59 protein-coding genes and 1 tRNA gene (2 of these 60 cut by a window edge) are annotated in these 57,671 nt (G+C 50.6%); 31 read left to right on the top strand and 29 right to left on the bottom strand.

The features are described 5' to 3' along the window. Together Mcas_RS05335 and Mcas_RS16320 are read left to right on the top strand one after the other, a co-directional pair. Positions 1-121, top strand: the 3' end of a protein-coding gene (locus Mcas_RS05335; RefSeq protein ID WP_040334475.1) for a sigma-54-dependent transcriptional regulator. 1,265 nt of this gene lie to the left of the window's left edge; 121 of the gene's 1,386 nt are visible here — the last part of the coding sequence; the start codon falls outside the window, past its left edge; the stop codon is at positions 119-121. Continuing rightward, a complete protein-coding gene (locus tag Mcas_RS16320) occupies positions 108-1,865 on the top strand; it encodes an ATP-binding protein (protein ID WP_052566886.1) in 1,758 nt (585 codons plus the stop codon). The genes Mcas_RS05335 and Mcas_RS16320 overlap by 14 nt, the downstream gene beginning before the upstream one ends. 38 nt (positions 1,866-1,903) lie before the next feature. Here the strand turns inward: Mcas_RS16320 and Mcas_RS05325 are convergent, their stop codons facing one another. The 20 genes from Mcas_RS05325 to lepA form a co-directional block, all read right to left on the bottom strand. Then, the gene (locus Mcas_RS05325; protein WP_040334474.1) at positions 1,904-2,656 is read right to left on the bottom strand and encodes a PmeII family type II restriction endonuclease; all 753 of its coding nucleotides are present in this window, start codon (positions 2,654-2,656) and stop codon (positions 1,904-1,906) included. Beyond that, positions 2,643-3,461 carry a DNA-methyltransferase gene (locus Mcas_RS05320; RefSeq protein WP_040334527.1) on the bottom strand — a complete coding sequence of 273 codons (819 nt, stop codon included), beginning with the start codon at positions 3,459-3,461 and terminating at the stop codon, positions 2,643-2,645. Before Mcas_RS05320 ends, Mcas_RS05325 begins: the two co-directional genes overlap by 14 nt. Before the next feature lie 474 nt (positions 3,462-3,935). After that, on the bottom strand, positions 3,936-4,196 hold the full coding sequence (locus Mcas_RS05315) for a putative toxin-antitoxin system toxin component, PIN family (RefSeq protein WP_040334473.1): 261 nt from the start codon (positions 4,194-4,196) through the stop codon (positions 3,936-3,938). Positions 4,197-4,204: 8 nt separating this feature from the next. Continuing rightward, complete coding sequence (locus Mcas_RS05310; protein ID WP_156033164.1) at positions 4,205-4,363, bottom strand: hypothetical protein; 159 nt, start codon at positions 4,361-4,363, stop codon at positions 4,205-4,207. Between the two features lie 39 nt (positions 4,364-4,402). Further along, a complete protein-coding gene (locus Mcas_RS17425) occupies positions 4,403-4,528 on the bottom strand; it encodes an AbrB/MazE/SpoVT family DNA-binding domain-containing protein (RefSeq protein ID WP_081853628.1) in 126 nt (41 codons plus the stop codon). 424 nt (positions 4,529-4,952) lie between these two features. Beyond that, on the bottom strand, positions 4,953-5,237 hold the full coding sequence (gene atpC, locus Mcas_RS05305) for an ATP synthase F1 subunit epsilon (protein WP_040334526.1): 285 nt from the start codon (positions 5,235-5,237) through the stop codon (positions 4,953-4,955). 6 nt (positions 5,238-5,243) lie between these two features. Further along, complete coding sequence (gene atpD / locus Mcas_RS05300; protein ID WP_040334471.1) at positions 5,244-6,665, bottom strand: F0F1 ATP synthase subunit beta; 1,422 nt, start codon at positions 6,663-6,665, stop codon at positions 5,244-5,246. 73 nt (positions 6,666-6,738) lie between these two features. Continuing rightward, positions 6,739-7,671, bottom strand: a complete 933-nt coding sequence (gene atpG, locus Mcas_RS05295; RefSeq protein WP_040334470.1) for an ATP synthase F1 subunit gamma — start codon at positions 7,669-7,671, stop codon at positions 6,739-6,741. Between the two features lie 7 nt (positions 7,672-7,678). Continuing rightward, complete coding sequence (atpA, locus tag Mcas_RS05290) at positions 7,679-9,193, bottom strand: F0F1 ATP synthase subunit alpha (protein WP_040334469.1); 1,515 nt, start codon at positions 9,191-9,193, stop codon at positions 7,679-7,681. 4 nt (positions 9,194-9,197) lie between these two features. Further along, a complete protein-coding gene (gene atpH, locus Mcas_RS05285) occupies positions 9,198-9,740 on the bottom strand; it encodes an ATP synthase F1 subunit delta (RefSeq protein WP_040334468.1) in 543 nt (180 codons plus the stop codon). After that, positions 9,737-10,342, bottom strand: coding sequence for a F0F1 ATP synthase subunit B (locus Mcas_RS05280; protein ID WP_040334467.1), 606 nt, complete (start codon positions 10,340-10,342; stop codon positions 9,737-9,739). Before Mcas_RS05280 ends, atpH begins: the two co-directional genes overlap by 4 nt. Further along, positions 10,326-10,754 (bottom strand): F0F1 ATP synthase subunit B, encoded by a 429-nt coding sequence (locus tag Mcas_RS05275; RefSeq protein ID WP_040334466.1) that lies wholly within the window; start codon positions 10,752-10,754, stop codon positions 10,326-10,328. The genes Mcas_RS05280 and Mcas_RS05275 overlap by 17 nt, the downstream gene beginning before the upstream one ends. Positions 10,755-11,135: 381 nt before the next feature. Then, positions 11,136-11,861, bottom strand: coding sequence for a metallophosphoesterase family protein (locus Mcas_RS05270; protein WP_040334465.1), 726 nt, complete (start codon positions 11,859-11,861; stop codon positions 11,136-11,138). A gap of 17 nt (positions 11,862-11,878) precedes the next feature. Further along, positions 11,879-12,310: a transcription antitermination factor NusB gene (gene nusB / locus Mcas_RS05265; RefSeq protein ID WP_040334464.1), complete on the bottom strand. Its 432-nt coding sequence runs from the start codon at positions 12,308-12,310 to the stop codon at positions 11,879-11,881. Between the two features lie 10 nt (positions 12,311-12,320). Continuing rightward, positions 12,321-12,782, bottom strand: a complete 462-nt coding sequence (gene ribH / locus Mcas_RS05260; protein WP_040334525.1) for a 6,7-dimethyl-8-ribityllumazine synthase — start codon at positions 12,780-12,782, stop codon at positions 12,321-12,323. A gap of 19 nt (positions 12,783-12,801) precedes the next feature. Further along, entirely contained in the window at positions 12,802-14,010 is a 1,209-nt protein-coding gene (locus Mcas_RS05255; RefSeq protein ID WP_040334463.1) for a bifunctional 3,4-dihydroxy-2-butanone-4-phosphate synthase/GTP cyclohydrolase II, read from the bottom strand. Positions 14,011-14,030: 20 nt separating this feature from the next. Continuing rightward, the gene (locus tag Mcas_RS05250; protein WP_040334462.1) at positions 14,031-14,729 is read right to left on the bottom strand and encodes a riboflavin synthase; all 699 of its coding nucleotides are present in this window, start codon (positions 14,727-14,729) and stop codon (positions 14,031-14,033) included. A 3-nt stretch (positions 14,730-14,732) separates the two neighbouring features. Further along, positions 14,733-15,089 carry a hypothetical protein gene (locus Mcas_RS05245; protein ID WP_040334461.1) on the bottom strand — a complete coding sequence of 119 codons (357 nt, stop codon included), beginning with the start codon at positions 15,087-15,089 and terminating at the stop codon, positions 14,733-14,735. Continuing rightward, positions 15,086-15,733: a signal peptidase I gene (gene lepB / locus Mcas_RS05240; protein ID WP_235203278.1), complete on the bottom strand. Its 648-nt coding sequence runs from the start codon at positions 15,731-15,733 to the stop codon at positions 15,086-15,088. Before lepB ends, Mcas_RS05245 begins: the two co-directional genes overlap by 4 nt. Next, positions 15,730-17,526 carry a translation elongation factor 4 gene (lepA, locus tag Mcas_RS05235; RefSeq protein WP_040334460.1) on the bottom strand — a complete coding sequence of 599 codons (1,797 nt, stop codon included), beginning with the start codon at positions 17,524-17,526 and terminating at the stop codon, positions 15,730-15,732. Before lepA ends, lepB begins: the two co-directional genes overlap by 4 nt. Positions 17,527-17,763: 237 nt before the next feature. Between lepA and Mcas_RS05230 the strand changes: the two genes are divergently transcribed. Together Mcas_RS05230 and Mcas_RS05225 are read left to right on the top strand one after the other, a co-directional pair. Further along, a complete protein-coding gene (locus Mcas_RS05230) occupies positions 17,764-18,036 on the top strand; it encodes a hypothetical protein (RefSeq protein ID WP_040334459.1) in 273 nt (90 codons plus the stop codon). Continuing rightward, positions 18,033-18,248: a DUF2283 domain-containing protein gene (locus Mcas_RS05225; RefSeq protein WP_040334458.1), complete on the top strand. Its 216-nt coding sequence runs from the start codon at positions 18,033-18,035 to the stop codon at positions 18,246-18,248. The genes Mcas_RS05230 and Mcas_RS05225 overlap by 4 nt, the downstream gene beginning before the upstream one ends. 80 nt (positions 18,249-18,328) lie before the next feature. Here Mcas_RS05225 and Mcas_RS19150 read toward each other — a convergent pair whose 3' ends face one another. The 4 genes from Mcas_RS19150 to Mcas_RS16315 all read right to left on the bottom strand — a co-directional run bounded on the left by Mcas_RS19150 (position 18,329) and on the right by Mcas_RS16315 (position 24,231). Next, positions 18,329-18,463 carry a hypothetical protein gene (locus Mcas_RS19150; protein ID WP_353740383.1) on the bottom strand — a complete coding sequence of 45 codons (135 nt, stop codon included), beginning with the start codon at positions 18,461-18,463 and terminating at the stop codon, positions 18,329-18,331. Between the two features lie 144 nt (positions 18,464-18,607). Continuing rightward, positions 18,608-20,590, bottom strand: a complete 1,983-nt coding sequence (locus Mcas_RS05220; protein WP_162176262.1) for a type II/IV secretion system protein — start codon at positions 20,588-20,590, stop codon at positions 18,608-18,610. A gap of 128 nt (positions 20,591-20,718) precedes the next feature. Beyond that, positions 20,719-21,666, bottom strand: a complete 948-nt coding sequence (locus tag Mcas_RS05215) for a cyclic di-GMP-binding domain-containing protein, MshE-related (RefSeq protein WP_040334457.1) — start codon at positions 21,664-21,666, stop codon at positions 20,719-20,721. 57 nt (positions 21,667-21,723) lie between these two features. Then, positions 21,724-24,231: a M6 family metalloprotease domain-containing protein gene (locus Mcas_RS16315; protein ID WP_052566884.1), complete on the bottom strand. Its 2,508-nt coding sequence runs from the start codon at positions 24,229-24,231 to the stop codon at positions 21,724-21,726. 362 nt (positions 24,232-24,593) lie between these two features. On the opposite strand from Mcas_RS16315, the gene greA reads away from it, so the two are divergent. From greA to Mcas_RS05150, 12 genes are all read left to right on the top strand, one after another. Continuing rightward, on the top strand, positions 24,594-25,067 hold the full coding sequence (gene greA, locus Mcas_RS05205; protein ID WP_040334456.1) for a transcription elongation factor GreA: 474 nt from the start codon (positions 24,594-24,596) through the stop codon (positions 25,065-25,067). After that, complete coding sequence (locus Mcas_RS05200) at positions 25,060-25,905, top strand: iron-sulfur cluster-binding protein (protein ID WP_156033162.1); 846 nt, start codon at positions 25,060-25,062, stop codon at positions 25,903-25,905. The genes greA and Mcas_RS05200 overlap by 8 nt, the downstream gene beginning before the upstream one ends. A 111-nt stretch (positions 25,906-26,016) precedes the next feature. Continuing rightward, complete coding sequence (locus tag Mcas_RS05195) at positions 26,017-26,928, top strand: dihydroorotate dehydrogenase (RefSeq protein ID WP_040334454.1); 912 nt, start codon at positions 26,017-26,019, stop codon at positions 26,926-26,928. Continuing rightward, a complete protein-coding gene (locus Mcas_RS05190) occupies positions 26,922-27,761 on the top strand; it encodes an SAM hydrolase/SAM-dependent halogenase family protein (protein WP_040334453.1) in 840 nt (279 codons plus the stop codon). The genes Mcas_RS05195 and Mcas_RS05190 overlap by 7 nt, the downstream gene beginning before the upstream one ends. A 65-nt stretch (positions 27,762-27,826) precedes the next feature. Beyond that, entirely contained in the window at positions 27,827-28,888 is a 1,062-nt protein-coding gene (locus Mcas_RS05185; protein WP_040334452.1) for an NAD-dependent epimerase/dehydratase family protein, read from the top strand. A 279-nt stretch (positions 28,889-29,167) separates the two neighbouring features. Continuing rightward, positions 29,168-29,240 (top strand) — tRNA-Phe (locus tag Mcas_RS05180). 78 nt (positions 29,241-29,318) lie between these two features. Then, positions 29,319-30,605 carry a histidinol dehydrogenase gene (hisD, locus tag Mcas_RS05175; protein WP_040334451.1) on the top strand — a complete coding sequence of 429 codons (1,287 nt, stop codon included), beginning with the start codon at positions 29,319-29,321 and terminating at the stop codon, positions 30,603-30,605. Positions 30,606-30,834: 229 nt separating this feature from the next. Then, on the top strand, positions 30,835-32,226 hold the full coding sequence (locus tag Mcas_RS05170; RefSeq protein ID WP_040334450.1) for a B12-binding domain-containing radical SAM protein: 1,392 nt from the start codon (positions 30,835-30,837) through the stop codon (positions 32,224-32,226). 74 nt (positions 32,227-32,300) lie between these two features. Continuing rightward, positions 32,301-32,828, top strand: coding sequence for a Uma2 family endonuclease (locus tag Mcas_RS05165; protein ID WP_052566882.1), 528 nt, complete (start codon positions 32,301-32,303; stop codon positions 32,826-32,828). 151 nt (positions 32,829-32,979) lie between these two features. Continuing rightward, positions 32,980-33,315 (top strand): hypothetical protein, encoded by a 336-nt coding sequence (locus Mcas_RS18040; RefSeq protein ID WP_156033160.1) that lies wholly within the window; start codon positions 32,980-32,982, stop codon positions 33,313-33,315. 127 nt (positions 33,316-33,442) lie between these two features. Beyond that, entirely contained in the window at positions 33,443-34,237 is a 795-nt protein-coding gene (trpC, locus tag Mcas_RS05155) for an indole-3-glycerol phosphate synthase TrpC (RefSeq protein WP_040334448.1), read from the top strand. An 84-nt stretch (positions 34,238-34,321) separates the two neighbouring features. Further along, positions 34,322-35,278, top strand: a complete 957-nt coding sequence (locus Mcas_RS05150; protein ID WP_040334447.1) for a chemotaxis protein CheV — start codon at positions 34,322-34,324, stop codon at positions 35,276-35,278. Here Mcas_RS05150 and Mcas_RS05145 read toward each other — a convergent pair. Together Mcas_RS05145 and mutS are read right to left on the bottom strand one after the other, a co-directional pair. Further along, the gene (locus tag Mcas_RS05145; RefSeq protein ID WP_040334446.1) at positions 35,264-35,920 is read right to left on the bottom strand and encodes a hypothetical protein; all 657 of its coding nucleotides are present in this window, start codon (positions 35,918-35,920) and stop codon (positions 35,264-35,266) included. The genes Mcas_RS05150 and Mcas_RS05145 overlap by 15 nt on opposite strands. Positions 35,921-36,125: 205 nt before the next feature. Continuing rightward, on the bottom strand, positions 36,126-38,756 hold the full coding sequence (mutS, locus tag Mcas_RS05140; RefSeq protein ID WP_040334445.1) for a DNA mismatch repair protein MutS: 2,631 nt from the start codon (positions 38,754-38,756) through the stop codon (positions 36,126-36,128). Between the two features lie 276 nt (positions 38,757-39,032). Between mutS and Mcas_RS05135 the strand changes: the two genes are divergently transcribed. Further along, entirely contained in the window at positions 39,033-39,314 is a 282-nt protein-coding gene (locus Mcas_RS05135; protein WP_040334444.1) for a nucleotidyltransferase family protein, read from the top strand. A 229-nt stretch (positions 39,315-39,543) separates the two neighbouring features. Beyond that, positions 39,544-40,674 carry a class I SAM-dependent methyltransferase gene (locus Mcas_RS05130; protein ID WP_040334443.1) on the top strand — a complete coding sequence of 377 codons (1,131 nt, stop codon included), beginning with the start codon at positions 39,544-39,546 and terminating at the stop codon, positions 40,672-40,674. A 253-nt stretch (positions 40,675-40,927) separates the two neighbouring features. Here the strand turns inward: Mcas_RS05130 and Mcas_RS05125 are convergent, their stop codons facing one another. Beyond that, the gene (locus Mcas_RS05125) at positions 40,928-41,698 is read right to left on the bottom strand and encodes a hypothetical protein (protein ID WP_040334442.1); all 771 of its coding nucleotides are present in this window, start codon (positions 41,696-41,698) and stop codon (positions 40,928-40,930) included. A 424-nt stretch (positions 41,699-42,122) separates the two neighbouring features. Between Mcas_RS05125 and mqnC the strand changes: the two genes are divergently transcribed. From mqnC to Mcas_RS18035, 12 genes are all read left to right on the top strand, one after another. Then, complete coding sequence (gene mqnC / locus Mcas_RS05120) at positions 42,123-43,184, top strand: cyclic dehypoxanthinyl futalosine synthase (RefSeq protein WP_040334441.1); 1,062 nt, start codon at positions 42,123-42,125, stop codon at positions 43,182-43,184. 129 nt (positions 43,185-43,313) lie between these two features. Further along, positions 43,314-43,736, top strand: a complete 423-nt coding sequence (locus Mcas_RS05115) for a coiled-coil domain-containing protein (protein WP_156033158.1) — start codon at positions 43,314-43,316, stop codon at positions 43,734-43,736. A 43-nt stretch (positions 43,737-43,779) separates the two neighbouring features. Continuing rightward, a complete protein-coding gene (locus Mcas_RS16310) occupies positions 43,780-44,430 on the top strand; it encodes a DVU0298 family protein (protein WP_052566879.1) in 651 nt (216 codons plus the stop codon). Next, positions 44,423-45,676, top strand: coding sequence for a UDP-N-acetylglucosamine 1-carboxyvinyltransferase (murA, locus tag Mcas_RS05105; protein WP_040334439.1), 1,254 nt, complete (start codon positions 44,423-44,425; stop codon positions 45,674-45,676). Before Mcas_RS16310 ends, murA begins: the two co-directional genes overlap by 8 nt. A 120-nt stretch (positions 45,677-45,796) precedes the next feature. Then, on the top strand, positions 45,797-47,311 hold the full coding sequence (lysS, locus tag Mcas_RS05100; RefSeq protein ID WP_081853627.1) for a lysine--tRNA ligase: 1,515 nt from the start codon (positions 45,797-45,799) through the stop codon (positions 47,309-47,311). After that, positions 47,308-48,531 (top strand): lipoprotein-releasing ABC transporter permease subunit, encoded by a 1,224-nt coding sequence (locus tag Mcas_RS05095; RefSeq protein ID WP_040334438.1) that lies wholly within the window; start codon positions 47,308-47,310, stop codon positions 48,529-48,531. The genes lysS and Mcas_RS05095 overlap by 4 nt, the downstream gene beginning before the upstream one ends. A gap of 406 nt (positions 48,532-48,937) precedes the next feature. Continuing rightward, the gene (locus Mcas_RS05090; protein ID WP_162176261.1) at positions 48,938-49,885 is read left to right on the top strand and encodes an N-acetylmuramoyl-L-alanine amidase family protein; all 948 of its coding nucleotides are present in this window, start codon (positions 48,938-48,940) and stop codon (positions 49,883-49,885) included. Beyond that, a complete protein-coding gene (locus Mcas_RS05085; protein ID WP_040334436.1) occupies positions 49,872-50,468 on the top strand; it encodes a GerMN domain-containing protein in 597 nt (198 codons plus the stop codon). Before Mcas_RS05090 ends, Mcas_RS05085 begins: the two co-directional genes overlap by 14 nt. After that, positions 50,446-51,279, top strand: a complete 834-nt coding sequence (murI, locus tag Mcas_RS05080; protein WP_040334435.1) for a glutamate racemase — start codon at positions 50,446-50,448, stop codon at positions 51,277-51,279. The genes Mcas_RS05085 and murI overlap by 23 nt, the downstream gene beginning before the upstream one ends. A gap of 51 nt (positions 51,280-51,330) precedes the next feature. Next, positions 51,331-52,065, top strand: coding sequence for a ribonuclease PH (gene rph / locus Mcas_RS05075; RefSeq protein ID WP_040334434.1), 735 nt, complete (start codon positions 51,331-51,333; stop codon positions 52,063-52,065). Then, on the top strand, positions 52,043-52,654 hold the full coding sequence (gene rdgB, locus Mcas_RS05070; RefSeq protein ID WP_040334433.1) for an RdgB/HAM1 family non-canonical purine NTP pyrophosphatase: 612 nt from the start codon (positions 52,043-52,045) through the stop codon (positions 52,652-52,654). Before rph ends, rdgB begins: the two co-directional genes overlap by 23 nt. 84 nt (positions 52,655-52,738) lie before the next feature. Further along, positions 52,739-52,909: a hypothetical protein gene (locus tag Mcas_RS18035; RefSeq protein ID WP_156033156.1), complete on the top strand. Its 171-nt coding sequence runs from the start codon at positions 52,739-52,741 to the stop codon at positions 52,907-52,909. A 100-nt stretch (positions 52,910-53,009) separates the two neighbouring features. Here Mcas_RS18035 and Mcas_RS17415 read toward each other — a convergent pair whose 3' ends face one another. After that, complete coding sequence (locus Mcas_RS17415; protein ID WP_081853625.1) at positions 53,010-53,105, bottom strand: AURKAIP1/COX24 domain-containing protein; 96 nt, start codon at positions 53,103-53,105, stop codon at positions 53,010-53,012. A 33-nt stretch (positions 53,106-53,138) separates the two neighbouring features. Further along, entirely contained in the window at positions 53,139-57,326 is a 4,188-nt protein-coding gene (locus tag Mcas_RS05065) for an acyl-CoA dehydratase activase (RefSeq protein ID WP_040334432.1), read from the bottom strand. Between the two features lie 110 nt (positions 57,327-57,436). Here Mcas_RS05065 and Mcas_RS16305 point away from each other — a divergent pair, with 110 nt between their 5' ends. Then, positions 57,437-57,671, top strand: the 5' portion of a protein-coding gene (locus Mcas_RS16305; RefSeq protein ID WP_052566877.1) for a serine/threonine-protein kinase. It continues 1,103 nt past the right edge of the window; the window shows 235 of its 1,338 coding nt (coding positions 1-235); it begins with the start codon at positions 57,437-57,439; the stop codon falls past the right edge of the window.

Genomic DNA, 57,671 nt, shown 5'->3' with positions numbered 1-57,671 from the left:
GATGGCGTATCTCAAGAAATCTCTTGAGATCACGGGGGGCATTAAAACGGATGCCGCCAGACTGCTTAACATCTCCTTCAGACAGTTCAGACACAGGTTAAAAAAGTATGGAATCGATTAAACAGACAAACGAACATCTTGAGTTGCTTATGACGCTGATGGACACAATCCCTGATTCAATCTACTTCAAGGATATCGCCGGCAGGTTTGTGATGGTCAACAGGGCAAAGGCCAAACACTCCAACACCGTCCCGCAACAGATGACGGGAAAGACCGATCATGACTATCTCCCAAGTGAGCAGGCCGCTATCAGCATGGAAATGGAGCAGGAGGTAATACGCACCGGCAAGGCACTGATAGGCATAGTTGAGAAGTTTGTCCGCAAAGACGGCAGACGGGTATGTATCTCTGCCACAAAAATACCGTGGTACGATAAGCACGGTAACATTGTTGGCATCATAGGCATATCGCGTGATATCACAGAGCTTGAACAGACCAGGGAGGAGATGACGGTTGTCAATCAGGAGCTTGAAGGCAGGGTTGCCAGGCGTACCGCGGCACTCACAGAGGCCAATGAGAGGTTGAAGACAGAGATAACCGAAAGGAGTCAGGCAGAGGAAAAAGTACGGGAAAACTATCATATTCAGAAGGTGATAAACTCAATACTCATGGTCTCTCTGAGTAAACTGTCTTTTGAAGCGCAACTGCAACGTGTCCTTGACCTCATACTATCTATACCGTGGCTGAGGATTCAGTCAAAGGGGTGTATATTTCTCGCAGACAATGCCCATGCCTCTCTGAGGATGGCGGTGAGCTATGGGTTGGACTCCAGGCTCCTTCATCTGTGTAACAGCATCCCATATGGTAAGTGTCTGTGTGGTCGTGCTGCCCTGAGCGGACAGATTGTCTTTATCGATCACATTGACTGTATGCACGACATTCACTATGAGGGGATGCATGAGCACGGTCATTACTGTGTACCTGTGTTTTCGGGGCAGCAACTCCTGGGGGTTGTCAATCTGTACGTGGATAAAGGACACAAGCGGGATGACACCGAGGAGGCCTTTCTCTCTGCCGTGGCCAGCGCCACTGCAAGTATCATCGAAAAACACAAAAACGAACAGGAAAAACAACGCCTCAATGACCGTCTCACACAGGCCGAGAAGCTATCGGCCCTGGGCAGACTATCCGCCAACGTTGCCCACGAAATACGAAACCCGTTGATGGTCATTGGGGGGTATGCCAGACGCTTGAACAAGCTGATGCCACAGAGCAGTTGGGAAAAACAGTGTGCCGAGGTGATATACTCCGAGGTGACAAGGCTGGAGATGATACTGAAAAACGCCCTGTCATACGCAAAAAACACACAGTTGAACCTACAGTACTACAACGTAAACCACGTTGTAGAGGAATCCATAAATAACTACGCAGATATATGCAGTGAGAAAAACATTCGCATCAAAAAAACAATCACCGCAGTGCCCGACGTGCCCATCGATAAGAGTCAGATACGCCAGGTCATGGATAATCTCATCTCAAACGCAATAGACGCCATGCCCACCGGTGGGGTGCTGGGAGTTTCCACGGAGACTACGCTGACAGACCAGAGGCAGTATGTAATTATCAAGGTAACAGATACGGGGACAGGGGTGGCGCCGGACAAGCTCAACCATATCTTTGAGCCATTCTTTTCAACCAAGGAAATCGGTACGGGTACCGGACTTGGTTTACCTCTGAGCAAGAAGATCGTCCAGGACCACGGGGGCGATATCACCGTCGAGAGCCGGCCCGGACAACAGGGGTGCATCTTCCGTGTGAATCTGCCAACTGAGCAGGAGATGCAGTACTGCCCTGTCAGCCCTTAGGCAAGAACACTGCTGCCTAAGGAGTTCAGGTCTTTTCATCACCTCTCTTGTTTTTTACCTGAGTTGAATAGAATCAACCGATCCCAGTTGATTATTCCTTCATCGCAGAACCGATCAACAAAAGCCGCAGTGAACAGATTAAGTTTCTCGCTGCAAAGTAATCCTATTTCGTCATTGCGTTGCTTGGCTTGGTACCCCAACGGTTCGATGATGTCTCGATAAAGCGTCTCATTTCCTCCGGAGATTAATTCCCAGAATCGTTGCCCGCACAACTTGAGATGAGTTCCTTTGTTTGGCAGATTATCTATCCCGTAACAGCAGGCTTCAACAAATATTATATTCATATCAACAACGCCACCGGAAGTTGCCAACGTCCTTTTTGCTGCATTAAAATTGTTGACTAAGTTTTTGATCTGACCTGAGTTTCCCCAATTGGGACCGCTTTTGATGCTGACAAGATATTTCTTGCCGTCGTCTTCAAATTCGAGGTCAAGGCCGACAATGCCCGACTTTCTGCCACCATAGACCTTTTCACAAACAAAGATTGCTATATTCTCAAGAAAATTCCCAAATGTAGTTTCTTCTCCGCTGGAGACGGTAGCGTCAAGGACTGACTTAATGAAATCGTGTGCACTGTTACTGCCTTTTGCTCTGAACAGGTATGGGTTCTTACGTTTGATGACATCATCTAAAGTCAATTCTTTAATTTTTGAGATTTTCTTTGCGTGGAATTGAGGGCCAATGTTTGTATTTATATATTCAATAACGTCTGATAGGTTAAGCGGCATCATAAATATCGTTGTCAAGTTTCTTAAGTCCCAATTCCGCTGCCGTCAATTCGCAATATTCATCCGATATTTCAACGCCAATAGAGTTGCGTTTAAGATTGCGGGCAACACGCATTGTTGTGCCGGAACCGGAGAACGGATCAAGTACCATGTCACCAGGTTTAGTGAATAACCTTATAAACCATTCCGGCAGTCCCTCAGGAAAAGCGGCACTATGGTTCTTATTTCCGCACTCCGTAGCCAAGTGTAATACGTTAGTTGGATAAGCCATATCACGGCCAACCCAGTTTTCAATCTTCTTTCCAAAACCGCTCCCAACTTTTGACTTATCGCGTATACGGTCGGTTTCGCTTAGAGTCTTAAGGCGTGAATTTTTCCAGTCCCCCATTGGAACCATTACCGATTCTTGATACATGGAGAATCTCTTTTGCTTCGTAAAGTGCAGACAACGTTCCCAGGCATCCCTAAAGCGGTTAGGCCATTTACCCGGATAACAATTACGCTTGTGCCAGATGTATTCCTCCGTCCAAAGCCAACCGCGCTTACGCATTTCAATTATTAATTCCATTACATAGGTGTGACGTTCCCCATCGACTACACATTCCTTAATATTCAAGATGAATGAACCTGTAGGTTTCAAAACGCCCTGTAATCCGTCGGCTATTGGCATAAACCATTCCACATAGCGGTCTGCATCAATCCCCCCATAGGTGCTTTTACGCTGATTCGCATACGGTGGAGAAGTCACGATCAAGTCTGCGCTGTCAGCGGGAAGCGTTCGCAATACCTTTGCACTATCGCCTTTGATAAGTCGTAGTGTAGTTTGTTGAGCTTCTACTACGGCATACTTCTGCGCTGCTTCTTCGTCGGGAAACAGTTCCAATAACTGGAAACTACTGATGGTGGACTTGCTTATATCCGCCTCCCTTGCTTCACCATGCCGTATTCAAGACAATGATAACCCCTGTTGTAAAGGCTCTCAGGTCTTTTCAAGGGTAGTCTGTGGCACAAAGCAACCCCCTTGCTCAATCCTAAATTATTTATAAACATTTATGCCCATGTACTTATACTAATAGATTGTACTATTATTGTCAAGGGTAGCACCAATATTAACCGTGAGTGCTTAAATTAAGGCATTTTTTACACATTCATATTAAGACGACTTCAAAAACTCAACCGGGCTTAATATAAAAATACCTTCATACTGAGAGAAAGGGAAATGTTTTCTGCTACCGGTAAGCAACACATCAGCTTTAGCTGCTAGCGCCGTGGCAAGGTAAACTTAATCGTCTAAATCTATCAGATTAAAGGATTGTTGTACTGGTTCTATTAGTATGGCAGCTTGTTTTAGGTACTGCCAAATTACATCAAATGTCTTAACTTTTTGGAATTGCGGCCTATATGCTACTTCCAGATATTCCTCAATGATTTTTTGAAAAAAATAAATAGTATGTCTTTCAATTACTTTCTCTATTACATCTCGGCAAGTTCCTCTATTTAACGCTGCGGATATAAAAACATTACAATCAATTACAACTTTCATAGATTGATTTATGATGTTTCTTCTGTTTTAGTAGCTTGTTTCCTTCTTCGCTCCTCTCTGGTCTTTCTAATCTCCTTATTGGCAATTGCCATGACTTCTTCCTCTGAAAGACTGCTAAACTCATTCTCCGGTTGGTTATCCAACATCTGTCTTAATTGTTCTACCAATGCCTTCCGCTTGACTTCAACATGCCGGATTATCACGCATCACTCTTTCCGTTCAAACTCAACCAAGTCTCCAATCTTAAGACCAAACAACTCCCGGAGTTCCCTGGGGATAGTAACTTGGAAACCCCTGTTGATTTTCCCAACGGTGGTTTTAGGCTCGTTCATAGGTCTATTCCTGCAACATAGTAAAATACGTTTTTAGTATAAAACATATGAATAGAGCAAAGCAAATGTAAAATTCTATATCAGAATCCTTTTTCTTTTTTTGCCAATTACTTGAGTTTCATTTCTAAGGTGTTCTACCAATATTTTTTTTCACCAGTTCTTAAATCCAAATAGACATCTAAACCATCCTCGTGATGAAGAAATTTCATTCTTTCCTTCATATTTTCATGTAAAACGGCCATTATAAACTCCTATCGTAATTTTTCATGTACACAATAGAAATCCTGGGTATATAAGCATGCATTGTGAAACAGAGATAATGGGGTCAAGGGGGCTGGCCCCCTTGCAGGGGGTTCTGAAGGGGGGCGGAGGGGGTGAGGCACCCTGGCCACAAATCGCCCCTTTCTTGTTGTTTTGAAGGTGCTCAGTGTTTTTCATCCACGGTGCTGTTTTCCAGCTCTGCGCTATCTGCCAAGACCAGCACGTGGTTAGAGACGACCTGGACGTAGGCACTCTTGACGCTTACCCGCCCCAAGGTTGCCCCTTTTTTGTACACGAGCGTGCCTGGCTCCAAGGTGGTCAAAAAGCTCGTATGTCCCGGCAACACTCCAAACTGCCCTTCCGTGCCGGGGGCTACAACCTCGTCCACCTCCTCCGTGAAGGCAAATCCAACGGGTGTTACGATCTCTAAGGTCAGGGACTCTTTCATATCGGATTATACCTGCCTGGACCAGCCGTACTTTTTGGCCCTTTCCTCGACTTCTTCTATGGGGCCTACCATGTAAAATGCCTGTTCCGGGACGTCGTCATACTGTCCGTTGACTATGGCATCAAAGCCCTTTATGGTGTCAGCGAGTTTGACGTACTTTCCGGGGGTGCCGGTAAAGGTTTCGGCAACGTGGAAGGGCTGACTCAAAAACCTCTGTAGCCTCCTTGCCCGTGCCACGACGATCTTGTCGTTTTCCGAGAGTTCCTCCATTCCGAGGATGGCGATGATGTCCTGTAGCTCCTTGTACCTCTGGAGGGTCATCTGCACCTGTCTGGCGACCCTGTAGTGCTCATCACCGAGGACGAGGGGGTCGAGGATTCTCGACGTTGAATCCAGGGCATCCACGGCCGGGTATATGCCAAGCTCCGATATCTTTCTCGATAGCACGACCGTGGCATCGAGGTGCGTAAAGGCCGTTGCAACAGCAGGGTCGGTGAGGTCGTCAGCAGGGACGTAGATGGCCTGCATCGAGGTGATGGAGCCTTTCTTGGTCGTTGTGATTCTCTCCTGGAGTTCACCCATATCGGTGGCCAGGTTGGGCTGATATCCCACGGCTGATGGCATTCTGCCCAACAGAGCGGAGACCTCCGCCCCTGCCAGGGTAAACCGGAATATGTTATCTATAAAGAGCAGAACGTCCTGCCCCTGTTCTCTGAAGTATTCGGCTGCGGTAAGTGCCGTCAGAACAACCCTGAGTCTTGCACCCGGGGGTTCGTTCATCTGACCGTAGATCAGTGCGGCCTTGTTTATAACGCCGGAGTCCATCATTTCGTGATAGAGGTCGTTACCCTCTCTGGTTCTCTCACCCACGCCCGCAAAGACCGACACACCACCATGCACCATTGCTATGTTGTGGATCATCTCCATGATGACGACGGTCTTTCCAACGCCGGCGCCTCCGAACATACCGATCTTTCCGCCCTTGACAAACGGTATCATGAGATCAAAGACCTTAACACCAGTTTCAAAGACCTGCGTGGTTGGCTCCTGTTCGACAAACGATGGCGCCTGTCTGTGTATCGACCAATGGTCCTCGGCCTTTATGGGGCCTTTTTTGTCGTATGCTTCCCCGATAACGTTAAGGATTCTGCCCAGGATTTGATTACCAACCGGCACCGTAATCGGCTGCCCGGTGTCCGTGACCTTCATCCCTCTGACCAAGCCGTCGGTGGAGGACATCGCTATTGTGCGTACCGTATTGTCACCGAGGTGCGAGGCAACCTCAAGGGTCAGGTTTATGGCTGGGAGCTTCTTGTCGGGCACGGCGGGATACTCGACCTTGAGGGCATTTAATATCTCAGGAAGTTGCCCTTCAAACTCCACGTCAACGACTGCCCCGATAACCTGTGCAACACTTCCTATTCTCATTATATCAACCTCCTGATTTACTCTGTTTATATCTCTTTTATTATGGTATTTTCAAAATAATACAGGCCACTTGTCAACTGCTTGTAATAGCAGAGGCTCCGCCTACAATGTCGAGGAGTTCGTTGGTAATGGATGCCTGTCTGGCCTTGTTGTACTGTAGCGTGAGTTGTTCCAGCATCTCTTTGACGTTTTGTGTGGCATTTTCCATTGCTACCATCCGGGCGGCCTCTTCCGATACCTGTGATTCAAGGATTGCCAGATAGATTCGGTTTTCTACGTACTTGGGCAGCAGGCCGTTTATGATCTCCAACTCCGAGGGTTCAAACAGAAACTTGATCTGATCTGTGGGGATATCCGTATGACCATGGGCCTCCGACTTCTTTGTCTGTTCACCCGGTAATTGCTCGATGGGCAACAGTCGCATACGCTTGACCGTCTGCACGAGCGTGGACTTGAACTCATTGTAGACGATGATAAACTCGTCTATCCTGTCTTCCGGTTTGTCTTCGGGGCGTTCTCCCGTGTAGGAGATAATTATTTCGTTGGCTATGCCTTGAACTTGCTCATACGTAAAGGTTTTATAGAAATCGACGACCGACTTTCTCACTGGCACTCCCATGCGATGAAAGAATTCCTTTGCCTTCTTTCCGATTGTGGTGAGGTTGACCTCCACTCCCTGTCGTTTGAGGTCGGCCAGTAGTCGCTGTGTATCCTTGAGGATGTTGGTGTTAAACGCTCCACACAACCCCTTGTCGCTGGTCAGTACCAGGACCTCTACCCGTTGGATTGGTCGTACCGACAACAGCGGATAGCTTTCCTTGTCGTCAACGCCGGCAGAGAGGCTCATAATCAGAGAATTCAGGCTGTTGGAATATGGTCTGGCCATCAGGACGTTGCTCTGTGCCCGCCTGAGTTTTGCGGCGGAGACCATTTGCATCGCCCGTGTGATCTTACCGGTGCTTTTTATTGATGTTATGCGTTTTCTTATGTCTCTGAGACTTGGCATTTATATACTACTCTACGCTTGTGAAGGTCTTCATAAACTCTTTGACGGCCTCCGAAAGAGCGGGTTTAAAGTCGTCGGTTATGGCCTTCTTTTCGACTATGAGTTTTAACAGGTCTGCCTTATTTTTCCTCATATGGTGTAAGAAGGCGGGTTCGAATTCCCTTATCTTTTCAACGGGCAACGCATCGAGGAATCCTTCGGTTGCCGCAAAGAGCACTGCCACCTGTTCCTCAAAGGGCATGGGCATGTACTGCAGTTGCTTGAGGAGTTCGACCATTCTCTTGCCACGTTCTATCTGCGCGAGGGTTGCCTTATCGAGGTCTGTGCCGAACTGTGCAAATGCGGCCAACTCTCTGTACTGTGCCAGGTCAAGCCTCAGGGTACCTGCTACCTGTTTCATGGCCTTTGTCTGGGCGGCGCTTCCAACACGACTGACCGACAGTCCGACGTTGATGGCCGGTCTGATGCCGGCATAGAACAGGTCCGGCTCAAGGTAAATCTGTCCGTCCGTTATGGATATAACGTTGGTTGGGATGTATGCCGAGACGTCTCCGGCCTGGGTTTCGATGATCGGCAGTGCGGTCAATGACCCCTTTCCCAGGGCATCGGAGAGCTTTGCCGCCCTCTCAAGCAGCCTTGAGTGCAGAAAGAACACGTCTCCGGGGTATGCCTCACGTCCGGGGGGGCGTCTCAGCAGCAGCGACAACTGTCTGTAGGCTGCGGCCTGTTTACTGAGGTCGTCATATATGATCAGGGCATGTCTGCCGGAGTCCCTGAAGTACTCACCCATTGCGCAACCGCTGTAGGGCGCTATGTATTGCAACGAGGCCGGTTCGCTGGCGCTTGCACACACGATGGTTGTGTGTTTGAGGGCGCCGTGCTCCTCGAGGGTCTTGGCCACGCGCACCACGTTAGACATCTTCTGTCCAATGGCCACGTATATGCAAAAGACATCGGTGTGTTTTTGATTTATGATAGCGTCAACGGCGATGGCCGTCTTACCGGTCTGACGGTCGCCAATTATCAACTCTCTCTGCCCCCTACCTATGGGGACCATAGCGTCAACGGCCTTGATCCCGGTCTGCATCGGTTCATGCACCGACTGCCTGTCAACTATACCGGGGGCTATGATATCCACCATTCTTCTTTCTTTGGTGTCGATGGGACCCTTGCCGTCTATCGGTTGCCCTATGGCATTGACGATTCTTCCCAACAATGCCTCTCCGACAGGGACGTCCATGATCCTGCCCGTGCGTTTTACTATATCTCCCTCGTGTACGAGCTGTGACTCTCCAAAGAGAACGGAGCCTATTGTCTCATCTTCAAGGTTTAACGCCATGCCATAGACGTCGTTAGGGAATTGGAGAAGCTCGCTTGACATAGCCTTATCAAGCCCATACACCCTGGCAATACCATCGCCAACACTCAGAACGGTGCCTATCTCACTTACGTCTATTTTCTCCTCAAATCCGTATATACTTTTCTTGATCTGTGCGCTTATCTCTGTCACTTTTATTTCCATATCATCACCCCTTTAATAGTGCTTCTCTTAATTTTGCCAGTTGACCCTTAAGACTCACGTCAAACACATAGCCTCCGGCCTTTACGACGATCCCGCCAATGATCGACGGGTCTATGACATACTCTATTTCAACTTCCTTGTTCAACCGGGTACGGAGTGAATCACGTAAACGCTTGTGTCTTTGCTCATCCAGCCTTGCCGACGCTATGACCACTGCCCGCACCATGTTCTTTGCGGAGAGATAGAACCGTGTCAACACGGCCAGTATATCGGATATCTTATCGATGTCCTTTTTCTTTATGACGTTAAGGACAAAGCCCTTGCACAGTTTTGTGAGTTTTAGTTCCCCTGCTATGAGGTCAATGGCATCGAGTTGGTCTTTTTCAAAGAACATCGGGCTACAGAAGACTGCCCGCAGGGACTTATCCTGTTCTATCAACTTATTAACGAGGGAAAGCTCCAGTATTAACTTTTCTATGTCGTCTATGCTTAGAGAGCTAAAGAGGGTTTGAGCGTATCTTTTGGCTACCTTACTGTGCTTTTTCAATTTTTTGCCCCAATCTTTTCTATTGCGCCATCAACCAAACCGGCCTGGATTGCTGCGTCGCTCATCTTTTCTCTCATCCGCCTCTCTGCCAGCTCAACGGCTTGTTCTACGGCCATCTCTCTGAGGTCTTCCCTGGCACGTTTGAGTTCGTCGGCTATGTTGTTTTCGGTCAGCTCGATGAGTTTTTCGGCGAACTCCTTGCCGCTACTGATCAAGCGATCCTTTTCGGCCTCACCCAGTTCCCGTGCCGACTTGATGATCCGTGCTATTTCGTCGTCCTTTAGGCGGAGGTTTTCGTCGATTTCCTTGAGGGCATTTTCTGCGATACTCCTGGCCTCTTTTGCCTCATTGAGACTTGCCTCGATCATTTCCGTCCGTTGCCGGAAAAAGACGGCTGCCGGTTTTCTGAGGAAGTAGAACAGCACCGAGGCAAAGATTGCAAAATTGACCACGAGCCAGAACCACTGCACCAGCGATGAGCCGTGCCCCTCCCCATGTCCTGCCGCCGGTGCATCACCTGCCAACTCTGACGCATAGGCAAGACCACACGTTGCCACGATTGTTACAACAAACAATAGAGCTATCTTAATTTTTGCGTTCATACACTAGCCTTTCGATGATAACATCGGCATAAGAAGCGATTTCTACCCTTAACGACGATTTGACCTTCTCAACTTCGGCGGCAATCTCCTTAACGGCCCCGGAGAACCTCTTGATGGACTCATCCTGTGCCTTGTCAACTATCTCCTTACGTATTGAGAGACCTTCTTCCTTGAGCTTATTGAACTCCTTTTTTGCCTGTTCGTGGGCGATGGCGAGGTCTTTCTTCAGAGATTCGACAGCGGCGTCCTTTTTTGCCAGCAGGGCCTTGGCCTCGGCCAGTGAATCGGACTTGACACGCTCCCTCTCCTGCAACATATTTATAACTGGCCTGTACAGCAAAACGTTTAGGACGTAGAGCAATACCAGGAAATTCGCCAGAAGCACAAAGAACCAACCCGTAAACTCAACCATTTAAGTCCTCACTTCATAGTATTAAAATCAAACAATAGATGAAATAGTACCACAATAAAATAATCTTGTCAAGAAAAAAAAGCGGTGGGTACATAAATTTTTGGTGGATAACAAGTGGTAATAAAAATGCGTATATAAGGGGTCAAGGGGTCAGCGCCCCCCGGCATAAAAGGCGGCTTGCCCCCTTTCAGGGGTAATGCTGTTGACTTAAGCATTAAAGATGTCTGAACCACGATTTAACGGCCTGGCGACTGTAAGGAGCGATTTGATTATCAGGGATTATCAGGATTATGTTAATAAGGCTTCGTGTCTTTTTTCCTGTAAATCTTTTAATCTGTGCAATCCTGGTTCAGACAGTTATTATGTTTCCTTTTTCTTTCCTCAATACCCGTAGGACAGTCTTTCTATTAACCTGAATGGTAACTTTGCTGCTTCCATTTCTTTTTGGGTCTTTGAGATATCGTACTGCACGCGGACGATCTCAATGGATGAGTCGTTTACGATTACGTATGAGGCACGCGGGTCGCTGTCTCTTGGTTGACCGACGCTGCCATCGTTTATGATATACCTGCTGGTGTCCTTTATCTCTGTGCTTGCCCTGTGAATGAGTATCTCACCTGTTTGGGACTGCTCTATGATAACGGGGGTATGGCTGTGTCCTATGAAGCAGAGCTTTTGTTCAAAGTGCTCAAAGTTGACCTCCGCATCCTTGACCGAAAACAGATAATCCCAGTTTTCCGGGTCCCGTGGTGTGGCGTGAACAAAGAGGGCGTTTCTTTTCTCTGAAGACTTCAACAGGTTAAAACTTTCAAGGTCACGCATATGCTCATCCGTCATCACTTCCCGGTTATACGTGACGGCGTCAGCCGCATGAACATTAAAGAACTCCGTACTGATATACTCCAGCACTGCCCAATCATGATTGCCGGCAATGAGTATCCCGCAATCTTTCTTCAGCAGGTCTATGCACAGGTTTGGCTGAGGACCATAGCCCACGGCATCTCCCACGAAATATATCTCATCTATGCGGCGATCACCTATATCCTTCAGCACCGCTTCCAGGGCATGAAGGTTGGAATGTACGTCAGAAATTACTGCATATGCCATTTGTAGTCCTCTTCTATTTAGTTTTTCTTATCTGCGCTTCTCTTATTTTGACGATCTCCGGAGATTTTGTCAAGTACGCCGTTGATAAAGGAATAGGAATCAACCGTGGAAAACTTCTTTGCGATATCCACGGCCTCATTAATCGTAACGGCCGCAGGGATGTCATCCCTGTACAAAAGCTCGTAGGTGGCAGCCCTGAGGATATTTCTGTCCACCGTGGCCAACCTCTGCAACTGCCAGTGTTGTGATGCCACTGCGATGATTTCGTCTATCTCCTTAATGTGTCGTATCGTACCTGTTACAAGATCATCTATAAAGACAATAATCTCTTTAGAGGGTACCCTGTCCTTGAGGGACTCTTCCAGCTCGCTTCTACCCGGTATTTTGCCTGTAAAGTCAAATTGAAACAACGTCTGCAATACAAGTTCTCTGGCCTGCCTTCTTGTCATCCGGTTTTACTTAAAAGTGTTTCATGAGATTGGCCATTTCAATGGCGGTTATAGCGGCATCCCAGCCCTTGTTTCCGCTCTTGGTGCCGGCTCTTTCGATGGCCTGCTCGATTGTGTCGGCGGTGATGACACCGTATGCCACCGGAACGCCCGTCTCCATGGATGCCTGTGCCAAGCCCTTTGTGCACTCTGCTGCAACGTACTCAAAGTGTGGCGTTGCACCACGGATAATCGCCCCCAACGCTATAACGGCATCGTAGGCATGGGTGGCGGCAACCTTTTTGGCCACAAGCGGCAGTTCAAATGCCCCGGGCGTCTTGGCTACCACTATCGTCTCCTTATCCACTCCATGACGCACAAGTGCATCAATACAGCCATCCAGCAGGCGCATCGTCATAAAGTCATTAAATCTGCTCACTATCACGCAAAACCTCAACCCCTGACCCTGCAGGTCTCCTTCCAGTACCTTCATGTTAAGCTCCTCTTTTTCGTTACACTTCATCCAGTATGTGTCCCATCTTCTGTTTTTTGGTTGTCAAGTAGACTATGTTTTTCTCCGAGGGGGTTATCTCAATGGGCACCCTCTCTACGACGCTTAACCCATAGCCTTCCAGGCCGACTATCTTGCGGGGATTGTTGGTCATCAGGCGGATGTTCTTGATCCCCAGGTCTACCAGTATCTGTGCCCCGATGCCGTAGTCTCTGAGGTCGGCCTCAAACCCCAGCTCTATGTTGGCCTCAACGGTATCCATGCCCTTGTCTTGCAGCTCATAGGCCTTGAGCTTGTTTGCCAGACCAATGCCTCTGCCCTCCTGTCTCATGTACAGGATGACCCCGCGACCATATTCATTGATGAGTTCCATTGCCCGTTTCAACTGTTCTCCGCAATCACACCGCCTGGAACCAAATACATCCCCTGTCAGGCACTCGGAGTGAACACGCACTGCTACCGGCTCATCCGTTGTAACGTTGCCCTTGACGAGGGCCATGTGGGTATTGGCATCCAGCTTGTTTTCGTAAGCTATGGCCGTGAAGTCGCCCCCGTGTTTCGTCGGAAAATAGACCTCCGCAACCTTGTGGATCAGTCGCTCGTTCTTTAGACGATACTTGATGAGTTCGGCAATTGTGATGATCTTAAGGCCATGCGTCCTGGCAACCTCCATCAACTGCGGCACGCGCGCCATAGTGCCATCGTCGTTCATGATTTCGCATATGACACCAGCCGGACACAGACCCGCCAGACGTGCCATGTCTACCGAACCCTCCGTTTGACCGGCGCGTTGCAGCACGCCACCGGGTTTGGCCCTCAGGGGGAAGATGTGTCCGGGTCTGGCAAGGTCCTCCGGGCGGGCCTTGGGCGATATGGCCGTCAGTATGGTCGTGGCCCTGTCCTTGGCGGAAATCCCTGTGGTCACTCCCCTGCGCGCCTCTATCGACACCGTGAAAGCCGTCCCAAAAGACGACGTGTTCTCCGACGTCATCATCGGCAGGTTCAGGTGCTGCACCCGCTCAGGCGTGAGGCTCAGACAGATCAAACCTCGTCCGTAGCGTGCCATGAAGTTTATTGCCTCCGGGGTCACCATTTCGGCGGCCATGCAGAAGTCGCCTTCGTTCTCCCTGTCCTCGTCATCTATCAGGATTATTATCTTGCCTTCCTCTATGTCCTTGATAGCCTCATCTATTGTGTTAAACGTATCCATTGCACCTCATCATTAATTAATTATATTTTTGCAGGCAATATAAAGCCTTCCTCTTTGAGCTTTTTTAACAGTTTGTCATCATCCGTTGCCGGAACACTCCCTGTGGCACTGTTGCCACCGCCTGTATAGTTTAACACAAAGCGTTCTACATATTTGCCTATCATATCGACCTCGAGGTTTACACGCTGGCCGGAGGATTTGAGCTGGAGTGTTGTCACCATCGAGGTGTGCGGTATGATGACCACCGTAAAGTCCGTTGCGGAGACCTCCGCAACCGTCAGACTTATGCCATCCACCGCTATGGAGCCTTTGCGTATCACGTATCGGAGGATGTCGGCACTTGCCTCTACGCAGAGGTCAAAACCACCACCGTCGCCGCGCTGCTCCTTTGACCGTAGGCGCCCCACGCCATCGACGTGACCCGTGACCAGGTGTCCGCCGATGCGGTTGTTCAGTGTCATTGCAAGTTCCATGTTTACGTGTACACCGGGGCGAAACTCACCGAAGGTCGTGTCCTTGAGTGTCTGGTGTGAAACGTCAAAGAACATCGTCCCCGACTCCTTACGCACCACCGTCAGGCACACGCCGTCTATGGCAACGCTGTCTCCTATGGAGGCCCGTGGTGCCATCACCCCTTGCCTGACGCCCAATTGCACGACGTCGTGCCTGCGGTTAAAGGTCACAACGTCGCCTATTGCCTCTATTATGCCTGTAAACAATGCCTACTGCGTGACGTCGAGCTTGAAGTCCAGGTCCTTCTGATAAAACCCAAGGACATCGACATGTTCAGTCCATCCGGCCTTCACGTTGATCCTCTTGTTGTCGATCTTCACTTCTATGTGTTCCTTTTTCAGCAGCGGCTCCAACCCCAAGTCTATTACCTTGTCGTAGACCATCTCAAGGGTCTTCTGTTGAGTGCCACCAAGTCTTGCTATCTGTGTGACTTCGGACTTGAGAGAGTCATATTTGTAATATGGCATCCCAAACAGATATCCCACATAACACAAAAAACCAACAAATGCTATTGAGAGTATGGGCATTAACGGTCCCTCACCCCTTTGGTTAAACACAGCCTTCATTTTACTAACCTCCCTAATCTGTTAAATCGTACCCAGTTACTATTACTATCCCACGACCAATATATGATCAATGCCTCACCCTTGACCAGTGAAATATCCACAAATCCCCAGAAGCGGCTGTCATAGCTCTGATCCCTGTTGTCTCCCATCACAAAGATATTGCCCTTGGGCACCGTAATGGGGCCGAGGTTGTCGCGGGGGACGGAGTTGGTTGCACCGGTGGTATCAACGTACTGTGCGTAGGGTTCGGTCATGGGGGCGCCATTAACGTACAGCTTTTTTTTCTTTACTTCCACGACGTCTCCCTCTTTGGCTATGACACGCTTGATGAAGTCCCGTGACGTATCCTCGGGGAACTTGAACACTATAACCTCACCCCGCTGGGGCGAGTTAAAAACCAGTATCTTTTTATCCGTAAACGGTATCTGCACACCATAGGTGAACTTCTTCACCAGTATGTGGTCACCCACCAGGAGCGTGGGGATCATAGACCCCGAGGGTATCTTAAATGCCTGAATGACAAACGCCCTTATCAGCAGGGCCAGCACCAGCGCCGTTACTATAGACTCAACGTACTCACGCAGCAGGCTCTTCCTTGTTTGCTTCACTGTCTGATTATCTGATTGATTCTCTTCCTGGTTCACTTATCCACCCTCATCACAGCAAGGAATGCCTCCTGGGGCAGCTCTATCTTTCCGAACTGTTTCATGCGCTTCTTACCCTCTTTTTGTTTCTCTATCAGTTTCCGTTTTCTGGTAATGTCGCCGCCGTAACACTTTGCTATAACGTCCTTCCTGAGGGCCTTGACGCTCTCCCTGGCTATGATTTTTCTGCCGATGGCCGCCTGTATCGCCACCTCGTAGAGCTGTCTTGGCACCGCGCTGCGGAGGCTCTCCACCACCTGTCGGCCCTTTTGATAGGCCTTGTCCTTGTGGATTATCAGTGACAGGGCATCCACCGATGCACCGTTTATCAGGATGTCCAGCTTTGTCAGGTCTGCCTCCTTGTAGCCGATGAGATCGTAGTCCATCGAGGCGTACCCCTTGGATATAGACTTGAGCCGGTCGTAGAAGTCCCACAGGATTTCGTTCATCGGAAGTTCGTATACCACCATGACACGGTCCTTGCCGTAGAACGAAAAGTCCTTTTGCAGTCCGCGTTTGTCCTGGCACAGTTCCAGGATATTGCCTACAAATCGCTCCGGGACAAATATCGTTGCCTTGATATAAGGTTCTTCTATCTTTAAATACGTCTCCGACAACTGTGATGGATTGTCTATGTAGACGACGTCTCCGTTTTTTTCGGTGACCCTGTATATAACCGTGGGAGCGGTGCTTATCAGAGAGAGATTGAACTCGCGTTCGAGGCGTTCCTTGATGATGTCCATGTGCAACAGCCCGAGGAATCCGCACCGGAAGCCGAATCCAAGCACCGTCGAGGACTCCGGCTCGAAACTAAACGATGCGTCGTTGAGCTTGAGCTTCAGTAGGGCGTCCCTTAGTTCCTCGTACTGCTGGGTCTCGGCGGGGTAGAAGCCACAAAACACCATCGGCTTGACCTCCTTATACCCCGGTAGCGGCATTGTCGATGGATTGAGGCAACCGGTGATGGTGTCGCCCATCTTGGTGTCGCTGACGTTTTTGATGTTGGCCGAAATAAACCCGACCTCACCGCTTGCCAAGGTCTTTACAAACTTTGGCTTGGGTGTAAATACGCCCACATCCAGCACCTCAAACTCCTTATTGCTGAACATCATCTTTATTCTCATACCCGGTTTTATTATACCATCAAACACCCTCAATAAAACTATGACCCCCTTGTAGTTGTCAAACCAGGAGTCAAAGATGAGCGCCCGCAGCGGTGCGTCGTTGTTGCCGTCGGGGGGCGGAATCTTTCGGATGATCGCCTCAAGGATGTCTCTGACACCGATGCCGCTCTTTGCCGATGTCAGTATGGCCTCGGTGCAATCCATGCCTATGACGTCCTCTATCTGCTTGATGACCCTGTCTGGTTCGGCCTGGGGCAGGTCTATCTTGTTGATGACGGGGATGATCTCGAGGTTGTGCTCCAGCGCAAGGTATGTGTTGGCGAGCGTTTGTGCCTCGACCCCCTGGGTGGCATCCACGACCAACAGCGCCCCCTCGCAGGAGGCCAGCGACCGTGAGACCTCGTAGGAGAAGTCAACGTGTCCCGGTGTGTCGATCAGGTTCAGGACGTACTCCTGGTTGTCCAGTGCCCTGTAGACGATCCTTACGGCATGGGCCTTGATGGTGATGCCGCGTTCTTTTTCGAGGTCCATGCTATCAAGTACCTGTTTGGTCATCATCTCCTTCTGGCTCAGTGCCCCGGTCATCTCAAGGAACCGGTCGGCCAGCGTGGACTTGCCGTGATCGATGTGCGCGATTATTGAGAAATTGCGCGTATTGCTGTTTAACATTCTTTTTCTATATCACCTTTTCTTTACTGCGGCGGGACACCCCCACCTGTAACAATCTACAAACATGTATAATACCACAGATCGCTCTAAAATTGTGATACAAAAAAATGCTAAGAAAAAAGAAAAGAAAGAAGGGGGCGCTGCCCCCTTGACCCCTTCCTGCGGGGGTGCATTGTCCTGGCACCCTCGGACCCTATATTGACATTGTCAGGCTTAACATGGTACGCTCCTATTAGTATGAAGCCTATTAGATTATCAATTCATGCCAGAGTGCAATCAGATTATCGTGGTGTACAAGAAAGTGAAATATATGAGGCCATACTAAGTTCAAAATGGGAGCCGGCTAACCGTGGAAGACTGCAGGCGAGTAAGGACTTTACATTTGAAAGAGAATGGAATAAGAAATATTACAAGTATAAGCAGATTAAACCGGTATTTGTCGAGGAAGAAACAGAACTGGTTGTAATAACAGTCTATGCGTATTACTTTAATAAAGAGGTGGACAAATGACAATAACTTATGACCCGGAAGTTGATGCCCTCTATATACGTTTTATAGAGGCCACTGTGACAACTGAACATGTGGCTGAGGGAGTTGCGATTGATTATGACTCTGAAGGGCGGATCGCAGGTATAGAGATTTTAGATGCCGTGGTACGTTTTGGAAGTAAAGATGTGTTTAGAAAAATCACGTTAGAGGATATAGCGCTTCAACGTAGTTAAAATGAGCCCCCTTGACCCATCATATTGCGGGGGGCTTGGGATGAATTTTACAGTGTTCAGGCAGAAATAAGGAGATTATACTAATTGCCATGCCATGTGGTGATAACTCTTTCTGATGTAAACTTCTGGATACAGTTACCATGCGAATCAACAATATAGACATTTCCAGAGGTGTCAACAGCGACGGTAGCACCACAATCAACCGTGTTTGCCAGTATTTAAGCCACTTTTATATTTTCGTAGTATGGCATTGTTACTGTGCTTAAGCGATGAGACCACACCGGACTGGAGTGCTACCCGAAAAAGCCCCCTTGCACACAACGCTGAAGTACAGCAAGAATGCGTTTATTACACAGCGGCTACGTACACACGGCCCTGACCTGCGCCAGGTCGGTGGAGCCGTTTAGTACCTTCAGGATGCCGTCTTGCATGAGGGTTGTCATGGAATCTCTGATGGCCTGTTGTCTTATATCTTCAAGGGGGGCCTTGGTCTGGATGAGTTTTTTGACGGCATCTGTGACCAGCAGGAACTCAAAAATGCCGATCCTGCCTTTGTAGCCGCTCTGAGCACAGGTTTCACACCCCTTTGCCCTGTAGAGGGTGAGGTTCTGCCGGTGCGTCATACCAAGGGCTGAAAAGGCCTCCACCCCGTAGACCTGGGCAAGTTGTGCGAACTCCTCCTCTGTGGGGTTGTATGGTTGCCTGCAGTCCTTGCACAGGGTGCGCACAAGACGTTGCGCCAGGACTCCCAGGAGGGCAGCGGCGAAGTTAAAGGGGTCCAGCCCTATATCGATCAATCTGGTAACAGTCTCTGCTGCGTTATTTGTGTGTAACGTGCTCAGAATGAGATGTCCCGTGAGGGATGCCTTGATCCCCATAGAGGCTGTTTCGTAATCCCTCATCTCACCCACCATGATCACGTCGGGGTCGGCCCTCAGAAATGCACGCATGGCACGGGCAAAGTCCAACTCTATCCTGGACTTGACCTCCACCTGGTTAAGACCGGGCTGGGTTATCTCCACGGGGTCCTCGATTGTCCATATCTTCTTATCGGGTTTGTTGATAAACCCCAGGGCGGCGTGCAGTGTAGTAGTCTTACCGGAACCTGTAGGGCCGCCCACCAGTATCAACCCGTATGGCTTGACAAGCACCCCCTTAAACTCCCTCAGGTCCCTTGCAGACATGTTGAGCGCCTCTAAGGGCAGGGGCTTGCTGGAGGCCAGCACTCGGAGCACTATTGACTCTCCATACACTGTGGGCAGCGTTGCCAACCGCAGTTCTATCTTACGGTCATTGTAGTTGAACTTGATCTTGCCATCCTGGGGCATCCTGCGCTCTGCAATATCAAGTGCCGCTATGATCTTGAAGCGTGACACGATGGCGCCGTGTATGCCCTTGGGGAGTCGTTTTATCTCCCTGAGAGCGCCATCGATCCTGTTTCTTATAACAGTGGAATCAGCCTCCGGTTCCAGGTGTATGTCGCTGGCACCCGCCTTTATGGCCTGTATGATTATACCGTTTACGATACGCACTACGGGGGCGGCATCGCTGCCAGTTGAGATATCTTCCTCGGGTTCGTCTGCCGGCCTGAACTCAATGAGGTCAATCCCCTGGGTGATGTCGTGCAGCGGGTCTTCAAAACGGTAGAACTTTTGGATTGCCTTCTTTATAGATGATGGCGAGGTGAGGGTTGGGTGTATACTTCTGCCGGTAATCTTTCTTACATAGTTGAGGGTCTCCACGCACAGGGGATTGACCATGGCAACTGTTATCGTCCTGCTGTCACTCTTTACGGGAAACACCTGGTATCTGCCGGCAACATCCTCCGATATTAGCTTAAGGACGTCGGAAACCGGCGGGGCAAGAAGGATATTGCTGTAGTCCATATTCAACTGTCTGGCAAAGGCCTTGTATACGTTGTCTTCACTGACCAGGTCCTCCTTTATGATTATTTCGCCCAGTCTTCTTCTGGTCTCTTTTTGTTTCTTCAGGCATAACACAAGGTCATCGTAGCTTATCAGGTTGGATTCCAGCAGGATATCACCGAGTCTCTTAAACGGGATGCCATGATAGTGTTTGTTAATTGCTATACGGATACTTGAGGGGGTGGCGATTGCAATCCTTATGTCCTTGCCTGTGAGAAACTTCACGGTGTCTATGGCGTCTGTATACTGGGGGTTGCTGATGGCTATGTGCAGGGTGTTTTTATCAACAAGCAGGGGTAAGATCAAATGCCTTGAGGCGATCTTCTCCGGTATGCAACGGATGGCCTCCGGCGCTATCTCAACGTTGGATATGTCCCGGTATGAAACATCATAGTACAGAGCCAGGGTTCTGGCCATATCCTTCTCCCTCACCATGCCCAGGTCTGAGAAAATAGTGGTGATGTTTCTCCTTGTGCGTTTTTGCTCGTTAAGAGCGATATCCAGGTCATTTTTGCTTATCAGGCCGGAACTCAGAAACAGATCGGTCAGCTTGGCCGACGTTGCCTGTACGGATGGTTTAACCGGCAGAGTATCTGTGGGGGGGTAAGTTCGCCCGACTTGTTGTGCGCAAGTGGCTGATAATGTATCCGGATTGCCTCCTCTATCTTGCCGGGTGAGGACACCGTTACCTTGATTATCATTGAAGAGGTAATTGTGATAGCGTTTATCGTCTTTATATCCAGGGGGTCGGCCATTGCCATCACCAGCACCCGGTCTGTCAGCATGTATGGAAATATGAGACTCTTCGTGGCAACGGACTGGGAGATTAGGCTCAGGGCACGCCGATCAGCTTTTATCAGTGACAGGTCTACGTAAGGGAACCCCATCTGCACGCTATAGGCCCGCAGGATATCTTCTTCGGTGACGATTGCCATATCGATAAGTATGTTACCCAATTTCTTGCCGCTGGTACGTTGCAGTTGCAGTGCCTTTTGCAGTTGTTCTTCATTTATGACATAGGACTTCAACAGTATCTGGCCGAGCTTGAGTCTCTCAACGCCGGCATAGAACTTCTGGATGGCCTTTCGTATATCCGTTGGTGTGGCCACAGTTGGTCTGACAGGCCTGTCGGTGGCAAATTCTATGGCATTCTTCAGGGATAAGTCCGTGGGGTCGGCCATGACTACAACAAGTTCGTCGTTTTCGATTGTCAGGGGCAGGGTCAGGTATCTCTTTGCCAGCTCTTCGGGGATTATTTGCAGTGCCTCGTCACTGGGTTTGGCGACAGAGAGGTCGGTGCAGACAATCTTGAGCTGCTTTGAAAAGGCCCCCACTATATCGCCCTCTGTGACGTATCCCATGTTGACAAGGTTTACTCCCAGACGGTTCTTGTTGACCTTCTGTCTCTGCAATGCCTCGTCTAACTGTTCCTGAGTTATAAGACCGCTGTTTATTAAGATAGCACCTAATCTGTTTTCTTTGTCTGCATCCATTCTGAATGGGGCTGGAGGGGGAATAAGTCAGGTCACCCCTCCTTTCTCCAATACTATCTACTTGGTCCACCAGTCAAGGGGAAGTCCACGTGTAGCAAAGCTGCCGTCGGTTATCGTTGCACCATTCATCAGCCAGATGTATATGTCACCGTTATTGTTGTCTTGCAAGACAACGTCAGATTTGGCATCGCCGTTGAAATCTCCCGTTGTCAAAACTTGCCAGTTGCCCGACAGGCCGCGCACCACGTAGTTACCACTGCCTATCGTCATGCCGTTTAGCAGCCACATGGCCACGTCAACTGATGTTGTCTCCTGCCAAAGGACATCTGTCTTGCCGTCGCCGTCAAAATCTCCCACTGCCTTTATCTGCCAGTTGGTGGGGATACCACGCACCACGTAATTGCCACTAACTATCGTCATGCCATTGAGTAGCCACATGGCTACGTCGCCTGATGCCGTCTCCTGCCAAAGGACATCAGCCCTGCCATCACCATCAAAATCGCCAACCGCTTTAATCTGCCAATTGCTCGGGATACCCTTTACGACATAATTGCCACTGCTTATCGCCATGCCGTTCATTAGCCACATGGCAACATCACCGTCACTGGTGTTCTGCCACAGAACGTCTGCCTTGCCATCGCCGTTGAAGTCAGCCACCGCCTTGATCGTCCAATACGATGGGATACCTTTTACGACAACTCCTGCACTGCTTATCGTTACACCATTCATCAACCACATGACTACGTCGCCACTTGTAGTATTTTGCCACAGGGTGTCGCTCTTTCCGTCGCCGTTAAAGTCACCGATGCCCTTGAGCTTCCAATCCAGAGACATATTGGCAACCAGACTGCTTTGGGATATACTCGATCCGTTCATTAACCAGATTACGACATCGCCTGTTTTTGTATTGTGCCACAGAATATCGCCCTTGCCATCGCCATCAAAGTCCCTCTCAACATGCGAAAAGACCGTGTTATTGTCATTGCCTCCTGACGTACTGGCTGTCATGGCGATGCCTTTGGCCGAAATAGAGCTTATCGAAACACCGGAACTACTGCCATTATAGAGTTTACTATTTGGGCTTGATGTATCGTTAAATGTTGTTGCGTTACCGGCATACCACAGGTCGGTTGATTCACCACCGTAACTGTCCTCAGTGCCGTCTGCCTCAACAAGGTCAACCTTACGATGGGTATCTTCGTCGTTGTCTGCAACATTGTCGTCTATGTGAAATATTGCCAGACCTCCAAAGCTGTTCCCCAACCATCTCTCCAAGCCTTTGTCGTAACCTTGTGGCTGTCTGTTCTCAACCAGGAAGTACTCGTTTGCAATACTGGTTGTAGCCTTATACACCGTGTTAGAGGCAGTAGCCGAGGAGTCGCCAATGGCAGCAAGAGCGATGTTTCCCGGTGCAATATAGGCGTCTATCCACCCCAGGGTTGACCTGACCCATGCGCCGGGTAGCACCGGTGTTGCTCCGCTGTAAGTATCCGCTGAGGCCATCCCCCAACTGCCTGAGGCCATCAGACAAAAATAACCAAGCCCCTTGGAGGATTTATCCGTATCGTAGAGGTCTGGCAGGTCAAATATCAAGTGCCCCAGCTCATGCGCCATGATACCCACGGTGGCTTTGTGCTTGTTGCTTGCACTACCCTGGTGTACCTCACCAAACTGTACATATCCACCAGTCCCGCTATGGTAATCGCCAACGTAGACACCATCTGCCGTTGGTGAAGATACGGAACCCCATCCCAGACTCCACTGATGCCCCCATACGCTTGGCGTGTAGGTGGCGCTGTAGGAGCGTTCATACCCTGCCGCTATGACCACTACGGCAAGTTCGCTTGCATCAACGTAGCCATCATGATTGGTATCATATGAGGCGTAGTCCACGTAGGGGTCTGCCGCTACTATGGCGTCACGTGCAAGTTGTCGGTTGCTGTCGCCTGTATTTCCACCCGTATTGGGGTGGTCGTAGTTCAAGGTTAGCCAGCCCACCACACCATTGTTGGCAGTTCCAAAGGATTCATTGGCCGGGGATAACGTTACCTTGCCGTTAGAGGCCTTGTAATAATAGTCTTTAAGGTTATTCACCAGGACACTTGAAAAGTCACTTTCGGTATAAGTGCCCGATATGTCAGTGAACTGTACCAGGATGAAGAGTACCTTGCCGTTAAGCGTCCCCTGTGGAGCGGCCGCCAGTGCCCATTGCCGGCTTTCATTATGCGTGATCTTTCCGTCGCGTAATGGTGAGACGTGTTTGCTCAGTCCTGCTGGTTCTTCGTTTGCTTGTATTGCACTTAACACGGGCCTGTTGGCAGCATCATACCCTGTAACGTAGTACCAATAACCATCGCTGCCCCGGTCTATTGTATACCCACCGACCGTCTCCACCCAGTTTGACCACTCATTCCCACCAATGACCACCATCACTATGTTGCCATCGGGTTGTTCCAACTCACTGACACCAGGATTAGCCGACACTGCAAAAGACATCGCCGGAACACCAAGTGCAAAACACAGGACAAACAAAACTAACCACTTTCTCCCATTATTTAATAACATTATACAGACCTCCGCAAAACAATTATTTATTGGTTTTTCAGACCAATAAAATTGGTACTGAACACAGATTCTTCACTGCACCTGTTACTGAGCCTGTTACTGAGATTGTATAAAAAAAAACAGGGTGAGTCACCCCTGCCTCAATCCATATTGCATGATAAAATAGCTCAAGCGTAAGTGTCAAGGTCCGTAGAAAATATCCTTGGTATGGTCAACAGTGCTTGCTCTTCTTTTCTTGTGTTTGTTAATATTTCATGATATGGTATATAATGTAATAAAGGCAGTGCAGACCGCTTTCCCTATACAAGCGAGGGGACGTCTTTATAGCGAGGTACTTACTATAATGTTTAAAGGAGGTTAGAATGGAAAGGGTTCCGATGACCCCAGGGGGGTATAAGCAACTCAAGGAGGAACTTGACAGGTTGTTGAAGACAGAGAGACCTCAGAACATCAAAGACATCGCCACGGCAAGGGCACACGGGGACCTGTCTGAGAATGCCGAGTACCACGCCGCACGGGAGAGACAGTCCTTCCTTGAGGGCAGGATACAGGAGCTACAGGACAAACTCGCACGGGCGCAGGTGATTGACCCTGCCAAACTCAAGCAAAACACCGTGGCCTTTGGTGCCACCGTCAGCGTCTTTGATGTTGACACGGAAGAAGAGAAGCAGTTTACGCTCGTTGGAGCCGATGAGGCCGATGCCAAAAACGGCAAGATATCCGTTACCTCTCCGGTGGGCAGGGCGCTGTTGGGCAAGCAGGTGGGTGATGAGTTGCGTATAAAGGTTCCTGCAAAGACTATTACCTACGAGGTGTTAAGCATCAGCTTTGAGTAGACAGTTTTGGGCTGAGGTGGTTTCAAACGAGCGACTCAACGCTGAGGTCTTTATGCTCGCTCTGAGGCCCATGTCGGAGGTGGCTCGCCCAAGTGCCGGGCAGTTTTACATGGTTGGGTGCAGCGGGGCACTTGAAGGTGGGGCAGCCGGTAGGGCAACGTTTGCCCCCCTGCTAAAGCGCCCGTTTAGTTGCATGGACTACAGCAACGATGGCCTGTTGCACTTGATGATAAAGCTCCGTGGAAGGTTTACCGGTATTCTGAGTGCCTGTACACCTGGCACTGTGCTTGAGCTGATAGGGCCGCTTGGCAATGGTTTTCCTACCGTTGGGACGGGTGAGAGGCTTGTGGTTGTGGCCGGGGGGATAGGCATTGCTTCGGTTGCGATGCTCCTGCGGGATTATCCGGAGTCGGTGTTGTTCTATGGCGTCAGGAGTGCCGGAGACCTCTTTGCCGAAAAACTCCCGCCGGTTGCCAGGGTCTGCATCACAAGCGATGACGGATCGGTGGGGGAAAAGGGCAACGTCCTTGAGCAGTTGCACCGCTACATCGTCTCAACAACCTCGGCTGCAACATCAGGAGCCATAAGGGTCTATGCCTGCGGGCCACATGCCATGACTCAGCGGTTGTGCAGGATGTTTGCTTCCAAAGACGGCGATTTCTCCGCTGTCAACGGATGGACCGTTGAGGCGTTTGTATCCGTTGAGGAGCGCATGGCTTGTGGTGCGGCAGCTTGCTTGGGGTGTGCCGTCAGCACCGTCAACGGTTACAGTTTGGCGTGCAAGGATGGCCCTGTGTTTAACGTCAACGATCTCATCTTGGTGCCTCATGAATCGTAATAGCTTAATCCTAAAGAAAAAGAAAAGAAAGGGGCGGCTCCGCCCCCCTTCAAAACCCCCCGCAAGGGGACCAGTCCCCTTGACCCCTTTCTGCGTTAGGTTAAGCGTGATATGAATCTTGAAGTATCCATCGCCGGGTTGCAACTGAAAAACCCCGTGATGACGGCCTCCGGAACTTTCGGCTATGGGCTGGAGTATGCGGAGTTCTTCGACTTGAGCAGGCTGGGGGCTATTGTCGTCAAGGGGTTGTCCGTCAAATCTTCTCAGGGCAACCCACCGCCGCGGATATGGGAGACCTCTTGCGGTATGCTCAACAGCATAGGGCTTCAAAACATCGGCATACCGGCCTTTGTCCGGGACAGACTCCCGCTCTTACGCCGGTATGACACTTGCGTAATCGTAAACTTCTTTGGCAACACTGTCGCGGAGTTTGTCGAGGGTGCGGCTATGTTAGACGATGCCGTTGGTGTGGATGCACTGGAGTTGAACGTCTCCTGTCCCAACAAGGAAGCCTCTTGGAGCGCCTTTGGAACCAATCCCGTTGTCCTGGCGGAGGTGGTGGGACGGGTCAGGCAGGCAACGTCCTTGCCTCTGATCGTCAAGCTCTCACCAAACGTTACTGATATCACCGAAATGGCACAGGTGGCGGTTGACGCCGGGGCCGACGCCCTGTCGCTGATAAACACGCTCACTGGCATGGCAATAGACATCGAAACGAGAAGGCCGCGGTTGTCCAACATCGTGGGGGGGCTGTCGGGGCCGGCCATAAAGCCCGTTGCGCTGAGGATGCTCTGGCAGGTGCACAGGGTGTTGCCCGCTGTGCCGTTGATCGGCATGGGCGGAGTCATGACCGGGGCCGATGCCATAGAGTTCATCCTTGCGGGGGCTACGGCGGTGGCCATTGGAACGGCCAACTTCGTCAGCCCACAGGCGGCATTACACGTAATCGACGGCATAGAGCAGTACATGACCAGGCATGACGTGGCGCATGTCAACGACCTGGTTGGAGGCGTGGTCTGCTAAAAAAGGGGCAGGCTATCATTACACTCCTGAGCGACTTTGGCCTCAACGACTCCTTTGTTGCCCAGATGAAGGGTGTGATATTGACGCTTAACCCGTCGGCGACGCTGGTTGACATTACCCACCTGATTGCACCATACGACGTTATTGGTGGTGCGCTGATGTTGGGAGGGAGTTTTAGCGTCTTCCCCGCGGGGACGATACACCTGGCGGTGGTTGACCCGGGTGTGGGGTCAGGCAGGCGTCCCATCGTGGTGGTGACGCAGGACTACTTTTTTGTGGGGCCGGACAACGGCATCTTTTCGTGCATCTACAGCCAGGTCAAAAGGGACTTCCAGGTCTATCACGCAACGGCCACTGAGTACTTCCGCAAGTGCGCCAACGGCGCTGGTGGCAGCGGTGCCATCGGCAGGACATTCCACGGCAGAGACATCTTTGCACCCCTCTGCGCACACCTCAGCAACGGCCTTGACCCCACAAGACTGGGGCACAGGATCGATGACTTCATCACGCTTGACATGGCAGTCCCCACGGTCGATGTCGGCAGTGGCTCTGTCAGCGGGCAGGTCGTTTACATTGATCGCTTTGGCAATTGCATCACCAACATAGACGAAGGGATACTCAACACAACGTTGCGGGGTGTCCCTCCAGGGCAGATGCGCATAATCTTCAGGGACAAGGAACTACCTCTTATGGGTTGCTATAAGGAGGCCGGGCATTTGCAGTTTAGTGCACTGATCAACAGCAGTGGGTCGCTGGAGTTGTTTGTCAACCAGGCAAGTGCCTCCGAGCAGTTTGACATCCTCATCGGGCAACGGGTGATGGTTGACGGGTGAAAATTTACCCTGCTTCATATTGCCTCTGGGTTGATTTAACCCTGCATCTGTGCTAACATAGAGAGATGAATGTAGCATTGATAACCGGCTCCGCGGGGCTGATTGGCGGGGAATCGGTGGAGTTTTTCTCAGACAAGTTTGACATCATACTTGGCATAGACAACAATCTACGGGAGATGTTCTTCGGTCCCGAGGCCTCGACCTCCTGGAACAGACAGAGGCTCAGAGAGACCGTTGCAAACTACAGGCACTACGACATCGATATCCGTGATGCGGTGGCCATGCAGGAAGTGTTTTCAGCATACGGGACGGATATCCGCCTGATTGTGCATACCGCCGCCCAGCCCAGTCACGATTGGGCTGCCGGGGAGCCGTTGATCGACTTCTCCGTCAATGCCACGGCAACGCTGACCCTGCTCGAACTGACACGACGGTATTGCCCCGATGCCGTGTTTATCTTTACATCGACCAACAAGGTCTATGGCGATACGCCCAACTCGCTCCCCCTGGTTGAACATGACACGCGCTGGGAGATAGACGTCAATCATCCCTACCACAAGCACGGTATCGACGAGGGGATGAGCATCGACCAGTGCAAGCACTCAATCTTTGGCGTAAGCAAGGCATCTGCCGACCTGATGGTGCAGGAGTATGGCAGGTACTTTGGGATCAAGACGGTATGTTTCAGGGGGGGATGTCTGACCGGCCCCAATCACAGCGGGGCGCAGTTGCACGGCTTTCTGTCGTACCTGATGAGGTGCGCCATTGTAAGAGAACCATATACCATCTTTGGTTACAAGGGCAAGCAGGTGCGCGACAATATCCATTGCCACGATCTCGTCAACATGTTCTGGCACTTTTATCAGCGTCCCGGTATTGCGGCGGTCTACAACGCAGGCGGTTCGAGGCATTCAAACTGCTCCATCCTTGAGGCAATCGCCATCTGTGAGCGTCTGACGGGCAACAGGATGCGTTACGGTTACGTGGAAACAAACCGCATAGGCGATCACATCTGGTGGATCAGCGACGTCGGCAAGTTCAAGACACATTATCCCCAGTGGGATTTCAAGTACGACCTCGCGGGTATACTGTCTGAGATACTGGGGACAATGCAAAAGCGACTGTAAGAATTAAGAAGGCAGAGGCGCTCTGCCCCTTAAAGAAAGGGGCGGCTCCGCTTCTTTCTCGCTCCAGGTCGCACCTGGCCCCTTCAGAACCCCCTGCAAGGGGAGGGGCGAGGCGCAATCTTGTCGCAGCGGGTCGCACCCGCCCCGGGCACGAAGAAGTCCCCTTGACCCCATTATTTCACGCTCAATTATCATGCCTGAAAAAACCTGTATCATTTCAGTATATAATTTTTCTCTTGACAACTGTCCACACAAACTGGTTTAATAGATATTGTGTATGGGCAGTTAGCTCAGTCGGTAGAGCAGAGGCCTGAAAAGCCTCGTGTCCGCAGTTCAATTCTGCGACTGCCCATATTAAAATCCACCCTGCAGGGCATACGGTGGCATCTGATGGGCAATCCAATAAGCAATATTCAACGGGAGACATCCAATGAGGCACATACGCAGCGAATATGAATTCAACGAGTTCTACAAGGTCCTAAAGAAACGTGGTGAGTTTGACGTTGAGATTCTTGCTACTGTAACAAAGATATTGCAAGGTGTTAAAGAGCGTGGGGATGCGGAGGTCAGGGAGCTTACAAGATTATTTGATGGCATAACCCTGGATTCGTTCAGGCTGTCACAGGACACCATAGACGAGTATGCCGCACGAGTAGATGACGGTTTTTTAGAGGCGCTTAAGATGTCGTACAGGCGCATCAACGTCTACCACCGCAGACAGGTTGACTCCTCCTGGAGTTTTGAAGACGGCCATGGTGTGTTTGGTCAGGTAATCAGGCCGTTGCACCGTGTTGGTTTGTATGTCCCTGGTGGCAAGGCCGCCTATCCCTCGACGGTGTTGATGAATGCCGTTGCGGCACAGGTGGCCGGAGTCAGGGAGATCGCCTTGTGCGTGCCAACCCCACACGGTGAAATCAACCCCCACGTGATGGCGGCAATCAAACTCACCGGCATAACCGAGGTCTATCGCATAGGCGGGGCACAGGCCATCGCCGCAATGGCCTTTGGCACTGAGAGCATAAAGGGGGTGGACAAGATAGTCGGCCCGGGCAATATATATGTGGCCCTGGCAAAAAAGCTTGTCTTTGGTACGGTCGATATCGATATGATAGCCGGCCCGTCGGAGATACTCATTGTTGCCGACCAGTCTGCAAATCCGGTATTTATTGCGGCAGACCTGCTCAGTCAGGCAGAACATGATGAGATGGCCTCCTCCGTACTGATTACAACGTCGGAGACGCTTGCACAGAGCGTTGCCGAAGAACTGCAACGCCAACTTGCCGCACTGACCAGAAAAGAGATCGCATCGGCATCTCTGTCAGCATTTGGTGCCATAATCGTGGTTGAATCAACAGAGAAGGCATTTGACTACGTAAACAGAATAGCCCCCGAACACCTGGAAATAATGACCGAAGAACCCGAAAACAAGCTGCCCCTGATACAAAACGCCGGCGCAATATTTCTGGGTCAGTGGTCTGCCGAGGTCATCGGCGATTACGCAGCCGGTCCCAATCATACGTTGCCCACGGGTGGGTCGGCGCGGTTCTTTTCCCCGTTGGGGGTGTATGATTTTATAAAGCGCTCAAGTCTGATTAATCTCAGCCGCAATGGTTTTAATGCACTGGCAGCAGAGACGCAGTTGCTTGCACAAACCGAAGGACTCCAGGGACACGCCAACGCCGTCAAGGTGCGCAGGGAGGACATATCCCCCGGATAGGTTTGATCCCTCAGCCTTTTGAGACGTTACATGCCGTCAACAAGGTAAGAAGGGGTCAAGGGGACTGGTCCCCTTGCAGGAGGGGTCTGAGGGGAGGGCAGAGCCGCTCCCCTTCTTTATTTTTCTTAGGAGATAACTATTGCAAGGTAACATTGTTAAAAGTCGCTACGGTCTCTTGTGTACCACGAGGTACGGAATTGTCAGCCAGGGTGTTTGAGGAGAGACAGCCATGCACTTTGTCTTTATAAATCCCAACAGGGCGCTGGCCAGGAGCAGCATCTGGTCTGTCATCAACTCGATCACCCCTCCAATTGGTCTGGCGCTGTTGTCGGCACTGCTTGAGCGTCATGGGCATCAGAGTCAGATAATAGACGCGATGGCCCTAAACCTCGATGTCTCGGGCGTGCTGTTGGTCATGGACGTTCACCAGGACAGCATCGTGGGTATAACGGCGACCACGCCGGATATGGACATGGCAGTAAAGATAGCCTCTGCCGTGCGCAGTCGCTATCCACACGTGCGACTCCTCATGGGGGGCGTACATCCAACCATATACCACGAGGAGTTGGTTAGAAGCGGCATCTGCGACCTTGTGATCCGTGGCGAGGCCGAAGGTGCCATCGTTGCACTTGCAAACGAACAACCCCTTGAAAACATTGCAAATCTCACATGGCGTACCACAGATGCCCAAGTCATACAGAACCCACAGAGCAGCGATTTCGCAGACCTCAATGCCCTACCCATGCCCAACTACGCAAAGCTCCCCATGCGCATGTATCACTCTGCCCTGGGTAGTGCCAGGCGGGCGCCATCCATTGGCATGATCACCTCACGGGGATGTCCGGGTAAATGTACGTTTTGTTTCTCCTCGATGTTTGGTTCACGTGTGCGGGTTACGGCGGCAGAGGGCGTTTTTGAGCACATCCTTCACCTCAAAAGCGTCTACGGCATAAGGGAGATTTCCTTTTACGACGATACCTTCACGGCCAACCGCAAGCGTGTAGAGCAGTTGTGCAACATGCTTATCTCAGAAAACGTTAAGATCAGTTGGTCATGCTTTGCACGGGTTGATACGGTCAGTCCCGATATCCTGAAACTGATGAAGGCGGCAGGGTGTCATCAGATCATGTACGGCTTTGAAACGGCAGAGGACGACGTCCTGCGTGCCATAAACAAGAAGGTTACCAGCAACAGGTACGGCGACGTTATCAGGTGGACCAGGGATGCCGCAATAGACATCAGGGGTGCCTTCATGCTCGGCCTCCCCGGCGAAGGCCCCGTGGGAATGACAAAGACAATTGCGTTTTCAAAGGCAATCGATATACAGTTTGCCATCTTTAATATAACAACACCGTTTCCGGGAACTGCCCTGTTTCAGTGGGCAATGGATAACGGCTATATCAAGCACACGCACTGGAGTCACTACGACATGGCACATGCCATCCTGGAGCTTCCCGGAGTCCCTGCCGCCGAGGTCGAGGCGGCATACAAGAGGGCCTACAGGGAGTTCTACCTCCGTCCCCGGTATGTGCTCAACAGGCTCAGGTCTATCTCCACGAAGGAAGAGTTCCTGATACACCTGCGCGTCCTACGGGGGATACTTTCGATATTGACGCGGTAGCAAATGGCGGACAATCCTGTCACAGACAGACAAACCTGTTATAATTATGAAAAAAGCCCAAGGAGATGACGATAATGGAAACAATTGCTTCAGAGGTATCAAGAGATTTTGATTTAACCGAAATAATCGATGGCGAGGAAATTATGACTGCAAGCCCGTTTCTATGGCACCAAGAGATCAGTCAGAGGATTAACAGAAAAATTCTTCTGTTTTTGGATCAACACAATGTTGGAAAGGTTTACTACTCTCCCCTTGATGTTATATTCGAAGAGGGGATCAATAGACTTCAACCAGACTTGTTGTTTATCAAGAGAGATAATCTGTCAATATTACAGGATTGGGTAAGAGGCGTACCAGACATGGTGTGTGAGATCGTCTCCAAGGGGTCTATGGTACGAGACATGGAGACAAAGAAGCGAATATATGAAAGATATAAGGTTTCCGAATATTGGGTAGTGGCCCCTGAGTACGGAACCATTGAGATATTTATCCTCGAAGGTGATAGGTATAAGTTGTATTCATATGCCGAGGGAGAGGGTACAATCAGGTCATTGATCATAAGTGGCCTTGAGATTGATGTTATGGATATTTTTGGAGATTAATAGCGCAAATGCCCTCAGCTATACTGTGTTTTTTGGGCATGATATTTTTCTGGCATCTTTTGGACTTTGTGTGCTATACTGACTAAGATTTAACTAAAATAAATACACTGCCTATGATTAAAAGGCAGGAAAAAACATAAGGAGGAAAGACATGAGAAATGTGATCTATGTAGTTGTCCTGGCTCTGGTGTTTTCGTTTCTGACGTTTACCGGATGTAAGCCAAAAGACACTCCACCACCACCACCAGCAGCAACACCGGCACCTACTCCGGAAGCTACTCCGGCAGCGGCCCCTGAGGCATCACCAGCAGCGGCCCCTGATGCGTCACCAGCAGCAGATCCGGCAGCTTCACCAGCAGCAGATCCGGCAGCTTCACCAGCAGCGGCCCCTGATGCGTCACCAGCGGCAGCTCCGGCAGCTTCTCCAGCAGCAGCTCCGGCGGCAGCTCCAGCAGCGGCCCCGGCGGCAGCTCCGGCAAAGAAATAATTTAGGGTCATCCCAATCTTGGGCGGGCAAAGGACTCCGAGCCTCTTGCCCGATTGGTTCAGGGGGGTGTGGTTACATACACCCTCCTGCAGACCGACACATGATGACCTGATAAGTGAGTACAGGCATGAGTATATTACGCGAGATTATATCGAAGAAAAAGTACAGACTGAGTGACTCAAAAAGGCACCTCTCCCTTAGTGAATTGCGGGCACGGGTCAGTGAGTCAGAGGAGTGTCGTGACTTTGAGGCTGCAATCAGACGTCCCAAAGACAGTCAACCTTTGAAGGTCATAGCCGAAATTAAACGGGCATCACCATCCGCCGGGATAATCAGAGAACCGTTTGATCTCAACGAGATCGCCGGGGTTTATAGAGACAAACAGGTGGATGCCGTTTCGGTGCTTACCGAGGAGGATTACTTCAGGGGAGCGATTGATTTCATCAGGCCGGTGAAGGAGATCGTCACATGTCCGGTGTTGAGGAAGGACTTCATTTTTGACCCATACCAGGTCTATGAGGCGCGGGCATATGGGGCTGATGCCATTTTGCTGATAGCCGCTGCCCTGGACGGGACACAGGCAGAGGAACTCATGGGCGTTGCGGCTGAGGTCGGACTCTCTGTGTTGTTTGAGGTGCATAACTATAAGCAACTGCAACAAGCCATTGATCTCAAATTCAACATCATAGGCATTAACAACAGAGACTTAACGACCTTACAGGTGAGCATCAAAACAACACTCGATCTGGTAAGAGATATACCACAGGACAGGATTATCGTAAGTGAGAGCGGTATCAAGGGCAGAGAAGATGCCTCGATGGTGGACAGGGCAGGGGTTGATGCCATCCTTGTAGGGACATCCCTGATGAAGGCCAACAGTGTCACCGACATGGCGGCTATGATAGATGCGCTGAGGGGGTAACACATGTTTATCGCCTCGCTGTTTATTTAAGTTGGAAATATGTTAGTATTAAGTATTAAAATTATATAAGGAGTCATAAAATTAATGGAAAAAGATATCTTTCAGGAAGTGCAGCAGAGAACACAACTGGCATTTACAAATCAGATGGAGATGCTGTTGTTTTACCTTAGCGATGACCAGATTTATGGAATCAATGTATTCAAGATCATCGAGGTAATCGAGTGTCCTTCCTCTGTAGTCAAGATGCCGTACTCTCACCAAAGCGTCAAGGGGACGATAGACTTCCGTGGCAAGGCCGTTATTGTCATCGACATCGGGGAATTCCTCGGTATGGAGAGACAGGATTTTAAAAGCTCCCTGAGCTATGTCATCGTTTGTGAGTACAATAACAACGTCCAGGGGCTTATCATAAAGAATCCCGATTCCCTCGTTACGCGCAGTTGGGAGGAAGTCAAGAGTCCATCCAGTGTGCTTGGCAAGAGCGGTTACCTTACGGCAATAGCCTATAGTGACAACAACGAAATGATCCAAATACTGGATATAGAAAAAATACTTGTTGAGATACTGGGGATGGACACCAAGATATCTGACGAGTTTGTCAATCAGGCTAACGAAGCAGCCCTTTGCGGCCATCACATCCTCGTCATAGACGATTCCAAGGCGGCCAGGGCGCTGATCGAGGCAGTGTTGGAACAGCTCGGCTTTACGTATGAGAGCTACAGTTCAGCGAGTGAGGCCCTTGCCGAGCTTGAGGCAGACTCTAAGGCCAAACACCGGTTCTGCATGTCCATCTGCGACATCGAAATGCCGGGCATAGACGGCTTTACCTTTACGCGCAAGGTACGTTCAAACCCCGACCTTAAGGACTTGTTCATCCTACTTCACAGCTCTATGAGCAATCCCACAAACATGGACAAGGCCAAACAAGTGGGTGCCAACTCCTTTGCAGCCAAGTTTCAACCCGACTCACTTGCCGCAGAGATTCTTTCTGCTATAAAGCAGGTTGAAAACAGGGGTGGCGTTGGTCTATCTAAGTCCTGAGTTCCTGTTGTCCTTAACTGAAGGCTCCCAGCTCAGGTCTATCAGGTACCCGTTTTCATCATAGCAGGTTTCATAGAAGTTCTTCAGGAGCATTAACTGAGCAGACCCGTTAACTCCACAGCGACAGACCTCGGTGTCAAAGATCATATTGTTCTTCTGTATAAATGCCTTGGGGCCTTCTTCCTTGTAGCGTCGTGCCGTTTCAGCGTTGACCTCTATGAACATCCTGTTACCGTTTTTTGTCGTAATATGTATGATTGTTTCAAATATGTTCTCCGACAGCACCGATCCTGCAATGGGGTCATAGATGATACGCTTAAGACCGCTTATCTCAGGCTCATTGACGCTCTGCTCCATGATTTCGCACAGTGCCCTCCACTGCCTGATATGTGCCTCAAGCTCGTCAAGTTCAGTGGATACGGCCTGTCTGCTTAACACTTCGATTCTCCTTCTGATGGTATCAACCCTTTCGGTGACGTGATACTTATCGCCCAGTTTTTGAACCCGACTCAACAACAGACGAGCCTTACCCTTGAGGGTTTCGATCTCACTTACAAGGGTGACCTTTCTCTTCTTCATCTGGTGATAAACGGCAATACCCACCGATGACACCAAAATAAACATGGCAATTAACAAATACATCCTCAGTACCTCCTTTATATGCTCTATATAAAATCGTCACATACTATCTATTATAAACCATGTGAGTAAAAAAATGTTATCCGCTTAGAAAAGTCAAGAGGCAAAAATCGGTTCTTTCTCAATATGATAGCACCGTCTCTACATTATATATGTCTTTTTCAGATATGCCCACAGTTCATCTATCTTGTGTTTCAATGATTGGCGCTTACTTATCCGCAAGACTGCGCAACTGCCTGAGTACCTTGATGGCATCCTGGGGGGTCATTTTATCGAGATCGAGCTGCTTGAGCATAAACAATGCGGGGTCTTCCGGCTTTGAGAACAGGTCCAGTTGCTGTGAGGGGCGCTTCTTCTTTCTGAGTGACAAGCCCATGCGTTGCGGGTCTTCGAACTCCTTTTTTTCGAGGTTTGCAAGTATATCCTTTGCCCTGTCGATGATGCGCTGTGGCAGGCCGGCCAGACGTGCCACCTGGATGCCGTAGCTCTTGTCGGCGGAGCCTTTTACGATCTTGCGCAGAAATATTATCTCATCCCCCCACTCCTTCACCGAAACGTTGTAGTTCTTGACCCCCGTGGCAGTCAGAACAAGTTCGGTGAGTTCGTTGTAGTGTGTGGCAAAGAGCGTGCGGGCCTCCACCTCCGAGGCAATGAACTCGGCCACCGCCCACGCAATGCTTATGCCGTCAAAGGTACTCGTGCCGCGTCCTACCTCATCCAGGATGACCAGGCTCTTTCTGGTGGCGTTGTTTACGATGTTTGCCGTCTCAACCATTTCGACCATAAAGGTGCTCTGCCCCCTTGAGAGGTAATCCGCCGCACCGATGCGCGTAAATATCCGGTCTACGATGCCAATGGTGGCAGACTCCGCAGGCACAAAGGAACCCATCTGAGCCATCAGCACGATCAGCGCCACCTGTCGCATGTAGGTTGACTTGCCGGCCATGTTGGGACCGGTGATTATCAGCAGCTTGTTCTCATCCAGGTCCAGGTGCGTATCGTTGGGAATAAATCGTGTCGTACTCGTGGCACGCTCCACCACGGGATGACGGCCATCATTGATCTCAATCCGGGGGCCGTTGGTTACATCGGGGCGAACGTAGTTGTTTAGCTTGGCCACCGTCGCAAGGCTCTGAAGCACATCCAGCATTGCAACTGCCCCCGCAGCATCCCTGAGGTCCCTGGCGTAGTAGATGACCTTGTCCACGATCTCCTTGAAGTACTCGTACTCAAGATGCTTTAATCGTTCCTCCGCTCCCACGATCTTGTTTTCGTAGTCCTTTAGCTCCGGGGTGATGAAGCGTTCGGCGTTGGCCAGCGTCTGCTTTCGTATGTAGCGGGAGGGCACCAGGTGGAGGTTGGCCTTGGTTACCTCGATGTAGTAGCCAAAAACCCTGTTAAAGCTCACCTTGAGACTGTTTATGCCGCTGGCAGCGCGCTCCTTGACTTCAAGTTCCGTCAGGTAGGTCTTGCCCTTTGTGGCGAACTCACGCAACGTATCTATCTCCTTGTTGACACCGTCCTTGATGATCCAGCCTTCCTTGACCGTGTTGGGCGGGGCGTCTACTATGCCCTCGTCTATCAGTCTGATTAGCGACGTAAAGTCGGCAATGCCGGCGGATATCTCAGTGAGATATTCATCATATTTTAGCACTCCTGGACGCTCCTGGTTGTTTACCATGGGGGAATCCGTCTGGTCGTTGCCTGTCAGGAGGGTCTTTAACGCTGGAAGTGCCGCCAGGGAGTTCTTTATGGCAACAAGATCACGGGCGTTGGCATTGCCCTTGATAAGCCGCGTGGTGAGTCGTTCCACATCCTGGATGCCCTTGAGTGTCTTGCGCAGTTCCTCTCTGAGAGCAAACTCATCGAAAAGCACCTCCACGGCTGACAGACGCTTGTATATCACGTTTATGTCTATGGAGGGCTTCAGGAGCATGTCCCTGAGCAGACGGCCTCCCATGGGGGTTATGGTCTCATCCATCGTCTTTAGGAGCGTGTGCTCATCGGAGTGGTCTCTGAGGTTTTTGATCAGTTCAAGATTTCTGATGGCCGCGGCATCGAGGAACATACACGAGGCGTTGTTGAGCGGACGGAGTCTGTCAAAGGACAGGGCGGATTTCTGGGTCTGTTGCAGGTAGCCCAGAAGGGCACCCGCTGCCGATATGCCCGCAGTGCTCTGTTCACAGCCAAACCCCTCAAGCGTGGTCACCTTAAAGTGCTCCAGGAGTAAGGCATAGGCCTGGGGGTATTCAAAGTAGTCATCGTCGTAGTACGTGGTGAAGTAGTTCTTCAGGACGATTGAGTAGTGGAGGTTCTTCTTCATGGACTCCGGACAGAGGACCTCTCTGACGGAGAACCTGTTGATCTCATCAGCCAGAGGTTGTTCGCTCTCAAAGAGCATGAACTCACCCGTGGAGATATCGGCCAGAGCAATACCACACTTTAGCGCAACGGGGAAGAAGGCGAGTACGTAGGTATTATCCTTGGGGTTGTCGGGTTCAAACGTCCCGGGGGTGACGACCCTGATGACCTGTCGTTTGACGATTCCCTTGGCCAGGGCGGGGTCTTCCATCTGTTCGCACACCGCCGCCTTGTGGCCGGCCTCGACAACCCGTCTGAGGTATGTATCCAGGGCGTGGTGGGGGAAGCCGCACATCGGCATGGCGTCCTGCTTGTTCTTGTCCCTGGTGGTGAGGGCTATTTGGAGTATCTTGGAGGCCACAACCGCATCCTGACCAAACATCTCATAGAAATCGCCCATCCTGAAAAAAAGGATCGCATCCATGTGCTCGTCCTTTATCTCCTGGTACTGTTTCATCAACGGTGTCAGTTCTGTCATATCTTGTACGGTAATGTTATACTATAAGAGATTGACGTCATGATCAATGATAATATGACCGACACCAATATTGCAATAAAATATTGCAGATGCATATGAACGTTAAGCTTAACCTTGCACAGAAAGGGGGCAAAACAGACAAATGGCAACATCACGGTTACAATCTCTGATCCAGCAAGGAGAGGGGTACAATGTGGCTTTCAAGAAAAGTTACAACCCTGCCATTGCCCTTGATATTTGCGCTATGGCCACAATTTATATTTGTTGGGACAGATAATGAACACGATAGAAACACTAAAAGTCAATGCAGATGTTATCAGATCAAGATATCCTGTTAGCAAGATAGGGGTTTTTGGTTCTGTTGCAAGAGGTAAAGAGACTGAAACAAGTGACGTAGACGTTCTGGTTGAATTTGCAGAGCCTGTCGATATATTTGAGTTTATCGACTTTAAGGAGTTCTTGGAAAACTTGCTTGGTAAGACGGTTGATCTTGTATCTGTCAAGGCACTAAAACCATTCTTAAAAGACAAGATACTAAGTGAAGTTGTTTATGTCTGAACGGGATTACAAATTATTCCTGTATACTGAAATGATACAGGTTTTTTCAGGGTATGATAATTGAGCGTGAAATAATGGGGTCAAGGGGACTGGTCCCCTTGCGGGGGAGGTCTGAGGAGGGGGCGGAGGGGGTGAGGCACCCCTGCCGTAAACCGCCCTCCTTCTTTTCTTCTTTTGTTATAGCTACTTATACTCTTCTGCTTAGTAAGAGGCAGACCAGGTGCCTGATATGGGCATAGACATAGAGGCTATCATACGCGATAGGATACGGCGCGAGGGGGGAGCCATATCATTCAAGGAGTTCATGGCGATGTCGCTGTACTGCCCTGGGTACGGATACTACACCGGCGCTGCAACGCAGATCGGCAGGGATGGTGATTACTTTACCGCACCGCACCTGCACCCTGTCTTTGGCGCCCTGGTGGCAAGGCAGATCGCAGAAATGTGGCAACTGATGGGCAGACCTGCGGACTTCTGCATCGTTGAGTTTGGTGCGGGAAGGGGGTATCTTGCCGCAGACGTGTTGGGCTACCTCCGTGGCGACGAATTCTATGACGCCCTGACGTACCTGATAATCGAGCTTAACCCTCACGTGCAGAGACAGCAGGAACAACTCCTTGCCCCCTTTGCCGGTAAGGTCAGGTGGATGTCTGCCGCAACGGACGTAGCGCCGCTGCGGGGATGCATCCTCTCCAACGAACTGATAGACGCCTTCCCCGTGCATATGATCACGATGGTCGGCGACGGGGACGATGCACTCAGGGAGGTTTGGGTCGATGAGGGCTTTGGTGAGGTCTTGCGCGGATGCAGCGACGATATCCGGGCGTATGTGCTGGAGTTTGGGTTGCAGCTTTGCGACGGTTACAGGACGGAGGTCAATCTTGCACTGCGTGATTGGTTGCGGGAGGTATCGGAGATGTTGTTGGAGGGGTTTGTCTTTACGATAGACTATGGATATCCGGCGTGGCAGTACTACAGTGCGGAGAGGACTCGCGGGACGCTGGTGTGTTATAGAGGTCATCGTGTGAGCGACAATCCCTGCACAAACGTTGGGAGACAGGACATCACGGCGCACGTCAACTTCACTGCCCTCAAGCGGTGGGGGGAGGAGGTTGGGCTTGTCACGGTGGGGTTTGCTCCGCAGGGGACGTTTATGGTATCGATGGGGATAGAGGACTTGCTGGCAGGGATGCTCACAAGCGGGCAGTATCAGCATGAGATTGCGCAGGTAAAGAGGCTACTTCTGCCACAGGGCATGGGAGAGAGTCACAAGGTGTTGATCCAGTACAAGGGCGGTCTTCGTGAGCCGGTGCTGAGGGGCTTTGCGCTGAGGAATCAGCGGGCTGCCCTGGAGGGGTAGAAAGAGAGGGGGCTTTCTCCCCTGTCGTGGCGGAGATTAGCCCCTTTGTGGGTTAGCTATTAGGTTTATTGCAGGTTACTTTCCAAGTATCTTCGGGCCAAGTATCTGCGGACTTCTTTTCAATGCAAATCTTACTTGGTTTATCCCATTTAGCACAACCATAAACTACATCACGCAAGTCTTCAGTTTTGACATCATCTTTGACAAGCATACTACATTCCATAAAAATTCCTCCTTTCTTTCATTTGTAATACTAGTTGGTCTTAGTACAGTTACTGTGATTGATACCAAAAGTTCTTATTACCTGTATTCTATGTCCTGCATAGTTAGGATCGTTTAGAAAGGTAGCAACAAAGGCATTTCCGGCATATTTTTCCAGCCATGACTTGAGCTTGGTTAGATTTGCATTTTCGCCATTGACTTTGTTAAGTTCGCCTTCCTTCAGCCAAGTCTCGATGCACTCAGAATTATTATCCCTGTTTCCCCCAGCACGTAATAACTCTGCCTGTGCTTTTTTCATTTCTATCTCATACAACCTTCCGGTTAGCTGAACTACATCTTCATAAGATTTACGCGCATCTTTTACAACTGCTTCAATCTTTGTTCTAACAGCCTCGTTATCACTTCTTGCAGCGTTGATGCTGTTAACCATTATCTCACATGATCTGTAGAGAAGGTCTCGGGCTAGTACATTAAGTGCGTTTCTCCCTGCTAACTGCACTACGGCAGCAGTTGTGTTATCACTTAGTGTAAGCGATACAGGTGATTTAGGAAGTTGTACTGATATTTGTCCCGTCTTGCTATCTGTTATATTAAAAGCTATATCCGGAGATGGCTCTGCACAATAAAGACCTCTTAAGAAATACGTATTGCGTACATCAGCAGTAGTTGAAAGTGTACGCGTAATAGCATCATCACCAATGTCATTCACATCAATCTTACCGTTCATATACATAGTTCCACACCCAGAGAGCATCACCATTACCGCTATTACCATTACACTACGCAAAAATAACCTGTTCATTATTTTCTCCTTAAAGTTTTAGTATTAGTTTACTTGCAAGATTGTTGCGCAACTATTGCGCTATTGTTACACAAATACCATACGATTAAAATGCTTTTAACAGGCGAGTTACTCCTCCCCTGACCTAAACCCCTGATTCAGAATCCCCGATACATCACCTTCCTTTATCCTTAATTTGAGTTCTCCAAAGGAAAACCGTTTAGCCTCAGCTCAGACAGTCATCATAAATTGATGGTGTAAGCTATTTGTAATATATCAACATGAATTTTGAAATGTCAAGTAGGCAATTTGCATCATCTGAAAAAAATTAGCGGTGCTATTAAATACCACCGTGGTATAATATAATCAGCGACAATGTAAGGACACGTTCTGAATAAGCTCGGCAGTGAAATAACTAAATACTTGACTAAGGAGACCAACTGATTTGACTGTACAGACACAGGGACGAATAACGATGGATGAGGCACGCAAGCTCTATTGCGACATGCCGCTGCTGAGGCTGGGGCAGATGGCCGACTCTGCAAGAAAAACCCGCCATCCCCAGGCAACGGTGACTTTTATCGTTGACCGCAATATCAACTACACAAACGTTTGCATCAATCGCTGCAGTTTCTGCGCCTTCTACCGTGACGAACACACCCCACAGGCATACGTCATCGACAGGGAGGAGCTGTTGCAAAAGGTGCAGGAGACCGTAGAGCTTGGCGGCACTCAGGTGCTCATCCAGGGTGGTCTGCACCCCGGCCTTGATCTGTCGTTTTATACGGGGATGCTGGAGTCGATAAAGGAGCGATTTCAGATAAACATCCACGGCTTCTCACCACCGGAGATACACTACATCGCCGCCATGGCTGGGATGACAACTCATCAGACGCTCCTGAGGTTACGGCAGGCCGGCCTTGACTCCATTCCCGGTGGGGGGGCCGAAGTCCTCTCCGACAGGGTGCGACAACGCATAAGTCCACGCAAGATAAACACCGCCCAATGGCTCGACGTCATGCGCCAGGCACACGCCATCGGCATGAGAACCACAGCCACGATGATGTTTGGCACCATCGAAACCATCGACGATATCCTCCAACACCTCGACGCAATCCGCAGCCTCCAGGATGACACGGGCGGTTTCACGGCGTTTATCCCCTGGAGCTTTCAGCCGGGCAACTCCGAGCTGGGCAGGGAGGTGGCACCATCAACCGCCGTGGATTACCTCAGGGTGCTTGCACTGTCGCGGTTGTATCTCGACAACATCCCAAACATACAGGCCTCGTGGGTCACGCAGGGCGTGAAGATGGCGCAGGTGGCGTTGAGGTTTGGTGCCAACGACTTTGGCTCCACCATGATAGAGGAAAACGTGGTCAAGGCTGCCGGGATCAGCTTCAAGACCTCAAAGGATGACATCATCAGGGCGATCCGGGCAGCGGGATTCAGGGCCGCACAAAGGGATACGTACTACAACATAATGTATCCTCTTAAAAAAGCATGGTAAAATAGGGTCAAGGGGACTTCTTCGTGCCCGGGGCGGGTGCGACTTTTAGCCAGGGGTTGCCAACCCCCCGCTGCGACAAGATTGCACCTCGCCCCTCCCCTTATGGTATAATTAATGATGAAGGCTTTTGTGATATTTTTTAGTTTGGTGCTTTGCACGGCAAACACCGTTGACTCTGCCGATTCGTCATTCACCCAGGCGGACAGGGACCGGATGATTCGCCTGGAAGAGGGTCTCAAGGCAACCAATCAAAGGCTCGACGATAACCTCAAGGCCATCAACCAAAGGTTCGATGCCACAAACCAGAGGATCGACGACGGTCTCAAGGTCGTCAACCAAAGGATCGATAGCGTCAACCAGAGGATCGACGATCTCAGAGGGTTGATATACGTAATGATCAGCGTAACAGTTAGCGGTATGCTTTTTATTGTCGGTTTCGCCTTATGGGACAGACGGACAATCCTTGCGCCTTTGACTAAAACCACCAGGGAACTTGAAGCTCATACTGAGAAATTGACACTCGCATTCTTTCTCTTCTTCTGTTCAAATTGAGATTGTCCCAAATTCATGGTCTTTACTATAGAGAGGTATATATATGGATTTTAAGGAGCTAAAAGACAGCATTAAGTTGCTACTGACAAATAAGAACATCGACAAGCTCGTAGAACTGTCGCAGACAAACAAGCGGGTGGCCAGTGCCCTGATAGCGTTTTCCTACGAAAAGGACTCGGAGCTGTCATGGCGGGCAATAGAGGCCGTTGGCAGGATAATCGGTACCATGCCTGAGGAAGAGGGCCGCAAGCAGGTCAGGCGACTCCTGTGGAACGCCACAGATGAATCGGGTACGGTGCCCTGGAGTGTCCCTGAGATACTGGGTGAGGTTATCTGCACAAACCCCACGCCCTTTGAGGACATCGTCCCCATCCTCATCGGCTACGCTCACTCCGAAACCGAGGACAACATATTTTTGCCGGGTGTCATCTACGCCCTTGGCCGGATCGGACAGGAGCATCCCAGGTACATAAGCAGCTATGCCGAGCTAATCGTCAGGAACTCCCTCAGCCACAAGGATGCCCAGGTGTGTGCCAACGCCTGCATAGCGGTAAAGAGGATGGCCCTTACGGACGTGAACATGGATAAACCACGCAAGAGAACCGATACGGCAACGGTCTTCTACCAGGACAGGATTATGTCATTGTCCATCGGAGGGCTGGTTGAGCTGCTGGAGACTGAAACCAATGGATAAGCTGTTAATACGCGGAGGACGCTCACTGCAGGGCGAGGTGCAGATAAGCGGCGCCAAGAACTCTGCCCTGCCAATCATGGCAGCCACGATACTGTGTGGTGCGGAGGCGGTAATTGAAAACATCCCCGACCTTCAGGACATACGGACAATGTCACGGATGCTTGAGACGTTGGGTGCCTCTGTGACCTTTGAAGGCAACACGCGACTTGTGATAAATACACAGGCCCTGACAAGCAAAGAAGCCCCCTACGAGCTGGTAAAGACGATGAGGGCATCGGTGTTGACCCTTGGCCCGTTGGTTGCCAGATTTGGCTATGCGAGGGTATCCTTACCCGGGGGCTGTGCCATTGGTGAGCGTCCGATCAACCTGCATCTGATGGGGCTTGAGAAGATGGGTGCTGAGATCACGCTCTCTCATGGCTACGTCGTTGCCACGGTTAAGGAGCTTACGGGGGCGTATATTTATTTTGACATCCCCACGGTGACGGGGACGGAAAATCTCATGATGGCAGCCGTATTTGCCAAGGGCAGGACGACGCTTGAAAATGCGGCGCGAGAACCAGAGGTACAAGACCTCGCCGATTACCTCAACGCAATGGGGGCCAATATCTATGGTGCCGGCACATCGGTTATCGAAGTTGATGGCGTTGAGAGTCTGACACCCGTATCATACAGGATCATCCCCGACAGGATAGAAACCGGCACCTTTATTGCGATGGCAGGGATCACTGCCGGCGATATACTCATCAAGGGTTGCCGGGCAGACCACCTTACGGCCGTAATTGACAAGCTCCGGGAGACCGGCATCATTATAACGGAAGAGCCTGCCGGATTGCGGGTTAAGGCCCTGGGGCGTTTGCAGTGTGCGGACGTCAAGACGATGCCATATCCGGGTTTCCCCACCGATATGCAGGCGCAGTTCATAGCCCTGATGAGCGTTGCCGATGGCACGAGCATTGTCAGGGAGACGATTTTCGAAAACCGCTTCATGCACGTGGCAGAGCTAAGACGCATGGGGGCAAACATCGAAACGGAGGACAACGTCGCAACAGTGCGCGGGGTAAAGCGACTTGTCGGCGCCCCCGTGATGGCAACCGACCTGCGGGCTAGTGCCTCGCTGGTTGTGGGTGCATTGGCTGCCGAAGGGGAAACCCTCATCGACAGAATATATCACCTGGACAGGGGCTACGAAAAAATAGAGGACAAGATATCCCAACTCGGAGCTGATGTACAGAGGGTTAGGTAGTCGTTTGTACTGGAGTGCTACCTAAAGACAATGAATCCTTGACAAAAAAATCTTAAGTGAGCTACCATAGGCATCAGGGGTTAGGGTACTCAGATAAAAATTAAGGGGGGTTTTAGGCTATTGACTACAGAGCATTCTGAAGATGGCAAGGCACAAGCGGAGAGGGTCAGCGAGCTTATCGAGCAGAGAAAGCGGAAGCTCCAGGACCTGCGCGACATGGGGCTTGACCCCTACAACCAGGATTTCCAGGCAACCAACTATGCCGCGGAACTTATTGAAAAATACGCCGATACTACCGGCGCTCAGTTGGAAGAAAACACCGTCGGCTGTTCTGTGGCAGGGCGTATCGTTGCCTACCGCAGTTTTGGCAAGGCATCCTTTGCACACATCCAGGACTCCTCCGGCAGGAAAGTACAGATATACCTGGCCAGGGACATCCTCAAGGACACGTTTCCGATCCTCAAGAAGCTGGACATCGGAGACATCATGGGCGTCAACGGCAGACTGTTCAGGACACGCACGGATGAGTTGACTATCGAGGTCAGCGACTTCAAGATACTGGCCAAGGCCCTGCGCCCACTGCCTGAGAAGTGGCACGGCCTCAAGGACGTCGAACTACGCTACCGACAGCGCTACCTGGACCTCATAGTCAACCCCGAGGTGAGAACAACCTTTAAATCCAGAAGTATAATTATAAAGGCGATCCGCTACTTCTTTGAGGCCAAGGGCTTTATCGAAGTCGAAACCCCCATGATGCACCCCATACCGGGTGGGGCCGCAGCAAAACCATTCAAGACACACCACAACACCCTGGGCATGGACCTATTTCTGCGCATAGCGCCGGAACTCTACCTCAAGCGCCTAATCGTTGGCGGCTATGAGCGCGTCTTTGAGATCAACCGAAACTTCCGCAACGAAGGGATATCCACAAAACACAACCCCGAGTTCACCATGATTGAGTTCTACATTGCTTACAAGGACTACCACTACCTCATGTCCTTTACCGAGGAGTTGCTGTGCTACGTGGCAATGCAGACCATCGGAACTCTGAAGTTCAGGTACGGCGAGCACGACATCGACTTCACGCCACCCTGGAGACGTATTGCCTTCCTTGACAGCTTCAGGGACGCCGGTGTTCCTGATGAGGCGATGGGGGATACGGATAGTGTCATCAAATGGGCCAAAGACAACGGCATCGATATCCCAAAGGGGGCATCCTATGCCATGACACTCGATGAGATATTCAAGGAGCGCATAGAACCTAACCTCATCCAACCCACCTTTATAATCGACTACCCGGTGGAGCTATCCCCGCTGGCAAAACGAAAGAAGGACAACCCCAGTCTCACCGACCGGTTTGAGTTGTTTATCACTGCCCGCGAAATGGCCAACGCCTTCTCCGAGCTAAACGACCCCATAGACCAGCGTGGCAGATTCAACGACCAGCTCATTGCCAGACAGAAGGGTGATGAGGAGGCACACGTAATGGATGAGGATTTTCTCCGGGCACTTGAATTTGCCATGCCCCCAACCGCCGGTGAAGGTATCGGCATTGACAGGCTTGTCATGCTCCTTACAAATTCTCAATCCATCAGGGATGTGATCCTCTTCCCGCAGTTGAAGCCTCAACAATGAAGCTTTCATATCCGGTACTGGTAGCCCTGCGCTACCTCAAGTCAAGGAAGCGCCACAAGAGCATCTCCTTTAATGCCGTCATATCCATTGGCGGGGTAGCGGTGGGGGTGATGGCACTGATCATAGTTCTTGCCGTGATGAGCGGGTTTCACCAGGACCTGCAGCGCAAGATACTTGGCGTAAACGCCCACATTATTATGACGAGCCGGGCAGGGAAAATTCCGCAATACGAGTCCCTGACCGAAGACGTAAAAAAGGTCGCCGGTGTTGCCTCGGCTGCCCCCTTTGTGCTCGGACAGGTCATGGCTGCACGCGGCAGAGGGGCACAGGGAATCTTCCTGCGCGGCATTATACCGGACAGGGAAAAGGCCATAACGGGCATATACGCATTCATCAAAGAGGGCAGACTGGAATCCCTCTCAAACGTACACAACGGTATCGTCATAGGCAGGGAGCTGGCCAACAACATCGGTGTAACACTCAACGACGAGTTAAACATCATTTCGCCAATGGGAGAGATAGGGCCATTAGGCATGTTGCCAAAGACACGGAAATTTAAGGTCGTGGCCATCTTTGAGGTCGGCATGTACGAGTACGATTCAAGCCTTGCCGTTACCTCCATTGACGCCGCTCAGGACTTCTTTGATCTCAGGGATTCTGCCACCGGTATCGAGGTCAGGATGGACGATATCTATCAGGCACGGCAGGTTAGGCAACGCATAAACGACACACTCGGCTATCCCTACCATGCCCGCGACTGGATGCAGATGAACAAAAACCTCTTTTCGGCTTTAAAGCTTGAAAAACTGGCTATGTTTGTTATCTTGACGCTCATCGTGCTTGTTGCCGCATTCAACATAATCTCAACGCTCATCATGAGCGTCATCGAAAAGGAGCGCGACATCGCAATCCTCAAGACCATGGGGGCCACCAATGCCGGCATAATGTATATATTCATGTTGCAGGGGTTTATCATTGGTCTTGTGGGGACACTCATAGGGCTGGTGGGAGGTTCCCTCACGTGCTATGTGCTGGATACGTATGAGTTGATAAAGTTGCCGGCTGATGTATATTATCTCAGTCGTCTGCCGGTTAAGGTAAACGTTTCGGACTTTACGCTGGTTTCGGTGTCAGCCATAGTGATCAGTTTTCTTTCGACTATCTATCCGGCCTACCAGGCCGCCAATGTCAATCCCATAGAGCCGCTTCGGTTTGAGTAGGCGGTCTTGGAGATAAAACGGGCAATGAAGCAAAACACAGCATCAATTAACCGTGTCTCCCACTTACCACTTAATTAGTCACGCGTATTGAGGCATAATTTTGTTATACTATCGTGGCAATGGTACTTGAAGATTTAGTAGGACCGATATGCCGACAGTGCAAATATCTGGTGGCAGAGGCAACGGTGCCCGGAGGGACACTCGGCAACGACCTTGACCCGATAATTTTACATGTCAGAGGGTACGGGGGTGAGGTCGGTGACAAACTGCAACCTCAGAGACCTTTCATATGCCTGTGCGTACAGTGGGATGTAAATCATTGAAAAACTTTCTCAGATATGCATATTATATTGTCTGTAAAATGCTCATGGTAAGCAGCAGGGTTTTAGTACTTATATTGGTGGTAATGTTTGCAGATACGGCGGTTGTAGCGGCCGAGTCGTCGATAACGGTGCATTGTTTTGAGCAGGGCGGCATGGTACGGGTTGTCTTTGAGTCTGACAGTGAGTCATTGATAGCTCAGTCAACCGTTTCGGAGTCCTACAGTCTTGTGAAAATATCCTTTAACGAGCTATTCAACTATAAGGGCGGGGCAGTGCCGGCATCCGTAAAGATATACAAGAAGGAAGACAGTCTCTTTTTAAACGTAAGAAACCTTCAACGGATAAAGACCATACGCCTGTCCTCTCCACCACGCCTGGTGATAGACGCCTACGTGCCCGAACAAAAAAAGGAACAACCCGATTCCGTGCAACCTGTCCCCTCCGTGCAGCCTGGCACAAAGGACTTGCGTAGCTTTGTCCTGATGCTCGATGCAGGACACGGTGGCAGCGATGCCGGTATCATAGGGCAGCAGTTTAAAGAAAGCCTCCTGACCCTCTCTGTTGCCAACGACCTGCACAAGCAACTTGCCCCCAAGCTCCAGCGGGTCTTGCTGCTCAGAAAGGATGACGTCTACCAGTCCCTTGAACAGAGATTTGCCGATGCCGGAAAGACAAAGGTGGACGTGTTCTTTAGCATACACCTGACAAATCAGAAACACTGTAACATCCTTATCAGCAAGACACCGGCCAATGTTTCCTCAAAGGATATCAAGTACGACCTTGCCCTGGCACAGAGTGCCTATATTGAACGCAGCAGGGCGCTGGCACACGCTACCGGGGAGGCAATAAGGGAGCTTACAAAGTTGGACGTCTCATACGTAGAGGTCCCCCTGCCCCTGCTCTCTGCCATAAGGGCTCCCGCTGTCATGATAGAGCTGCCCGTTGCAGCAGTACAACCATATAGTGCCGAAACTATCAACTACCTTGCAACTGCAATTGTTAAGGCTTTGGTGAACTATGCGCAAAGGTAAGTTCATCCTTATCATTGTTGTACCGATTCTGTTGTTGTGTGTAGGTGCGGTGGCCTATTATTTCTTTATCTGGCGGGATGATGACCAGCAAACCCTGTCTCAAAACATAGTAGCTAGGGGCGAACAGGATAAGATACTCGATAACAGTATTGAGTTAAAGGTATTCTATCCGGAGGGGACAAGCCTGAAAAAAATCATAATAAAGAGCAAACAGACCTTTGATGCCGTAAAAACATCAGAAGCGGCATTGACTGAATTGTTTGCCGGTAAAAACATACCAAACAGGAGTGCCATCCCCTCCGATGTAAAACTGCTTGGCCTGTACTACGGCATCGATAAAATACTCTACGTGGATGTCTCCGGCGAGTTGCAGAGGAACTTTCATGGTGATGCCATGGCAGAGCTGCTGCTGCTAAGGAGCATCTATGAGACGGTTGTCAGCAACATGGATGCAGACGATGTAAAGGTGCTTATAAACAGCACGGAAACGGAAAGCCTTGGGGGACACTTCTATTTAAAATATCCGCTGAAAAGAATTGTGACACAGGAGATCGTTGTAGATGGATCACACAAATCTGGCTGACAGACCTATAGGGATATTTGATTCCGGCATAGGGGGGCTTACGGTCTTGCGGGAGCTACACCGGCAGTTGCCTGCGGAGAGCACCATCTATCTGGGAGATACGGCCAGGGTCCCATACGGCATACGTTCCCCGGAGACGGTCAAGAGGTACTCTCTGCAAAACAGCATGTATCTTATGGAAATGGGGGTAAAGCTCCTGATAATCGCCTGTAACACCTCATCTGCCATCAGCCTGTACAGCATAAGAAACACGCTTGACATCCCCGTCCTGGGGGTGATTGAGCCCGGGGCCAAGGCGGCCGTAACCGCCACAAGAAATGGTACCATCGGAGTTATTGGCACAGAGGTTACAATTAAGAGCGGGGCCTATCGTCGCGCCATACACAGTCACAACGGTGGGGTTGTTGTCTACGAGCAGTGTTGTCCGCTGTTTGTCCCGCTTGTGGAGGAGGGCTGGTTAAACGACGAAATAACCGAAGCCGTTGCCAGGAAGTATCTCAATGGGCTTATACGCTCAGGCATAGACACACTCGTTCTGGGATGCACGCACTATCCGCTGCTCAAGGGGGTGCTCACAAAGGTCATGGGCGAAGGTATCGTCCTAATAGACTCCGGAATAGAGAAGGCAAAAAACGTCAAAAACATCCTCAAAGACCTAAACCTCTTAAAGAGGGACAATAAAAATACCTTCAGAAAATACTACGTCACCGACAGTCCTGAGAGGTTTATCGCCGTTGGCAGGAGGTTTCTGGGCGAACCGATAGAGGATATAACCAGCATAGAGTTGACTTCGTTAGAGATGGCCATTTGAGAGCCAGGCGCTGTATCAATTATTGAATCAGGAGGATATATAACTTACAAGATGAGACCGGATGCAAGAAAGGCAGACCAGTTGCGCCCTGTAACCATACGACGTGGATTCATTGGGCATGCCGAGGGGTCGGTGTTGATAGAGATGGGTAACACCAAGGTCATATGTACGGCCACAATTGAGGAGAATGTCCCGGTCTTTTTGAAGGACACCGGGCGGGGGTGGATAACGGCAGAGTACTCGATGCTGCCACGCTCCACGCTATCACGCTCAACCCGGGAGGCCAAGACGGGCAAGATCGGCGGACGAACCCACGAAATTCAGCGCATGATAGGTCGTGCCCTGCGCAGCGTGGTGAACATGTCCCAGATGGGCGAACGGACTGTCCTCATTGATTGCGACGTGATCCAAGCCGATGGCGGTACTCGCACGGCATCCATCACGGGGGCATTTGTGTGCATGGTTGATGCCCTGCGCTTTGCCGAAAAAAATGGCATAATACGCAGATTTCCGCTCAGGGAGTATCTTGCGGCCACCAGTGTTGGGGTCGTGGATGGTCAACTGAGGCTAGACCTCTGCTATGAGGAGGACAAGCATGCCGATGTCGATATGAACGTCGTAATGACGGCATCTAACCGGTATGTCGAAATCCAGGGTTGTGCCGAGGGTATGCCGTTTCCGCGACAGACCATCAACGAACTCCTTGACCTGGCGGCCTCCGGCATCATGCAGCTAATAGACATTCAACGACAGGTGTTGGAAAATGAACCTCTATCTGGCAACTAACAACAAGGGAAAGATCAGGGAGTTAAACCGGTTGTTTGAGGCGACCCCATACACGTTCTTTGCCCCGGGGGAACTTCTGGCGGACACCGGCGTGCTTGAGGATGGTACGAACTATCATGAAAACGCCTACAAAAAGGCTTTCTACCTCTATCAAAAAACCGGCGTCGGTGTTGTAGCCGAGGACTCCGGCCTGGAGGTTGAGGCCCTTGCCGGGGCACCGGGGGTGTACTCGGCACGGTTTGCGGCCTTACAGCAGCAGACTAGTCCCACGGGGTCGCAGGGGACCTCGGATGCCGACAACATAGCACACCTTCTGAGGTTGCTCACCGGAGTACCTGCCTCTGGGCGTGGCGCCAGGTTTGTCTCCGTTCTCTGTCTGATCGAAGGTGGCGTAGATATCTATTTTGAGGGCGAGGTGCGCGGGAGTATTATCGATGCACCAATGGGGGACTCTGGCTTTGGCTATGACCCGGTCTTTGTCCCCGATGGTTACTCCCAGACGTTTGCCCAACTGGGGCAAGAGGTTAAAAATGCAATCAGCCACCGCGCCATGGCCGTACAGCGCCTCAAGGAATATCTCAAAGGATAAGAACAGAGAAAAAAAGACAAGGAGGGCGGCTCCGCCGTTTGTTGGTATCCCCTACGATCCAAGCCCAACAGGGACTACGTACCGTTGCCATACTACCCCCTGAAGGTATCAGACAAGCGATGCCCAAAACTACAAAGCGGTGATGTTGTCTACTTCGTCGAGGCGCTAAACAGACGCACTTCAAATGAGATCGTTGGACACCTTGGCATTATAAAGATACACAACAACCAAGCCTACCTACTCCACACACAATAAGGAAAGCAATCCTTGACCACAAAGATGCCCTTTATCGGCATCCTTGTTACACGCTTTTAAACGACTTTATTTTAATCATCGCTAAGGAAACCTGTCGTTGCTATCTCCTCCTGCGCGAAAACTTCATCTTCCTGCGCAGCTTCTTGTGCTTGTGCTTTGACATCTTTTTCTTGCGCCATTTCTTTACATTACCCACTTAATCACCTCCTTTAAAAGTAGTCCGTGTCATCTATCCTCTGCCTTTTATTGCCAGTGCGGCTTGCATCTTTGCCTGCTCTATGAAGGCCTCCAACTGCAACGCCGTCATGTTTGAGGCCGTCCCGTCGTAAGGTACACTGATACACGGGATACCGTAGTCCTTGCTGATTGAACGCATCAGCGCCGTAACAATCGTCCCCGGCATGCAGCCAAAGGGCATCACGTTGACAATGCCAGAAACCCCGCGCTCTATCAGATCAATGGCCTTGCCGATGCTCAAGACCGTCTCTCCCTCAAAGGACTCATCCACCAAGGGTGCCGCCTTGGCCATAATGGCACGCGTATCGGGCTCATGCAGCGTCTGCAGGAATCCCTTAAAGTATCTGTGATATCTCATCTCGACGTTCTTTTTATAGGCCCTCTTTACAAAGCTATCTATCATAGCAGAATAATCTCTTTTTATCAAGGCATGTTTAAACCCTATGTAGTTGACGTAGAACAACCACTCCTCTACGGGTGCGAGCCAGACCTTTGCTCCGTGCGATTCTATCTTCGCTATGATGTCCTCGTTTGAGAAGCTGTTTGAGCGTACAAAGATTTCACCGATGACGCCGATGAGCGGTTTTTTTTGGTCGTCCCTGGGGATTGCCTCAAAGTCCCTGCGCATCTGCTTCAGGACGCCCTCCATGGCGCCATTGCTGCCCATCAGGGTTTCGTATAGCAGCTTCAGGTACCTGTCATAGAGAGCCTGTGCCTGTCCCTTGTGTATTTCGTGTGGCCTGATTTCGTGCAGGCATTTTAGCAGCAACTCAATGGCAACGATGCCTTGCCAGGTGCGGGGAAAGAAGTCCTTGCCCATTGTGCCCAGGTCATCGTAGAAGGAGATGTCTTGCACGGGGGAGAATATCTTTACGTTGTCCAGACCGAGCTTGTCCAAGATAAGCCTTTGCAGGACGTTGTACTGTCCAAACCTGCATGGCCCCGTACCGCCTGGCATCATAAAGACCGAACGTTCGGGGTCGAAGTCCGCAGAGGTGGCCTTTTTGATGACATCCCCGGTGGTGACAACGCAGGGATAGCACTCCTTACCGGAGAGGTGTTTCTTGCCCAGAGACAGTGCCTCGGCATCCGTCTGTGGCAGCACCTCGGCGGCAATACCGGAGTACCGCAGGGCAGCCGCAATCGCATAGGAGTGGTCTGACATCCAGGGGATGTAGACGGTTGTTTCCGACATGGGGATATTGCGGGAGTCGGTCTGCCTTTTAGGTGGCGGTGGGGATTGCTTGTGGCACATGTTTTCAATGCTGTCCAAGAATGCCTCACACCGGGTAATGGCTCCGGCATCGGCACTGTGTTCGTCGATCTCTATGTGCAGGAAGGGCTTGTCACCAAGCTCGTCCCTGAAGAACTTAAGTATAAATGAATCGGGGCCGCAATTAAAGTTGCCAATGTATATCGGATACAGCAGGGGGTTTGACCTGATGTATCGTGCCGCTTTGATGATCCTCTGCCCGCTGCGCCAGTACATGTCACTCCACCTGTCGCTTATATCGACATTAGCCGTGGGGAGCATGTCCATCGGGATAGAGGCAACGCCGATGGTGGCGAGTTTCTGTGGTATCTGTAAATTCACGCCCGGATCAAAGGAGTTATACGCCCTGCCCACTATGACGATATTGCGTTCGGTAATGGCGTCTATGACCTCCTTGCCCTTTTGACGGAGTTTTGCGTAAAAGTTGTCTTGTGCCACCCTGGCCTCTTTGATGGCGGCCCTGATCTTGGTTGATGACAGCCTGTAGTCCTTGAGGTGACTCTGAAGCTCGTTGACCAGGAAGCCATCGCCACGCTTGAAGTCGATCACCGGACTGAGCACCCTGAGTCCGTCAGAGGCCGAATTAAAGGCCGCTCTGGCCAGATACGGCATGGTCTGGGTGTAGGGGCAGGGTGAACCCTTTGCGAAGTCATCGGTGCCGTTGCTGACGTTGATGAAGGAGGGCAACAACAGCGTATCAACCCCCGCCTGTATCAGGTACTTTATGTGTCCGTGGGCCACCTTGACCGGAAAACACGACTCCGACAGCACGCTCTCCACACCGAGATTGACTACCTGGCGGTTGGTCTTTGGTGAGAGTGCCACGTCAAACCCCAGGGCATAGAGCAGCGTGCTCCAGAATGGCAGATACTCGTGCATCAAAAATATATACGGGATACCAATCACCGGTCGTCCCTTTGCCCTGTCGGGGTCATGGAAGCTGCGAAGGAACGTCTCCCTAAACGCAAACAGGTCTTCTATGTTGTGGGCATTGTCCTTTTTTATGTCATAGCGCTCGCACCTGCCACCGTAGAAGAGGTGGCCCTTTTCATTTTGGAGACTTACGCGGTTGATTTCACAGACGTTTGAACAGGCCTTGCACTGAAACGACGTAATCTTGATGGCCCGGTCGATTATCCCAAAGCCCTTAAAGACGGAGGTACCGGCACCTCTTGCCGCCTGATAATCCCTGACGATCAGCGCCATGCCGATAGCACCGGTGACGTCGTGATTGGGGGGGACGGTGATCATGCGCCCCGTAAACTTCTCAAAAGCGGCAACCACGGCCTTGTTGTGTGCCGTACCACCCTGGAAGAATATGTTCTTACCGACCCGCTTGCCTGCCACTACACGATTTATGTAGTTCTCTACGATTGAGTACGCCAGCCCGGCCAGGACATCGTCTTTCTGAGCGCCCTTCTGGAGGTTGGCCATGAGGGAGTTTTCCATAAAGACGGTGCACCTCTCCCCAAGGCTGCACGGAGAGGTTGAACAGAACGAACATCCGGCAAACTCCTCCTTGATGGAGATGTTTAACTTTTCGGCCTGTTCCTCCAGAAACGATCCCGTACCCGCGGCACATGCCTTGTTCATCTCAAAGTCAACGATCACGCCATCCTCTATGGCGATGTATTTGGAGTCCTGCCCGCCGATCTCAAAGATCGTGTCTACCGTCTTGTCCATGGACAGTGCCCCGGCGGCCTGGGCCGTGATTTCGTTCTTTACGATATCGGCCCCGATCAGATCGGCTATCATGTAACGTCCGGAGCCTGTGGTGCCTACACCCACTATCTCTATGTCATGGCCTATTTCCTGGCCGATCTCACGTAGTCCGGTCATAACGGCATCAATGGGTCTGCCTGCGGTCATGAGGTACTTTCTGGCCAGGAGGTTGCCCTCCTCGTCAATGACAACGAGGTTGGTGCTTATAGAGCCGATGTCCACGCCCATGTAGGACTTGACCTTGGGGGTGTTACCGTTGTCGCCGGATTTTATTTTATGCACTGCACGTGTGGTATTGGCTGGGTTGTGCCTCTGCAGGAAGTCGTCTCCTTGCTGTATAAGTGGCGCTCGTCCTTTTTCGAGGTGTTTGAGCGAGCCGATATATGCCTGCAACGTCTCAATGTCAATGCCCCTGTGCAGGACTCCTGCGTCAATGTCCTTTAATGCAGCACCGATGGCGCCCATGAGGGCACAGTTATCGGGGACAATAAGGCTATCGAAGCCAAATATCTCCTTAAATGCCCTGACCATGCCAACGTTTAATGCCACCCCGCCCTGAAACGACACCTCCGGCGCACTGGGTCTGCCCTTGACGATGGTGCCCTTAAAATTGCGCGCCACGGCAAAACACAGACCGGCCACGATGTCCTCTACGGGGGTTGCTATCTGTTGAAGGTGTATCATGTCGGACTTTGCAAAGACGCTGCACCGGCCCGCAATGCGTGCGGGTTTACTGTTTTTGGCCGCCAGCTCGCTGAACTGCTCAATGGTGAGTCTCATGCGCTCGGCCTGTTGGTCCAGGAACGACCCCGTGCCCGCGGCACAGACGGAGTTCATCGAAAAGTCCTTGATTGCGCTGTCCTGGAGTATTATATACTTAGAGTCCTCCCCGCCCATTTCGATTATGGTCCTGACGGATGGCAATAGTTTTCTTGTGGCGTAGGCACAGGCCGCTATTTCGTTGATGTGGGTTACACCAAGTGCCTCGGCAATGAGTTTGCCTGCCGAACCGGTTATTGACAGAGCCGAGTCCTCAAGGTTAAACCCTTTTAGCAGTCTGTAGGCGACGCTTAATGGGTGTCCGTGGTGTCTTTCGTAGACGCTGTCAACTATGTTGGCACTTTCATCGAAGGCAACTAGCTTGACACTAACCGAACCCGCATCCAATCCAATGTGTCTCATCATCCACTCCTTTCATGCTAAAAGATACATTATACAGAAAACACTCGACAAAGATAAAGAGGGGACAGGAACGCCTTTTAATTTTTCGTCGTGTTTCATTATAATATAACCTTATGGTAGGGACAAGGATAGGCAGGTACGAGATACTGGGCGTACTGGGCGAGGGTGCTATGGGCATGGTATACAAGGGACACGATACCATCATAGAACGCATTGTTGCCATAAAGACAATCAAGATAGGGGTCAGGGGTAAGGCAAACGACGCCATCGAACGCTTCTACCACGAGGCTCGGATAGCAGGGAGACTGGCACATCCAAACATTGCCTTGATCTACGACGTGGGCGAAG

It is taken from the genome of Candidatus Magnetobacterium casense (assembly GCF_000714715.1).
Classification (GTDB): domain Bacteria; phylum Nitrospirota; class Thermodesulfovibrionia; order Thermodesulfovibrionales; family Magnetobacteriaceae; genus Magnetobacterium; species Magnetobacterium casense.
The sequence above is the reverse complement of the archived record's forward strand: the minus strand, read 5'-3'. Positions and strand labels throughout refer to the sequence as shown.

Coding starts and splice junctions, on each gene's coding strand:
- trpC (WP_040334448.1), top strand. CDS start 33,443: ATGAGTATATTACGCGAGATTATATCGAAGAAAAAGTACAGACTGAGT.
- ribH (WP_040334525.1), bottom strand. CDS start 12,782: ATGAAGGTACTGGAAGGAGACCTGCAGGGTCAGGGGTTGAGGTTTTGC.
- Mcas_RS16315 (WP_052566884.1), bottom strand. CDS start 24,231: ATGTTATTAAATAATGGGAGAAAGTGGTTAGTTTTGTTTGTCCTGTGT.
- Mcas_RS05165 (WP_052566882.1), top strand. CDS start 32,301: ATGGAAACAATTGCTTCAGAGGTATCAAGAGATTTTGATTTAACCGAA.
- Mcas_RS05230 (WP_040334459.1), top strand. CDS start 17,764: ATGAAGCCTATTAGATTATCAATTCATGCCAGAGTGCAATCAGATTAT.
- rdgB (WP_040334433.1), top strand. CDS start 52,043: ATGAACCTCTATCTGGCAACTAACAACAAGGGAAAGATCAGGGAGTTA.
- Mcas_RS05170 (WP_040334450.1), top strand. CDS start 30,835: ATGCACTTTGTCTTTATAAATCCCAACAGGGCGCTGGCCAGGAGCAGC.
- Mcas_RS05270 (WP_040334465.1), bottom strand. CDS start 11,861: ATGGCATATGCAGTAATTTCTGACGTACATTCCAACCTTCATGCCCTG.
- Mcas_RS16310 (WP_052566879.1), top strand. CDS start 43,780: ATGGATTTTAAGGAGCTAAAAGACAGCATTAAGTTGCTACTGACAAAT.
- nusB (WP_040334464.1), bottom strand. CDS start 12,310: ATGACAAGAAGGCAGGCCAGAGAACTTGTATTGCAGACGTTGTTTCAA.
- Mcas_RS05065 (WP_040334432.1), bottom strand. CDS start 57,326: ATGATGAGACACATTGGATTGGATGCGGGTTCGGTTAGTGTCAAGCTA.
- Mcas_RS05125 (WP_040334442.1), bottom strand. CDS start 41,698: ATGAACAGGTTATTTTTGCGTAGTGTAATGGTAATAGCGGTAATGGTG.
- murI (WP_040334435.1), top strand. CDS start 50,446: ATGGATCACACAAATCTGGCTGACAGACCTATAGGGATATTTGATTCC.
- hisD (WP_040334451.1), top strand. CDS start 29,319: ATGAGGCACATACGCAGCGAATATGAATTCAACGAGTTCTACAAGGTC.
- atpA (WP_040334469.1), bottom strand. CDS start 9,193: ATGGAAATAAAAGTGACAGAGATAAGCGCACAGATCAAGAAAAGTATA.
- Mcas_RS18040 (WP_156033160.1), top strand. CDS start 32,980: ATGAGAAATGTGATCTATGTAGTTGTCCTGGCTCTGGTGTTTTCGTTT.
- Mcas_RS05135 (WP_040334444.1), top strand. CDS start 39,033: ATGAACACGATAGAAACACTAAAAGTCAATGCAGATGTTATCAGATCA.
- Mcas_RS05095 (WP_040334438.1), top strand. CDS start 47,308: ATGAAGCTTTCATATCCGGTACTGGTAGCCCTGCGCTACCTCAAGTCA.
- Mcas_RS05215 (WP_040334457.1), bottom strand. CDS start 21,666: ATGGATGCAGACAAAGAAAACAGATTAGGTGCTATCTTAATAAACAGC.
- murA (WP_040334439.1), top strand. CDS start 44,423: ATGGATAAGCTGTTAATACGCGGAGGACGCTCACTGCAGGGCGAGGTG.
- Mcas_RS16320 (WP_052566886.1), top strand. CDS start 108: ATGGAATCGATTAAACAGACAAACGAACATCTTGAGTTGCTTATGACG.
- Mcas_RS05245 (WP_040334461.1), bottom strand. CDS start 15,089: ATGAAGGCTGTGTTTAACCAAAGGGGTGAGGGACCGTTAATGCCCATA.
- Mcas_RS05220 (WP_162176262.1), bottom strand. CDS start 20,590: ATGGCCAGAACCCTGGCTCTGTACTATGATGTTTCATACCGGGACATA.
- Mcas_RS05090 (WP_162176261.1), top strand. CDS start 48,938: ATGTTTGCAGATACGGCGGTTGTAGCGGCCGAGTCGTCGATAACGGTG.
- Mcas_RS05280 (WP_040334467.1), bottom strand. CDS start 10,342: ATGAACGCAAAAATTAAGATAGCTCTATTGTTTGTTGTAACAATCGTG.
- atpC (WP_040334526.1), bottom strand. CDS start 5,237: ATGAAAGAGTCCCTGACCTTAGAGATCGTAACACCCGTTGGATTTGCC.
- Mcas_RS05325 (WP_040334474.1), bottom strand. CDS start 2,656: ATGATGCCGCTTAACCTATCAGACGTTATTGAATATATAAATACAAAC.
- Mcas_RS05085 (WP_040334436.1), top strand. CDS start 49,872: ATGCGCAAAGGTAAGTTCATCCTTATCATTGTTGTACCGATTCTGTTG.
- atpD (WP_040334471.1), bottom strand. CDS start 6,665: ATGAGAATAGGAAGTGTTGCACAGGTTATCGGGGCAGTCGTTGACGTG.
- Mcas_RS17425 (WP_081853628.1), bottom strand. CDS start 4,528: ATGAACGAGCCTAAAACCACCGTTGGGAAAATCAACAGGGGTTTCCAA.
- greA (WP_040334456.1), top strand. CDS start 24,594: ATGGAAAGGGTTCCGATGACCCCAGGGGGGTATAAGCAACTCAAGGAG.
- Mcas_RS05315 (WP_040334473.1), bottom strand. CDS start 4,196: ATGAAAGTTGTAATTGATTGTAATGTTTTTATATCCGCAGCGTTAAAT.
- Mcas_RS05130 (WP_040334443.1), top strand. CDS start 39,544: ATGGGCATAGACATAGAGGCTATCATACGCGATAGGATACGGCGCGAG.
- atpG (WP_040334470.1), bottom strand. CDS start 7,671: ATGCCAAGTCTCAGAGACATAAGAAAACGCATAACATCAATAAAAAGC.
- Mcas_RS05225 (WP_040334458.1), top strand. CDS start 18,033: ATGACAATAACTTATGACCCGGAAGTTGATGCCCTCTATATACGTTTT.
- Mcas_RS05275 (WP_040334466.1), bottom strand. CDS start 10,754: ATGGTTGAGTTTACGGGTTGGTTCTTTGTGCTTCTGGCGAATTTCCTG.
- Mcas_RS05145 (WP_040334446.1), bottom strand. CDS start 35,920: ATGTATTTGTTAATTGCCATGTTTATTTTGGTGTCATCGGTGGGTATT.
- lepA (WP_040334460.1), bottom strand. CDS start 17,526: ATGTTAAACAGCAATACGCGCAATTTCTCAATAATCGCGCACATCGAT.
- Mcas_RS05255 (WP_040334463.1), bottom strand. CDS start 14,010: ATGGATACGTTTAACACAATAGATGAGGCTATCAAGGACATAGAGGAA.
- Mcas_RS05150 (WP_040334447.1), top strand. CDS start 34,322: ATGGAAAAAGATATCTTTCAGGAAGTGCAGCAGAGAACACAACTGGCA.
- mutS (WP_040334445.1), bottom strand. CDS start 38,756: ATGACAGAACTGACACCGTTGATGAAACAGTACCAGGAGATAAAGGAC.
- rph (WP_040334434.1), top strand. CDS start 51,331: ATGAGACCGGATGCAAGAAAGGCAGACCAGTTGCGCCCTGTAACCATA.
- Mcas_RS05185 (WP_040334452.1), top strand. CDS start 27,827: ATGAATGTAGCATTGATAACCGGCTCCGCGGGGCTGATTGGCGGGGAA.
- Mcas_RS05195 (WP_040334454.1), top strand. CDS start 26,017: ATGAATCTTGAAGTATCCATCGCCGGGTTGCAACTGAAAAACCCCGTG.